Annotated in this window: 57 protein-coding genes and 3 tRNA genes (2 of these 60 running past the window's edge); 32 read left to right on the forward strand and 28 right to left on the reverse strand. The window is 64.8% G+C overall.

Going from position 1 to position 55334, the window contains the following annotated elements; translation table 11 throughout:
• The 3 genes from QFZ40_RS04225 to QFZ40_RS04235 all read left to right on the forward strand — a co-directional run.
• Positions 1-950 carry the 3' portion of an MFS transporter gene (locus QFZ40_RS04225; RefSeq protein ID WP_306903040.1) on the forward strand. 403 nt of this gene lie to the left of the window's left edge, so the window shows 950 of its 1353 coding nt (coding positions 404-1353); the start codon falls outside the window, past its left edge; its stop codon occupies positions 948-950.
• Between the two features lie 133 nt (positions 951-1083).
• Positions 1084-2505 (forward strand): glycosyltransferase 87 family protein, encoded by a 1422-nt coding sequence (locus QFZ40_RS04230; RefSeq protein WP_306903041.1) that lies wholly within the window; start codon positions 1084-1086, stop codon positions 2503-2505.
• A gap of 4 nt (positions 2506-2509) precedes the next feature.
• A complete protein-coding gene (locus QFZ40_RS04235; protein ID WP_306903042.1) occupies positions 2510-3283 on the forward strand; it encodes an SDR family oxidoreductase in 774 nt (257 codons plus the stop codon).
• 77 nt (positions 3284-3360) lie between these two features.
• Here the strand turns inward: QFZ40_RS04235 and QFZ40_RS04240 are convergent, their stop codons facing one another.
• From QFZ40_RS04240 to QFZ40_RS04255, 4 genes are read right to left on the reverse strand one after another with little or no spacing between them, the layout of a single operon-like run.
• On the reverse strand, positions 3361-4554 hold the full coding sequence (locus tag QFZ40_RS04240) for an acyl-CoA dehydrogenase family protein (RefSeq protein WP_306903043.1): 1194 nt from the start codon (positions 4552-4554) through the stop codon (positions 3361-3363).
• Between the two features lie 6 nt (positions 4555-4560).
• Positions 4561-6093: an APC family permease gene (locus QFZ40_RS04245; protein WP_306903044.1), complete on the reverse strand. Its 1533-nt coding sequence runs from the start codon at positions 6091-6093 to the stop codon at positions 4561-4563.
• Positions 6090-7301 (reverse strand): glutathionylspermidine synthase family protein, encoded by a 1212-nt coding sequence (locus tag QFZ40_RS04250; RefSeq protein WP_306903045.1) that lies wholly within the window; start codon positions 7299-7301, stop codon positions 6090-6092. The genes QFZ40_RS04245 and QFZ40_RS04250 overlap by 4 nt, the downstream gene beginning before the upstream one ends.
• A 2-nt stretch (positions 7302-7303) precedes the next feature.
• Positions 7304-7915, reverse strand: a complete 612-nt coding sequence (locus QFZ40_RS04255; RefSeq protein WP_306903046.1) for a Tat pathway signal protein — start codon at positions 7913-7915, stop codon at positions 7304-7306.
• A gap of 172 nt (positions 7916-8087) precedes the next feature.
• Between QFZ40_RS04255 and QFZ40_RS04260 the strand changes: the two genes are divergently transcribed.
• From QFZ40_RS04260 to QFZ40_RS04280, 5 genes are all read left to right on the forward strand, one after another.
• Positions 8088-8744 carry an MOSC domain-containing protein gene (locus tag QFZ40_RS04260; RefSeq protein ID WP_306903047.1) on the forward strand — a complete coding sequence of 219 codons (657 nt, stop codon included), beginning with the start codon at positions 8088-8090 and terminating at the stop codon, positions 8742-8744.
• A gap of 416 nt (positions 8745-9160) precedes the next feature.
• Positions 9161-11365 (forward strand): DEAD/DEAH box helicase, encoded by a 2205-nt coding sequence (locus QFZ40_RS04265; RefSeq protein ID WP_306903048.1) that lies wholly within the window; start codon positions 9161-9163, stop codon positions 11363-11365.
• A 210-nt stretch (positions 11366-11575) separates the two neighbouring features.
• A complete protein-coding gene (locus QFZ40_RS04270) occupies positions 11576-12010 on the forward strand; it encodes a LysM peptidoglycan-binding domain-containing protein (protein ID WP_306903049.1) in 435 nt (144 codons plus the stop codon).
• A 118-nt stretch (positions 12011-12128) separates the two neighbouring features.
• Positions 12129-12200 (forward strand) — tRNA-Thr (locus QFZ40_RS04275).
• A gap of 61 nt (positions 12201-12261) precedes the next feature.
• A tRNA-Met gene (locus QFZ40_RS04280) sits at positions 12262-12338 on the forward strand.
• A gap of 86 nt (positions 12339-12424) precedes the next feature.
• Here the strand turns inward: QFZ40_RS04280 and QFZ40_RS04285 are convergent.
• Both QFZ40_RS04285 and QFZ40_RS04290 read right to left on the reverse strand, forming a co-directional pair.
• Positions 12425-13357 carry a S66 peptidase family protein gene (locus QFZ40_RS04285; RefSeq protein ID WP_306903050.1) on the reverse strand — a complete coding sequence of 311 codons (933 nt, stop codon included), beginning with the start codon at positions 13355-13357 and terminating at the stop codon, positions 12425-12427.
• An 84-nt stretch (positions 13358-13441) separates the two neighbouring features.
• Positions 13442-13894: a hypothetical protein gene (locus tag QFZ40_RS04290; protein ID WP_306903051.1), complete on the reverse strand. Its 453-nt coding sequence runs from the start codon at positions 13892-13894 to the stop codon at positions 13442-13444.
• A 240-nt stretch (positions 13895-14134) separates the two neighbouring features.
• On the opposite strand from QFZ40_RS04290, the gene yidC reads away from it, so the two are divergent.
• Genes yidC through QFZ40_RS04305 form a run of 3 tightly spaced genes read left to right on the forward strand, consistent with a single transcriptional unit; the run spans position 14135 to position 16220 of the window.
• The gene (yidC, locus tag QFZ40_RS04295; protein ID WP_306903052.1) at positions 14135-14962 is read left to right on the forward strand and encodes a membrane protein insertase YidC; all 828 of its coding nucleotides are present in this window, start codon (positions 14135-14137) and stop codon (positions 14960-14962) included.
• Positions 14963-14967: 5 nt separating this feature from the next.
• On the forward strand, positions 14968-15525 hold the full coding sequence (locus QFZ40_RS04300) for a dihydrofolate reductase family protein (RefSeq protein WP_306903053.1): 558 nt from the start codon (positions 14968-14970) through the stop codon (positions 15523-15525).
• A gap of 35 nt (positions 15526-15560) precedes the next feature.
• A complete protein-coding gene (locus QFZ40_RS04305; RefSeq protein WP_306903054.1) occupies positions 15561-16220 on the forward strand; it encodes an SDR family oxidoreductase in 660 nt (219 codons plus the stop codon).
• Positions 16221-16232: 12 nt separating this feature from the next.
• Here the strand turns inward: QFZ40_RS04305 and QFZ40_RS04310 are convergent, their stop codons facing one another.
• On the reverse strand, positions 16233-17435 hold the full coding sequence (locus QFZ40_RS04310) for an ROK family protein (RefSeq protein WP_306903055.1): 1203 nt from the start codon (positions 17433-17435) through the stop codon (positions 16233-16235).
• Positions 17436-17633: 198 nt separating this feature from the next.
• Here QFZ40_RS04310 and QFZ40_RS04315 point away from each other — a divergent pair, with 198 nt between their 5' ends.
• Entirely contained in the window at positions 17634-19355 is a 1722-nt protein-coding gene (locus tag QFZ40_RS04315; RefSeq protein ID WP_306903056.1) for a glycoside hydrolase family 13 protein, read from the forward strand.
• Positions 19356-19454: 99 nt separating this feature from the next.
• On the opposite strand, the gene QFZ40_RS04320 is transcribed toward QFZ40_RS04315, so the two are convergent.
• Complete coding sequence (locus QFZ40_RS04320) at positions 19455-20477, reverse strand: ABC transporter substrate-binding protein (protein WP_306903057.1); 1023 nt, start codon at positions 20475-20477, stop codon at positions 19455-19457.
• Between the two features lie 335 nt (positions 20478-20812).
• Between QFZ40_RS04320 and QFZ40_RS04325 the strand changes: the two genes are divergently transcribed.
• The 3 genes from QFZ40_RS04325 to QFZ40_RS04335 are packed head-to-tail and all read left to right on the forward strand — an operon-like array spanning position 20813 to position 22902.
• Positions 20813-21676, forward strand: coding sequence for an HpcH/HpaI aldolase/citrate lyase family protein (locus tag QFZ40_RS04325; RefSeq protein ID WP_306903058.1), 864 nt, complete (start codon positions 20813-20815; stop codon positions 21674-21676).
• Between the two features lie 37 nt (positions 21677-21713).
• Positions 21714-22655, forward strand: a complete 942-nt coding sequence (locus QFZ40_RS04330) for a DUF2797 domain-containing protein (protein WP_306903059.1) — start codon at positions 21714-21716, stop codon at positions 22653-22655.
• A gap of 22 nt (positions 22656-22677) precedes the next feature.
• The gene (locus QFZ40_RS04335; RefSeq protein WP_306903060.1) at positions 22678-22902 is read left to right on the forward strand and encodes a DUF3188 domain-containing protein; all 225 of its coding nucleotides are present in this window, start codon (positions 22678-22680) and stop codon (positions 22900-22902) included.
• On the opposite strand, the gene QFZ40_RS04340 is transcribed toward QFZ40_RS04335, so the two are convergent.
• The gene (locus tag QFZ40_RS04340) at positions 22890-24533 is read right to left on the reverse strand and encodes a SulP family inorganic anion transporter (RefSeq protein WP_306906816.1); all 1644 of its coding nucleotides are present in this window, start codon (positions 24531-24533) and stop codon (positions 22890-22892) included. The two genes, QFZ40_RS04335 and QFZ40_RS04340, sit on opposite strands and share 13 nt — an antisense overlap.
• Before the next feature lie 26 nt (positions 24534-24559).
• On the reverse strand, positions 24560-24940 hold the full coding sequence (locus QFZ40_RS04345) for an ArsR/SmtB family transcription factor (protein ID WP_306903061.1): 381 nt from the start codon (positions 24938-24940) through the stop codon (positions 24560-24562).
• Between the two features lie 145 nt (positions 24941-25085).
• Here QFZ40_RS04345 and QFZ40_RS04350 point away from each other — a divergent pair, with 145 nt between their 5' ends.
• Genes QFZ40_RS04350 through QFZ40_RS04360 form a run of 3 tightly spaced genes read left to right on the forward strand, consistent with a single transcriptional unit; the run spans position 25086 to position 27102 of the window.
• Positions 25086-25553 carry an FAS1-like dehydratase domain-containing protein gene (locus QFZ40_RS04350; RefSeq protein WP_306903062.1) on the forward strand — a complete coding sequence of 156 codons (468 nt, stop codon included), beginning with the start codon at positions 25086-25088 and terminating at the stop codon, positions 25551-25553.
• 2 nt (positions 25554-25555) lie between these two features.
• The gene (locus tag QFZ40_RS04355) at positions 25556-25993 is read left to right on the forward strand and encodes a MaoC family dehydratase (protein WP_306903063.1); all 438 of its coding nucleotides are present in this window, start codon (positions 25556-25558) and stop codon (positions 25991-25993) included.
• Positions 25994-26034: 41 nt separating this feature from the next.
• A complete protein-coding gene (locus QFZ40_RS04360; RefSeq protein WP_306903065.1) occupies positions 26035-27102 on the forward strand; it encodes a UDP-N-acetylmuramate dehydrogenase in 1068 nt (355 codons plus the stop codon).
• Here QFZ40_RS04360 and QFZ40_RS04365 read toward each other — a convergent pair.
• On the reverse strand, positions 27099-27584 hold the full coding sequence (locus QFZ40_RS04365; RefSeq protein ID WP_306903066.1) for a hypothetical protein: 486 nt from the start codon (positions 27582-27584) through the stop codon (positions 27099-27101). The genes QFZ40_RS04360 and QFZ40_RS04365 overlap by 4 nt on opposite strands.
• 58 nt (positions 27585-27642) lie before the next feature.
• On the opposite strand from QFZ40_RS04365, the gene QFZ40_RS04370 reads away from it, so the two are divergent.
• Together QFZ40_RS04370 and QFZ40_RS04375 are read left to right on the forward strand one after the other, a co-directional pair.
• Positions 27643-28749, forward strand: coding sequence for a winged helix DNA-binding domain-containing protein (locus tag QFZ40_RS04370; protein ID WP_306903067.1), 1107 nt, complete (start codon positions 27643-27645; stop codon positions 28747-28749).
• Positions 28750-28942: 193 nt separating this feature from the next.
• Complete coding sequence (locus QFZ40_RS04375; RefSeq protein WP_306903068.1) at positions 28943-29086, forward strand: hypothetical protein; 144 nt, start codon at positions 28943-28945, stop codon at positions 29084-29086.
• 91 nt (positions 29087-29177) lie between these two features.
• Here QFZ40_RS04375 and asd read toward each other — a convergent pair whose 3' ends face one another.
• The 11 genes from asd to QFZ40_RS04430 form a co-directional block, all read right to left on the reverse strand.
• Complete coding sequence (gene asd, locus QFZ40_RS04380; protein ID WP_306903069.1) at positions 29178-30320, reverse strand: aspartate-semialdehyde dehydrogenase; 1143 nt, start codon at positions 30318-30320, stop codon at positions 29178-29180.
• An 82-nt stretch (positions 30321-30402) separates the two neighbouring features.
• The gene (locus QFZ40_RS04385) at positions 30403-30798 is read right to left on the reverse strand and encodes a hypothetical protein (RefSeq protein WP_306903072.1); all 396 of its coding nucleotides are present in this window, start codon (positions 30796-30798) and stop codon (positions 30403-30405) included.
• Positions 30785-31438, reverse strand: a complete 654-nt coding sequence (locus tag QFZ40_RS04390) for a hypothetical protein (protein ID WP_306903073.1) — start codon at positions 31436-31438, stop codon at positions 30785-30787. The genes QFZ40_RS04385 and QFZ40_RS04390 overlap by 14 nt, the downstream gene beginning before the upstream one ends.
• A 9-nt stretch (positions 31439-31447) precedes the next feature.
• The gene (locus QFZ40_RS04395) at positions 31448-32539 is read right to left on the reverse strand and encodes a WXG100 family type VII secretion target (protein WP_306903074.1); all 1092 of its coding nucleotides are present in this window, start codon (positions 32537-32539) and stop codon (positions 31448-31450) included.
• Positions 32540-32665: 126 nt separating this feature from the next.
• A complete protein-coding gene (locus tag QFZ40_RS04400) occupies positions 32666-32884 on the reverse strand; it encodes an NF038396 family protein (RefSeq protein ID WP_306903075.1) in 219 nt (72 codons plus the stop codon).
• Positions 32884-33468 (reverse strand): dihydrofolate reductase, encoded by a 585-nt coding sequence (locus tag QFZ40_RS04405; RefSeq protein ID WP_306903076.1) that lies wholly within the window; start codon positions 33466-33468, stop codon positions 32884-32886. The genes QFZ40_RS04400 and QFZ40_RS04405 overlap by 1 nt, the downstream gene beginning before the upstream one ends.
• Positions 33465-34268 (reverse strand): thymidylate synthase, encoded by an 804-nt coding sequence (locus QFZ40_RS04410; protein WP_306903078.1) that lies wholly within the window; start codon positions 34266-34268, stop codon positions 33465-33467. Before QFZ40_RS04410 ends, QFZ40_RS04405 begins: the two co-directional genes overlap by 4 nt.
• 67 nt (positions 34269-34335) lie before the next feature.
• Positions 34336-35304, reverse strand: coding sequence for an NUDIX hydrolase (locus QFZ40_RS04415; RefSeq protein WP_306903079.1), 969 nt, complete (start codon positions 35302-35304; stop codon positions 34336-34338).
• 10 nt (positions 35305-35314) lie between these two features.
• On the reverse strand, positions 35315-37564 hold the full coding sequence (locus tag QFZ40_RS04420; protein ID WP_306903081.1) for an RNA degradosome polyphosphate kinase: 2250 nt from the start codon (positions 37562-37564) through the stop codon (positions 35315-35317).
• A 128-nt stretch (positions 37565-37692) separates the two neighbouring features.
• Positions 37693-38664: a mycothiol synthase gene (mshD, locus tag QFZ40_RS04425; RefSeq protein WP_306903083.1), complete on the reverse strand. Its 972-nt coding sequence runs from the start codon at positions 38662-38664 to the stop codon at positions 37693-37695.
• A 290-nt stretch (positions 38665-38954) separates the two neighbouring features.
• On the reverse strand, positions 38955-39653 hold the full coding sequence (locus tag QFZ40_RS04430) for a winged helix-turn-helix transcriptional regulator (RefSeq protein WP_214960787.1): 699 nt from the start codon (positions 39651-39653) through the stop codon (positions 38955-38957).
• 350 nt (positions 39654-40003) lie between these two features.
• On the opposite strand from QFZ40_RS04430, the gene QFZ40_RS04435 reads away from it, so the two are divergent.
• The 6 genes from QFZ40_RS04435 to QFZ40_RS04460 all read left to right on the forward strand — a co-directional run bounded on the left by QFZ40_RS04435 (position 40004) and on the right by QFZ40_RS04460 (position 45537).
• Entirely contained in the window at positions 40004-40771 is a 768-nt protein-coding gene (locus tag QFZ40_RS04435) for a permease (protein ID WP_306903085.1), read from the forward strand.
• A 168-nt stretch (positions 40772-40939) separates the two neighbouring features.
• Positions 40940-41554, forward strand: a complete 615-nt coding sequence (locus tag QFZ40_RS04440) for an FABP family protein (RefSeq protein WP_306903086.1) — start codon at positions 40940-40942, stop codon at positions 41552-41554.
• Positions 41555-41652: 98 nt separating this feature from the next.
• The gene (locus tag QFZ40_RS04445; RefSeq protein ID WP_306903088.1) at positions 41653-42375 is read left to right on the forward strand and encodes a flavodoxin family protein; all 723 of its coding nucleotides are present in this window, start codon (positions 41653-41655) and stop codon (positions 42373-42375) included.
• 22 nt (positions 42376-42397) lie between these two features.
• Complete coding sequence (gene ygfZ / locus QFZ40_RS04450; protein ID WP_306903089.1) at positions 42398-43483, forward strand: CAF17-like 4Fe-4S cluster assembly/insertion protein YgfZ; 1086 nt, start codon at positions 42398-42400, stop codon at positions 43481-43483.
• The gene (locus QFZ40_RS04455; RefSeq protein ID WP_306903090.1) at positions 43480-43908 is read left to right on the forward strand and encodes an ankyrin repeat domain-containing protein; all 429 of its coding nucleotides are present in this window, start codon (positions 43480-43482) and stop codon (positions 43906-43908) included. The genes ygfZ and QFZ40_RS04455 overlap by 4 nt, the downstream gene beginning before the upstream one ends.
• Positions 43909-43977: 69 nt before the next feature.
• Complete coding sequence (locus tag QFZ40_RS04460; protein ID WP_306903091.1) at positions 43978-45537, forward strand: DHA2 family efflux MFS transporter permease subunit; 1560 nt, start codon at positions 43978-43980, stop codon at positions 45535-45537.
• A gap of 53 nt (positions 45538-45590) precedes the next feature.
• Here the strand turns inward: QFZ40_RS04460 and QFZ40_RS04465 are convergent, their stop codons facing one another.
• The 5 genes from QFZ40_RS04465 to QFZ40_RS04485 form a co-directional block, all read right to left on the reverse strand.
• A complete protein-coding gene (locus QFZ40_RS04465) occupies positions 45591-46307 on the reverse strand; it encodes a GNAT family N-acetyltransferase (RefSeq protein ID WP_306903093.1) in 717 nt (238 codons plus the stop codon).
• A gap of 27 nt (positions 46308-46334) precedes the next feature.
• The gene (locus tag QFZ40_RS04470) at positions 46335-47360 is read right to left on the reverse strand and encodes an ATP-dependent 6-phosphofructokinase (protein ID WP_306903095.1); all 1026 of its coding nucleotides are present in this window, start codon (positions 47358-47360) and stop codon (positions 46335-46337) included.
• Between the two features lie 215 nt (positions 47361-47575).
• Positions 47576-47833, reverse strand: coding sequence for a PspC domain-containing protein (locus tag QFZ40_RS04475; protein WP_306903097.1), 258 nt, complete (start codon positions 47831-47833; stop codon positions 47576-47578).
• Between the two features lie 3 nt (positions 47834-47836).
• Positions 47837-48121, reverse strand: a complete 285-nt coding sequence (locus tag QFZ40_RS04480; protein WP_306903098.1) for a hypothetical protein — start codon at positions 48119-48121, stop codon at positions 47837-47839.
• Position 48122: 1 nt separating this feature from the next.
• On the reverse strand, positions 48123-49736 hold the full coding sequence (locus QFZ40_RS04485; protein WP_306903099.1) for a PspC domain-containing protein: 1614 nt from the start codon (positions 49734-49736) through the stop codon (positions 48123-48125).
• Between the two features lie 124 nt (positions 49737-49860).
• Here QFZ40_RS04485 and QFZ40_RS04490 point away from each other — a divergent pair, with 124 nt between their 5' ends.
• Both QFZ40_RS04490 and QFZ40_RS04495 read left to right on the forward strand, forming a co-directional pair.
• On the forward strand, positions 49861-51363 hold the full coding sequence (locus tag QFZ40_RS04490; RefSeq protein ID WP_306903101.1) for an ATP-binding protein: 1503 nt from the start codon (positions 49861-49863) through the stop codon (positions 51361-51363).
• Entirely contained in the window at positions 51360-52049 is a 690-nt protein-coding gene (locus QFZ40_RS04495; protein WP_306903103.1) for a LuxR C-terminal-related transcriptional regulator, read from the forward strand. Before QFZ40_RS04490 ends, QFZ40_RS04495 begins: the two co-directional genes overlap by 4 nt.
• Positions 52050-52197: 148 nt before the next feature.
• Here QFZ40_RS04495 and QFZ40_RS04500 read toward each other — a convergent pair whose 3' ends face one another.
• Positions 52198-53415, reverse strand: a complete 1218-nt coding sequence (locus tag QFZ40_RS04500) for a pyridoxal phosphate-dependent aminotransferase (protein WP_306903104.1) — start codon at positions 53413-53415, stop codon at positions 52198-52200.
• A gap of 270 nt (positions 53416-53685) precedes the next feature.
• Between QFZ40_RS04500 and QFZ40_RS04505 the strand changes: the two genes are divergently transcribed.
• The 4 genes from QFZ40_RS04505 to rplK all read left to right on the forward strand — a co-directional run.
• Positions 53686-53758, forward strand: a tRNA-Trp gene (locus QFZ40_RS04505).
• Positions 53759-53839: 81 nt separating this feature from the next.
• A complete protein-coding gene (secE, locus tag QFZ40_RS04510; RefSeq protein WP_306903105.1) occupies positions 53840-54124 on the forward strand; it encodes a preprotein translocase subunit SecE in 285 nt (94 codons plus the stop codon).
• 117 nt (positions 54125-54241) lie between these two features.
• Complete coding sequence (gene nusG, locus QFZ40_RS04515; protein ID WP_306903107.1) at positions 54242-55090, forward strand: transcription termination/antitermination protein NusG; 849 nt, start codon at positions 54242-54244, stop codon at positions 55088-55090.
• 127 nt (positions 55091-55217) lie between these two features.
• Positions 55218-55334: the 5' portion of a 50S ribosomal protein L11 gene (rplK, locus tag QFZ40_RS04520; RefSeq protein WP_190987336.1), read on the forward strand. 315 nt of this gene lie beyond the right edge of the window; only the first 117 of its 432 coding nucleotides appear in the window; its start codon is at positions 55218-55220; its stop codon lies beyond the right edge, outside the window.

Raw genomic sequence — 55334 nt, forward strand, 5'->3', positions numbered from 1 at the left:
CCATGGCGCTCGTCTTCGCAGCCACCATCGCCAACACCTGGTTCGCCAAAAACCGCGGCCTGGTGATCGGCATCCTGACGGCCGGGAGCGCCGCGGGCCAGCTGGTCTTCCTGCCGTTCATCGCCCTGCTCGCCCAGGATCCCGGCTGGCGGCAGGCGTCACTGCTGATTGCCGCCGGCGCGCTGGCTGTGGTTCCGCTGGTACTGAAGTTCCTCAAGAACTCACCTGCCGACGTCGGGGCCTTGCCCTACGGGATGACTGCAGAGGAGGTGAGCGTGGCGCAGCTTTCGGCCGAGACCCCGGCAACTGCCTCCAGCAGCAACGCCGCGATGCGGGCCCTTCAGGTGCTGAAGCGTGCCAGCAGGGTTCGCACCTTTTGGGCCCTGGTGGCGGGCTTCGCGATCTGCGGCGCAACCACGAACGGGCTCATCGGCACGCACTTCATCCCGTCGGCCCACGACCACGGCATGCCCGAAACCACCGCAGCCGGGCTGCTCGCCGTCGTCGGGATCTTTGACATCCTGGGAACCATTGCCTCCGGCTGGCTGGCGGACCGCTTCAACCCTCGAATCCTGCTGGCCGCCTACTACCAGTTCCGCGGCATCGGCCTGCTGGTGCTGCCGCTGCTCCTGAGCGCCACAGTCCAGCCGAGCATCATCGTGTTTGTGGTGATCTATGGCCTGGACTGGGTGGCCACGGTTCCGCCCACGGCGGCGATCTGCCGCAAGACGTTCGGCGCGGACGGCAGCGTGGTGTTCGGCTGGGTCTTCGCGGCCCACCAGCTGGGTGCTGCCGCAGCGGCACTTGGTGCCGGCGCCATCCGCGACGCCACCGGCCAGTACACCTACGCCTGGTTCGCGGCGGCCGCGATGTGCACCATCGCCGCCGTCATCAGCGCCACGATCCGCAAGGAGGCTACTTCCCGGGAGCCCTCTGCCGTCGCGGCGTAGCCAATGGCGGGGAAGCGGATCCTGCATATGTAGTATGTAGCCTACGGCGATGCGCCGTTCCAGATATGCGCCGCAGCCCCAGCGTTATGCCCGTGGGATCCGGCAGCGCACAGCCGAACTCGGGGGACAACGGATGGCACACACCGACTTGGACCTACCGGCTCCGGACGGGCAGCGGGCCGACGGCGCCTTTCCTTCAGCCGCCCGGATTCCGGCCCTGCGGTTATGGAGGCTGATCGCCCTGTGGCTGCCGGCGGCCGTGGTTGCCGTTCCTGTATGGTTCCTGCTCTCGAACTGGAACAAGCAGGGCCTCGACTTCAGCGTCTACTGGCACGGCGGAAAGATCCTGAACGACGCCGGGTGGCACGCATCGGCCGTATACAGTCCCACCCTGGAATGGGCGGGGGGCCCGGGGCTGCCGTTCACGTATCCGCCATTCGCGGCGCTGGTGTTCAGCCTCCTGGCCCGGCTCCCGGAAGCCCTGGCGCTTCAGCTGTTCAATGCCGCGGGGGTGGCCGTGGCTGCCTGGCTGTCGGCCCTTGCAGTGCGCTACTGGAACTCCAGAACAGACTGGCGAACGACGTTCGACTCACCCCGGAGCAGCTGGATTGCCGCCGCCGGGCTTCTGGCCATGCTGACGCTGGGGCCCTGGCGCGAGTCGCTCGCCTTCGGCCAGGTCAACATCCTCCTCATGGGGCTGATGACGGCAGACCTGCTGTCACGGAACCACCGCTGGAACCGGAGCATGCCCGGCAGCGGCTTCCTGGTGGGGGTCGCGGCCGGCATCAAACTCACTCCGCTGGTGTTTGGCCTGTACTACCTGGTGCGGAAGGACTGGCGCGGCCTGATGAACATGGGTGCCGGCTTTACGGCAACGGTGCTGGTGGGCGCGCTGCTGCGTCCCGTCGAGTCCCTGCAGTTCTGGTTCAGCATCCTGCCGGATACGTCACGGATCGGCGGGGCCGGCTACGTGGACAATCTCTCCATCAAGGGTGCGCTCTTGCACTTTGGCGTCCCCGCTTCCGCCGTCACTGTCCCCTGGCTGCTGCTAAGCCTCCTCGTCGTGGCCTTTGCAGCTGCAGTCATCAAACTGGCCAGCGACCAGGGCGCAAGGGTCGTCGCAGCGTCCGCCACCACGCTCGCCATGCTGCTCATCAGCCCGGTTTCGTGGTCCCACCACTGGGTCTGGATGGCAGCCATCCTGCCCGCCTTCGCGTGGACTCTGCGGGAGATACCCGACCGGTTCAGGCGGCTGCGAATAGTGATGACCTCCGTGCTGCTGCTCTCGGTCCTGGCTTTCTTGTTCTCGCCCAAGACGATCGGACTGGCATTCGGCGCCAAAAACCTGGACGTCCAGACGCCCGGGCTGTGGATCATGGCCTCCAGCGCCGGAGCCTTCTGCGGCGCAGCCATCCTGCTGTGCTGGCTGGCAGCCCTTCGCCGCGGCGCTCTGTTGACGGGGGCGGGCGCCACTGCCGAGCAGGGCAACGGCAAAACGGCGGGTAGCGTCAAACCTGACACGCCGAAGGCGGCCCCGGCCCAGCTACTAGGCTGATTCCATGAAACACACTCCACCTGAGAGCGCCGGCCGCAAAACCGCCCTGGTCACCGGAGTTGGCAGGCTCGCCGGCATCGGTGCCGGCATTGCCCGGCACCTGGCGGCGGACGGGTGGGACCTTGTCCTGACGTACTGGCAGGACTACGACGCCCGGATGCCGTGGGGGATCCAGCCCGACGACGTCGTGCGCCTGACCGCCGAACTGGAAGCCATCGGCGCCCGCGTGTTCACGGTGCCCGCGGACCTGGAGGACCCGGAGGCGGCCGACCGCCTGATCGCGGCTGCCAACGAGCTCGCCGGACCGCTGGAGGCCCTGGTGCTCAGCCACACCGAGTCCGTGGATTCGGGCATCCTGGACACCACGCTGGAGGCCTTCGAGCGCCACTTTGCCGTAAACACCCGGGCCAGCTGGCAGCTTATCGCCGCGTTTACGCGGCAGGTAACGGCCGACGGCGGCGCGATCGTCGCGCTGACAAGCGACCACACAGCGTTCAACCTTCCCTACGGCGCTTCCAAGGGCGCCTTGGACCGGATTGTCATCGCGGCAGCACGGGAGCTGGGGCCGCGGGGAATCTCCGCAAACGTGCTCAACCCCGGACCGATCGATACCGGCTGGATGAGTCAGGACGCCAGGGAGCAGCTAACCCGCCAGCAGCCGGGTGGCCGGCTTGGCACACCTGCGGACGTCGCCGGCACGGTGGCATTCCTGCTCTCGCCGGCAGGCCGGTGGGTGTCGGGTCAGCTGATCAAGTCCGACGGCGGTTTCTCAGCCTGACCCAACTAGGTAGCAGCAAGGGTCGTTATGCGGCGCCAAAACGACACCTGCTGCTACTCAGTTGGGCTGAAGGGCGCTCAGCGGAACGCGCCGAGGCCAGTGATGTGCTGGCCGAGCACCAGGGCATGCACCTCGTCGGTGCCTTCATGGGTGCGCACCGATTCCAGGTTGGCGGCATGCCGCAAAGGCGAATAGTCAAGCGTGATGCCGTTGCCTCCCAGGATGGAACGGGCTTCGCGTGCGATGGCGATGGCCTCACGCACGTTGTTCAGCTTGCCCAGTGAGATCTGCTCCGGCCGCAGCCTGCCGGCATCCTTGAGGCGGCCCAGATGGAGCGCAAGCAGGGTGCCTTTCTGGATCTCCAGCAGCATGTTCACCAGCTTTTCCTGCGTCAGCTGGTAGCCGGCCAGCGGCTTTCCGAACTGCATCCGGTCCTGTGAGTACTTCAGGGCGGCCTCGTATGAATCCCGCGCCGCCCCCATGGCGCCCCAGGCGATGCCATACCGTGCCTCGTTCAGGCAGGTGAAAGGGCCGCGCAGGCCGAGCGCACCCGGCAGCACTGCCTCCGGTCCCAGCCTGACGCCGTCGAACACCACATCACACTGGATGGATGCCCGCATCGACAGCTTCCTCCCAATGGGGGTGGCCGTGACGCCCGGTGTCCCGGCAGGGACCAGGAATCCGCGGACGCCGTCGTCGGTCCTGGCCCACACGACCATCACGCCGGCCACGGAGGCGAACCCGATCCAGCGTTTGGCGCCGTCGAGCAGCCAGCCCGCGCCGTCACTTGCTCCGTCGCGGCGGGCAACGGTGGTCATGGAGGACGGATCCGAACCACCGGAGGGTTCGGTCAGGGCGAAGCACCCGATCAGCTCGCCCGCAGCCATCCGGGGGAGCCATTCCTGCTTCTGTTCCTCCGAACCCCACTTGTGGATGGCCGTCATGGCCAGCGAACCCTGCACGGAAACGAACGTGCGGATTCCGGAATCCCCGGCCTCCAGCTCCATGGCCGCAAGGCCATATTCGACGGCGGTGCGTCCCGGGCAGCGGTAACCCTCCAGGTGCATGCCCAGGACTCCGAGCTCGCCGAGTTCCGGGGCAAGCTCCAGGGGGAAAACAGCGTCGTCGTACCAGCGGGCAATGTCCGGTTTGATCCGCTGGTCGGTGAAATCACGGATCCGCTCCCGGACAGCCAGCTCTTCGGAAGTCAGCAGCGAATCAAGGGCCAGGACGTCGGAGGGGTCGTGTGCTGGGGATGCCTCATCAGCCATCGTTATTCACGCCTCGAGGGTGCTGGTGCCGGGGCGCGATGCCAGGAAGTAGCCGCGGGTGGACGGCAGGAACCGGCACACCACGGCCAGCACCACCCCGAGGGCCAGGAGCGCCACGCCGCTTACGAACGCCCCGCCGACGCCAAAGATCCGGGTGTTGCCATAGGCCGGGTCCCACATCTGGACGGCTGAGATGAAGAAGGCCGCTGTCAGCATCAGGGCACCCAGGAGGGGCAGGATGCCGCGGAACCAGAGGTTCCGTGCGGAGTCCCGCAGCGTGCGGCGGAAGAACCAGAAGCATGCGAAGCCGGTCAGGGAGAAGTAGAACGCGATGAACAGGCTGATGGAGCTGATGGAGTCGGACAGCAGGTTCTCGCTGAGGAAACTCATGGCCACGTAGTAGCAAATCGCCGCAGCACCCATCACCTGGGTGGAGAATCCCGGTGTCTGGTTGCGGGGATGAACTTTGCCGAACCTGGCGGGAAGCGCGCCGTGGACTCCCATGGAAAGGGTGCCCCGGGCAGTGGGAAGAATGGTGGTTTGGGTGGAGGAGAGTACCGACGCCAGTACGGCCACCACGATCAGCCAGCCCCAGGGGCCCAGCACGACATCCTTCATGGCCACAAAGACGTCGTCCTGGTTCTCGCTGTTGCCCAGGCCGATCCCTTCAGTGCCCACCGTGGCATACATCATGACCAGGAGTGCCACAGAGACGTAGATCGCCAGCAGGACAAACGCGGAGATGACGGCGCCCCTGCCGGGAGTTTTGGCGGGATTCTCAGTTTCCTCGTTTACCGCCAGGCACGTGTCCCAGCCCCAATAGATGAACAGGGCCAGCAGAGCGCCGTGCACAACGGCGCCCGGGTCGGCAAAAGCCCCGGCGGGGTTGAACCATTCAAGATCAAAGGCCTGGATGGTCGTGGCTTCACCGGAGCCCGCTCCAGCGATGCCAATAATGAGAGCCAGGGCAAATATTCCCAGCGAGATGTACTGGATATACGTCAGGACCCGCTGGACGTGCTCACCCAGCCTGATGCCGCGGAAGTTCACCAGCGTCATGAGCGCGATGAACGCCACGCCGGTGGCCGTGACCAGGAGAGTGTTCTCCGCCAGGGAGCCGTCGCCCACCAGGAGCCATAAGTACTGTCCTGCCACTTGGGCAAGGTTGGCAAGCACCACGATGCCGGCGAGCGCCACACCCCATCCGCCCAGCCAGCCGGCCCAGGGGCCAAACGTCCGCCGGGCCCAGATGAACGTGGTGCCGCAGTCCGGCATGGCGCTGTTGAGCTCCCGGAACGCGTACGCGATGAACAGGACGGGGATGAATCCCAGCACCAAAATCAGCGGCGTGTAGTTCCCGTTCACCGCCACGATCAGGCCCAGGGTGGCTGCCAGCGAATAGACCGGCGCTGTGGAGGCCAGCCCCAGCATGACCGAATCCCCGAGGTCAAGGATTCCGGCCCGGAGACCCTTCGCCGGGACGGCACCGCCGGATGGCCCCGGCCGGCCGCCGCCCGCCGTCGTAATGTCTGTGCTCATAGCGCGATACCTGCTTTGTTGGAGGAGGCCTGCGCCGACAGGGGAGCAGGGGCGTCGATGGTGTTGGGGACAAAGCGGCAGAAGTAGTCGGTGATCGGGCCGTCCGATTCCCGGATGCCGCAGCCAACAGACTCCCCGTCCACCACCCACAGGCCCAGGACCGGGTGGTTGCCGTCAAAGTCCGGGAGCGGGTGGTACTGCTGGTAACACCAGCCTTCACGCCCGTACCCTCCGGGCTGCTCCAGGGCGATGCCGTCAGCGTGGAGCCGGATGTTGTCGCCCTCACGGCCATGCAGCGGCTTTGCCACCCACTCCTTCAGCGGCCCCGGCTCGTTGAGGTAGGCCGGCAGCAGGTTCGGGTGGTCGGGGTACAAATGCCACAGCGCCGCGAGGAGGGCCTTGTTGGAGAGCAGCATCTTCCAGGCGGGCTCCACCCAGCGCGGATTGTGGGCCCGCTGCAAAAGCCGGTGCCCGAACGGCTCCTTCATCATCAGCTCCCAAGGGTAGAGCTTGAAGATGGTGCTGATCATGAAGTTGTCGAGGTCCACGAACCGGTTGAGGTTCGGATCCCAGCCGATATCGGACATGTTGATGCCAATGGTGGTCCAGCCTGCCTGGCTGGCGACGTCGCGCATATACGCGGCGGTCATCCAGTCCTCGCCTGATTCCTCGGCCTCGGAGTGGGCGATGTGGAGGGTGCTCATCCCGGTGCGGTACTGGAACTTCTTCCACTGCCGGATCAGGGCCTCATGAATCCCGTTCCACTGATCCTTGTCCGGGAAGACGTCCTGCAGCCAGAACCACTGCGCCACCGCTGCCTCGATCAGGCCGGTCGGCGTGTCCGCGTTGTACTCCAGCATCTTGGCCGGGCCGCCCTGGCCGTCGTAGATGACGTCGAACCGGCCGTAGACATCGAGGTCGCCGGCTTGAAGCGACTCCGCCGCAAGTTCCAGGGCCTGGGGGCCGATGCCGAGGGTGCCCATGGCTCCGGTGGCCAGGAACTTTGCCGCCTCCAGGCACATTTTGTGCATTTCCTCGGCAGTTGCCTCGAGGGCCTCCACCTCGTCCATGGTGAACTCGTAGTAGGCGCCCTCATGCCAGTATTCGATCTTGTGGCCATCAGGCATGGTGGTGGTGGAGAAGACCAGGCCCTGTTCTTCAATCTTCTGCTTCCAGCCGGGCCGGGGTTCGCTCAGCAACCGCTTCACCCTCAGCCCCCCGAGACCTTGCCGCCGCCACCGCTGGTCCCGCTCTTGGCGCTGGTGCCGAAGCCGCCTCGGCTGACGGTGCCGCCTTTGGTGCTGTAACCGGTTGATGCTTTGGCATCGCTGGGTATGGTCCGGGTGAAGTTCGGGGCCGTGGAACGGTTCTGCCCTACTGGCGGCACATAGGCGCCGCGGGAGAAGAAGTACCAGGCGTAGAGGCCGCCCGCCCTCCCTGCCGAACTGTTGCAGTTGGTGTCCTCGACGCGTTCGCCGGTTTCGTCGTTGAAGCAGACCTGGGCGTATTCGGGATCGTCCTGGTTGCTGGCTACGACGGCGGTGATGGTCCCGGCGAGCAGTGCGGTCACGCCCAATCCCACGACGACGGTGCGCCGCTGGGAGCGTTTCTTCCGCGCGGCAGCCTCCTTGTGCTCGCGCTCGCGGTCCCTGGCGAAGGGGTCCACCGTGGCAGGCGGTTCATTGAGGAGTTCCGGGTGCAGTTCCGGCTTGGGCACCTGCCAGGGCGGCGGCTTCGCGGTTTCCGGCCTTGTTGGGTCCGGGGCTGGTGGTTTGTCACCGCCCTCTTTCGGATCGTGCTCCCGATCCTGGTCCGGGTCCACGGCGTCCCCCTCCGTTGTCCATGCTTTCGTAGTGATGCGCAGCGTTGCGCCTGCGAATCTCAATCCTCAAATCAGCGTAGTCCCTGCCCGCGCCGCCTGCGAGCAGAAGCCAGGGGAGACTCCCGGCTCCGCGATAGGGCGTGTCCGCAGCTGTGGAACCTACACTGGAGCCATGGAAACCGCCTCTGTGCTTGCCGTCTGCCGAGTCCACCAGCTCCTCAGCGATGAAGGAAGTGTGGGAGTAACGGCAATCGACAAGCGGCCGGTCCCGGGTCCGGTCAAAGTGCACAAGCTGGGCCTGCACGGTGACATCCAGGCGAGCCGCATCCATCACGGTGGCGAGGACCAGGCGATCTACGCGTATTCGCAGGCCGATGCGGACTACTGGGCCGCTGAACTGGACCGGGACCTCCCGCCGGGAATCTTTGGCGAGAACCTCCGGGTGGCCGGCATCGAGGCCACGGGGGCTGTCATCGGGGAACGGTGGAAAATCGGACTGGATGTGGAAGTTGAAGTCACCTCGCCCCGCACGCCCTGTGCCACGTTCCAGCGCCGGATGGGGGAGCCCCAGTTCGTCAAGCGCTTCACGAACGAGGGGCGGGTGGGCGCGTACCTCAGGGTGATCCGCACCGGCAGCATCCGTGCCGGCGATCACATCCACCGCCTCTTCGTCCCCAAGCACGGGGTCACGGTGGGGAAATGGTTCAGCGATCCGGATCTCGAGTCCATGGAAGCGCTGCGGGATGCCCACGCCGATGGCGAGATCCGCCTGCAGCAGCCTGAATACGACGAAAAGTTCGAGTTGTTAGCGCGCCGTCTGGGCCGGTGAACCGCACCGGTCCTTACTGAACCGGCGCGGGAAGGTGCGGCCGTGTGCGCAAGCTCACTGCCGGCGTCGGCCGCTCGATTACGCCTGAGCGGATCCGTGCCTTACACTTGAAACATCCCCCACTCCGGAAATCCCTTATTCTTGCCCAATTTTTGAGGCAGGACTGGTAAGTGTTGGGGCCCGACAATGTGATTGCGGGCATTTTCATAGGGAGAGCCGGCTAAAGAAAACGCTGTACAGACTGCTGGGATAGCAGCCAAGAGATGCAGCGGGAAGCCCTGCCAGGGATTGCGAAAGCGCCGGGCTTCTAAGTGACCGGCCGGTCAACGTATGCCCGGCATCCACGGCACACGTACTGCGGCTCCGCTCACCTCGGGTAGTGCCGCCTGGCCCCCTATGGATGAGGAAATTTCCCTATGCCCGAAAATCAGAACCACGACGCTGCTGAAGCGGTAGCCACGGAAAACACCGTGAACGACGTCGAGACCGCGCCTGCTGCTGTCTTCATCGAAGCGCCCGCTATCACCGCTGAAGAGGCCCGCGCTGAAGTAGCGCCCGACGAAGAAGCCCCCGCCGCAGAGGCGCCCGTCGAAGAAACCCCCAAGGCTGATAACAGCCGCGGCGAGGCAGACACCGAAGCTGAAGGCATCCGCTTTGTGGACCTCGGCATCGACCCCCGCGTCCTTGCCGCCCTGCAGGACGTCGGCTACGAGAAGCCCTCCCCCATCCAGGCAGCAACCATCCCGCTGCTGCTCGAAGGCCGCGACGTCGTGGGCCTCGCCCAGACCGGCACCGGTAAGACTGCAGCATTCGCAGTACCGGCATTGTCCCGTCTGGCCGAGCTCCACGACCTCAACGGCCCCTCCCGCAAGACGCAGGCCCTGGTCCTCGCTCCGACCCGCGAGCTCGCGCTCCAGGTCGCTGAGGCCTTCACTTCCTACGCCAAGCACATTGACGACTTCACCGTCCTCCCGGTTTACGGCGGCTCCGCCTACGGCCCCCAGCTCGCCGGCCTGCGCCGCGGCGCGCAGGTTGTTGTCGGCACCCCCGGCCGTGTGATCGACCACATCGCCAAGGGCTCCCTGGACCTGTCCGAACTCCAGTACCTCGTACTCGATGAGGCCGACGAAATGCTCCGCATGGGCTTCGCTGAAGACGTTGAGCAGATCTTCCAGCAGACCCCCTCTGACCGCCAGGTGGCGCTGTTCTCCGCCACCATGCCGAGCCAGATCCGCCGGATGTCCAAGCAGTACCTGAACAACCCGGCCGAGATCTCGGTGAAGTCCAAGACCACCACGGGTGCTAACACCAAGCAGCGCTACCTGCAGGTTATGGGCCCGCACAAGCTCGACGCGCTGACCCGCATCCTTGAGGTTGAAGAGTTCGACGGCGTCATCGCCTTCGTGCGGACCAAGATGGCCACCGAGGACCTCGCCGACAAGCTGAAGTCCCGCGGATTCCAGGCTGCCGCCATCAACGGCGACATCCCGCAGCAGCAGCGCGAACGCACTGTTGAGGCTCTGAAGGAAGGCCGCATCGACATCCTGGTGGCCACCGACGTTGCTGCCCGTGGTCTTGACGTGGAACGCATCAGCCACGTCATCAACTACGACATCCCGCATGACACCGAGTCCTACGTGCACCGCATCGGCCGTACCGGCCGTGCAGGCCGTTCGGGTGACGCGATCCTGTTCATGACGCCGCGGGAGAAGTACCTGCTGCGTTCCATCGAGAAGGCCACGCGCCAGCCGGTGGAGCAGATGCACCTGCCCACGGCCGAGACCGTGAACACGCTGCGCCTGGGCAAGTTCGCCGAGCGCATCACCGAGACGCTCGAGTCCGAGGATGTTGCCGCGTTCCGTGACCTCATTGCCTCCTACGAGGAAGAGCACAACGTCCCGGCATCGGAGATCGCTGCCGCACTGGCCGTCATGGCGCAGGGCGGACAGCCGCTGCTGGTCAAGGAGCTGCCAGCGGCTCCTGAGTTCCAGAAGCGCGAGCGCGCCAAGGACGGCTTCGGTTCACGTGGCCCGACCCGCACGCTCACCGAGGGCAACGCCACCTACCGGATCGCCGTCGGACGCCGCCAGCGCGTCATGCCGGGCTCCATCGTGGGCGCCATTGCCAACGAAGGCGGCATTTCCTCTGCGCAGATCGGCGGCATCGACATCCGCTCGGACCACTCCCTCGTGGAGCTCCCGGCAGACCTCAGCGCCGACCAGCTGAAGGCACTGTCCCGCACCCGGATTGGCGGCGAGCTGATCCACCTCGAGCTGGATAACGGCCGCAAGCCTTCCGGCGGCGGCGAGCGTGGGGGCTACCAGGGCAACCGTGGCGGAGACCGCGGCGGCTACCAGGGAAACTCCGGCGGAGACCGCGGCGGCAACTTCAAGGGCAACGGCGGGTTCAAGAAGGAATTCCGCAAAACTGATGGCGGCTCCGCCGACCGTGGCGGGCGCACCTACAGCGAACGTTCCGAGCGCTCCTTCGGTGCTGACAGCGGTGCCACCCGCGGCCAGGCCAGCGACTCCCGCTTCGGCGGCCATGGCGACGGTTCACGGAAGCCGCGCCACGGCAACGAAGGCGGACAGCGTGACTTCAACCGCAAGGGCAAGTGGTAACCGTCAGCTAGCCTGACTACCCCCGATGGACCGGCTTTCGAGTCGGTCCATCGGCGTTTAAGTCGTCGTCCCGGCCCGCCGGGAGCCGGGTCCTTTGAGGCGCGTGCCTCCGGCCGTACGATCGAAGGGCTACGGGCCTGCGTAGCTGCGGAACCTTTCTGGACTGGTGGTCAGTCAGGGAAGGTCGTACAGCTTAGGGAAAGGCACCACATGGGATTCCTGGATGACCTGAAAAAGAACCTCGGCTTCGGCCCAAAGAACGGGCCTCACAGCGGGCCTGAGCCCGCTACGGGATTGGACGCCAGCACTAGCGGGGGAACCCCGGCCCCTGCTCCGGCGGCAAGCACAGCGGCCCAGGCATCCCCAGAGCCCTCGGAGTCTGCCGGCCCGGGCGCTGGTGATGCCACGGAGGCGCAGCAGGCCCCGGAGATCCCGCAGGCGGCCCCGGTGCCCACTGCCGCTCCTGCTCCTGCTCCCGCTGACCAGCTGACAGACGTGTCGGAGGTGGTGGTCGAGGCTGGCGATACCCTTGCCGGCATCGCTGTGCAATTCGGCGTGGACCTCGACGAGCTGATTGCGGTGAACGCGGATACAGTCCCGAATCCGGAGCTAATCTACCCCGGACAGGTGATCCGGCTGCCGTAGTTCTGCCTGCCGGAAGAGGCCATAAAAACAGCGCCGATCCAACTGTTTCGGCGCCCCTTGACCTGCCCCGATGGCGATTTGTTGGTGGCCAGATCTTCCGGTAGAGTATTTACTCGTTGCCCCCCTAGCTCAGTGGTAGAGCGCGTTCTTGGTAAGAACGAGGTCACCGGATCGATTCCGGTGGGGGGCTCTGAATGAGAGCCTGTGTCAAGGCGGTTTTGACCGGCTTGATGCAGGTTTTTCTCATTCGTGGCGGTGTAGCTCAGTTGGTTAGAGCGCACGACTCATAATCGTGAGGTCGGGAGATCGAGCCTCCCCACCGCTACCAAAAAAGCAGGTCAGAGGCATTTAGCCGCTGACCTGCTTTTGCTTAAGTGCCGAATCCCCGAACAGCGCCGGATCGATCGTGGTCGGTCAGCCCGACGTTAGTGTGCCGGCGGCCGTATCGATTGTGGCAGGGGCGCCTAGCTTGACGCAGGTCTGGTCCGGTCGCCCGTCAGCACCGATGCCATTGTGCCCGATTTTGAGGCCGCCCAGGACAGGGATGCCAAGGGGCTCCAGATGATCCTTCAGGACATCTACCAAGGCCCAGCCGCGGTCTTCATAGTCATCGAAGCCAGTGAAAAGACCCAGTGCGAGGCCTGCCAGGTTGTCGAGCGCCCCGGCTCGTTTCAGTTGGGTGATTTGACGATCGATCCGACCAAGCCCTATGTCGCGCTTGTCTTCCAGTAGAAGGATGCCGCCGTCAAGGGATGGCAGGCCGGCACCAACCATGTGCGTGATCGATGAAAGGTTGCCGCCGATGAGCAGTCCTGTTGCCCGGCCTTCGACGTGGATTTTTGCGGTGTAGGCCTGCGGGTCCCGGGTTACAGTCACAGGCGTGTCTTCCATCAGGAGCTGCCTCACGGAGGCGGTCGCCTCCTCGCCATCAGCAGCACCGTGGATCGTCACCAGGCGGCACTCACGCCAAAGGGCCATCTGCAGGTAACTGATGTCGCTGAAGCCTATGAGTGGCTTGGGGTCGCGACGGACTGCTTCGAAGTCGATCTCCTCGGCGATGCGATAGGCGCCGGCGCCACCTCGTGACGTGAAGATGGCGCGGACCCTTGAGTCCCGAAAGGCGGCGTTCAGGTCATCGAGCCGGTCCAGGTCGCGCCCGGCCATGTAGCCCCACTGGTCGAACACATGGGCACCTCGTTCCACCGACAAGCCCCAGGACTCAAGCTCAACCTGAAGCGCTGCAACATCAGCTTCGTCCGGAAAGCTCGCCGGCGAGACGATTCGTACAGTATCTCCGCGCTGCAGACGTGGCCATGTCCTCGAAGATTCATCTCTCTCGATCATCATGCTGAGCCTAAAGCAAGCGCACCGCAGGATCCTCACAACAGGAATGGAGTCAGGACATTTGCCGCAAGGAATCGGGCCTCTGAGTTAGACGGAGGGGTCCCCATAGTTGACGCCGATCGACCGCCCGCGCGCGAAGTGGGCGTTGGCGATTTCACTGACTTCCCGGCTGCTCTTCTCCGGGTGGGTCAGCCGGAGCCACTCGTAGTCCCATTCCTGCATGTCCCGTGTGTGGCGGACCTGTTTGGTGGCGCGCATCTGGACCGCGAGATCGTCACTTAGGAGGGCCCGGTTTGGTTGGGTCATGACTAGTGGAGGTTTGGGTGGACTGGCCAACTTTTGCGGGCGTGCCCTGACCGGAGGGGTGGGGGTCGTGGCGGAGCGGACGATTGCCACCGTCAGCACGACCAGACCGAGAGCGATCAGGAGAACCCACCAGTACTGGATGAGGACCCAAACCGCGGCGAAGGCGAGGAAGATGCCGAAGGGGCCAACCCCGCCGGAGCCCGCGCTACGTGAGCGACGACGTTTTCTTGCCATGGTGCACTTCACTTGTGGGCGTGGAGTAATTGAACGACAAAATAACTGTCGCATGGTGCCCCGGGCCATGTCATGCGTATCTACTACTCGACTTGGCTTGACGAGTGCGTGCAAACTGCGGGGATCAGTACTCAGCCTCCGGGGTCCTTTTCTTTGCGGCCAGGACGCCCTGCAGCACGGGTCCGTGACAAGGGCCCTGTTTCCCCGTAGCTTTGCGGCACGAGGCGAAGGGGGATTCGGATGGACTTCTTTGATTCCATCATGCTTCCATTCAGGTGGCTGGTGTCCGTCATCATGGTCGGATTCCATGACGGGCTCACGACTATTGGGATGCCACCGGCGGACGGCTGGACCTGGACGCTGGCCATCATCGGGCTGGTTCTGGTCATCCGCGCCGCACTGATTCCCGTGTACCTGAACCAGGTCAAAGCCCAGCGCCGGATGCGGCTCCTGCAGCCTGACCTGAAGAAGCTCCAGGACAAGTACAAGGGCAAAACAGACCAGCTCTCCCGCCAGGCCATGGCGCAGGAGCAGATGGACCTCTATAAGAAGCACGGAACCAACCCGTTCTCGGCCTGCCTGCCCCTGCTGATCCAGACGCCGTTCTTCTTCGCACTCTTCCAGGTGCTCTCGGGCATCTCCACCGCAAAGGACCAGGGGCAGGGCCTCGGCGCCATGAGCCACGAGCAGGTCAGGCAGTTCGACGCATCGAGCATTTTCGGTGCACCGCTCTCCGCGACTCTCCTGCATGGCGGCGGCGGCAGCGGACAGGTGGCGGTCAACATCCTGTCGATCGTGATGATCCTTGCCATGACGGCGTCGCAGTTCATCACGCAGAAACAGATCCTCGCCAGGAACACGCCAGAGGATGCGACAGCCAGCCCATTCATGCGCCAGCAAAGGATGATGCTCTACGCGCTGCCGCTCGTGTTCGGTGTGGGTGGCATTAACTTCCCCATCGGTGTCCTCATCTACTGGACCACCACTAACCTCTGGACCATGGTCCAGCATTTCTTCGTCAATGACCGGCAGTCGCCTACCCAACCGCCCTTGGCAACGGCAGAATAGGCCGCATGGCCCAATTGACGTACACAGGCATCGTCTCGCTGGACGGATACACCGCGGACAGGGAGGGCAACTTCAGCTGGAGCGCCCCGGACGAGGAGGTCCACGCGTTCGTCAATGATCTCGAGCGCAACGTCGGCACCTACCTTTTCGGGCGCCGGATGTACGAGGTCATGTCCGTCTGGGAAACCATGGACACAGACAGCGAGCCCTCGGTGATCAAGGATTACGCCGGGATCTGGCAGGCTGCGGACAAGATTGTCTACTCCACCAGTCTCACCGAGGCGTCCACGGCCCGGACCAGGATCGAATCCACGTTCAGCCCCGAAGCCGTGCGCCAGCTGAAGGAAAGCAGCAGCCGCGAGATCGGCGTCGGCGGCGCCACCCTTGCCGCCTCTGCGCTCTCAGCCGGGCTCGTGGATGAATGCAGGCTCTTTATCAATCCCGTCGTGGTGGGAGGCGGCACGCCCTACCTGCCGGACGGATTCGGCCTGAGGCTGGAACTCCTTGAGGAACGCCGGTTCGGCAACGGCGTCGTCTACCTCCGTTACCGCGCCCTTCCGTGAACCCCGCGGCCCACCGCGAGGGGCAGAATGTATCCATGACCCGCATCGCAATCATCGGCGGCCACGGCAAAGTGGCCCTCCACCTGTCCGCCCTCCTGACAGACGAAGGCCACAGCGTCACGTCCTTCATCCGCAACCCGGAACATGCCGGCGACGTTGCGGCAACCGGTGCAACGCCGTCGGTATTGGATGTTGAAAACGCGACGACGGCGGAAATCGCCGACGCGCTCCGGGGCCACGACGCCGTGGTCTGGTCTGCAGGCGCAGGCGGCGGAAACCCGGAACGCACCTACGCCGTGGACAGGGACGCGGCAATCCGCTCGATGGACGCAGCGGCGGAGGCCGGCGTCGGGCGTTACATCATGGTCTCCTACCTGGGCGCCGGTCCGGACCACGGGGTGCCGGCGGACAACGGCTTTTTCCCCTATGCGGAGGCCAAGGCTGCCGCCGACGAATACCTGCGCGGCACGCAGCTTGCGTGGACCATCCTTGGCCCCGGATCGCTGACTGACAAGCCGGGAACCGGACGGATCGACGTCGATCCCGCACCAGGGCAGGGGAGCAGGGAGACATCGCGCAGCAACGCTGCGATTGTGGCGGCCGCTGTCCTCGACCTGCCGGAAACTGCCGGCCGGATCATCGAATTCCGAGACGGAACGCTCCCGGTGTCGGCCGCACTCCAGCCCGTGGCCTAGCAGTCGCAGGTCCTATCTTTCGGGCCTGGCGGCAGGCCCGCCGGAGGCGGGGGACTGCGGCGCCGGCTCCAGGTCGAGCGCGTTGGCCTCCACGTAGTCCAAAGCATGCCGGACAGCTCCGACCGTCACAATGGAGTCCCCAAGCGGCGATACAGTGACCCGCGGGACCGTGGCGGTGAAGCGCGGCAGCAGCGTGTTGATTCCTGGCAGCAGCGCGCCAGCCGACTCGGCAACAGCGCCGCCAATCACCACCTGTTCGGGGTTGACCATGATGGCCACCGAGGCAATGATCCGCGCCAGCCGCTCCGAGAGCCGGTTCAGAACGGCGACGGCGGCAGCGTCACCTGCAGCGGCCGCGGCGAAGACCTCGCGCGCCTCCACCCGGGGCTTACCCCGTGGCCCGGAGAACCAGTCGCGGGCCAGCAGCGCGATTCCGGCCGAGCTGCCCACCCCCTCGACCATATCCAGGTAAGCCATCTCGCCCGCTGCTCCGCGATGACCGTGGAGCAGCCGCCCCGATTCGATGATCCCCGCGCCCATCCGCTCGCTGGCAAGGAGGACTACAAGGTCATCGACGCCGACCCCGGAGCCCCGCCACCGCTCTCCGAGTGCGGCGAGGTTGGCATCGTTCTCCAAGAGGACCGTCCACCCGTGCAGGTCCTTAAGGGCGGACCTGAGCCCGACGTCGAACAGCCGCCAGAAGTGCTGGCTCATCAGGATATTTCCGTCGCGGTCCACGGGGGCGGCCAGCCCGGCTGTGGCTCCCAGGACCCCCTCCGGACCGGTACCCGCTTCGGCCAGGGCGGCGCGGCAGGCCTCGTCAACAATCTCGATCCGCTCGGCCGAGGGAATTTCGGCACCCCGGAAACTGCGGCTCGCCTTCCCGACGATGGTTCCCCTCAGGTCCGCGACGGCCGCGGTGGTAGTGCCGGCTCCGATGTCGATGCCCAGCACAAAACCTGCCCGGGAATTCAGTTCAAAGCGGCGGGCAGGCCGGCCCTTCTGGGAAGCTCCTTCGCGGAAGGACTCCAGTTCACTGATCCATCCCCGGCGCAGCAGGTCCTCGCAGACGGCGATCACCGACGCGCGGGTCAGGCCCGTCCACGCCATCAGGTCAGTCCCCGTGGCAACATCCGTGGTGCGGAGGAACGCCAGGACAGCGTGCGCGTTCACCCGGCGGAGCAGTTGCGGGGTCGCCGCGCCGGCTTCCATCATGTGTCCTTGACCTCCAGATTGTCCTGTCCGATAATAATTCAGTGAGTATATTTAGATTCTATCTAAATGCCTGCACTATCTGAATACCTGGAGAAACCGCACCCCTCAATGGGTGCCACGTGTACCGAACGCGTTGCTGGCCCAACAGCAGCCCTCGGAAAGCCAACAGACCACCCCGAGACCTCAAAGGATCATCCCTTGTCCACCACTGCCACATCGGCAACCCTGTCCGCTTCCGACCGCCTGGCCGATCCCAACTGGTGGCGCCAGGCCGCGGTCTACCAGATCTACCCCCGCAGCTTCTCCGACTCCAATGGCGACGGGCTGGGTGATATCAAGGGCATCACGGCCAAGGTCCCGTACCTGAAATCGCTGGGGATCGACGCCGTCTGGCTGAGCCCGTTCTACCCCTCGGCCCTCGCTGACGGCGGCTACGACGTGGATGACTACCGCGACGTGGACCCTAAGCTGGGTACCCTGGCAGACTTCGACGAGATGGCCGCCGCCATGCATGCCGCCGGGATCAAGCTGATCGCCGACATCGTCCCCAACCACTCCTCGGACCGGCACGCCTGGTTCCGGGAGGCCCTGGCGTCGCCGAAGGGCTCCGCTGCCCGGGACCGCTACATCTTCCGCGACGGCAAGGGCCAGGACGGCGAGCTCCCGCCGTCGGACTGGGATTCAGTGTTTGGCGGTCCCGCCTGGGAGCGCATCACCGAACCGGACGGAACGCCCGGCCAGTGGTATATGCATATCTTCGCGAAGGAGCAGCCGGACCTGAACTGGGCCAACCGTGAAGTCCGTGACGACTTCCTCAAGACCCTGCGCTTCTGGTCCGACCGCGGCGTTGACGGTTTCCGCGTGGACGTGGCTCATGCCCTGGCCAAGGACCTCAACGAGCCGCTCCTGTCCAAGTTGGAACTGAGCCGGGACGGACAACTCGTGGACGGGTTTGACGACGGCTCCCACCCGTTCTGGGACCGGGACGAGGTCCATGAGATCTTCGCCGAGTGGCGCGCCGTCTTCAACGAGTACAACCCGCCGCGCACCGCCGTCGCCGAAGCCTGGGTACATCCCACCCGGCGGGCACGGTATGCGAGCCCCGGGGGCCTGGGCCAGGCATTCAACTTCGACCTCCTGCAGGCGGACTTCGACGCCGCGGAGTTCCACGAAATCATTGCCCGCAACCTGGCGGAGGCCAAGGCAACGGGTGCGTCCTCCACCTGGGTCTTCTCCAACCACGACGTCGTCCGTCACGCCACCCGCTACGGCCTGCCGAAGACCTCCCAAGGCAATAAGCACGCCAAGGGCCAGGACGGCAAGGACTGGCTGCTGGCCGGCGGTCCGCGGGAAGAACTGGACGTGGAACTCGGCGAACGCCGCGCCCGCGCCGCCACCCTGCTGATGCTCGCGTTGCCCGGTTCGGCCTACCTGTACCAGGGCGAGGAACTGGGCCTGCAGGAAGTGGCTGAGATCCCGGAGGCCGAGCGCCAGGACCCGTCATTCTTCCGCAACAAAGGTGTCGAAGTGGGCCGGGACGGCTGCCGCGTGCCGCTGCCCTGGAAGGTTGAGGGAACCTCTTTCGGCTTTGGCGACGGCGGGGCGCACCTGCCGCAGCCGGACTGGTTCAGCACCTACGCGGTGGAGGCCCAGGACGGGACCGAAGGCTCGACGCTTGAGCTGTACCGGACGGCGCTGAAGCTGCGCCGCGAACTGCAGGCGCGCGAGGAACTGGAATGGATCGAGACCGGCAACCCTGAGGTCCTGCATTTCAACCGCCCCGGCGGCTGGCAGTCGGTGACCAACTTCGGGGACACCGCCGTCGACCTCCCCGCGGGAATGGTCCTGGTCATCAGCGCACGGCTGGAAGACGGCAAGCTGCCGGCGAATAGCACCGCATGGCTTCGCGGGACCGCGTGACGGGCCGCCCCAGGGTCACAACTTTCTAAGACAACAACTGCGGGTCCGGGGATGCCCGGACCCGCAGTTGTCCCGCTGCAGCCTGTTCGAGGGATCTTCCTACGGATTGACCAGGCCGTTGAACTCGTTGGTGTAGAGCTTCTTGGGATCGATCGGGTCCGTGATGATCCCGGTGTCCTGCAGCCATTTTTCCCACCGGGTGAAGTCCTCGTCCTTGATCTCGCCCTTGGACGGGACTCCGACGCTTTTCCAGTACTGCAGAGCAGCCGGGTCTTCGTTGCGGCCGCGCTCCTTGAGGATCTTGGTGAAGCGGGCGATCACTTCCTCGCGGGGCGTGTTCCGTTCCCACTCGATGGCCCTGGCGACCCCCGTGGTGAAGGTCTTCGTGGTGTTGGGGTTCTTGGCGATGAAGTCGTCGCGGAGGACGTACGGGCCGCCAGCGAAAGTTCCGAACAGCGAGTAGTCGTTGAAGATCGAACGAAGGCCGCCCGCTGCCACAGCTTTGTCCTGCAGGACGCCGCCGAGGGAACCGGCATCCACCTGGCCGCGCCGGATCGCCTCCTCGGTGTCGTTGGGCGGGACCACAACCAGCTGGACCTGCTTGATTTCGTCCGCGCTCAGTCCGTTCTGCTGGAGATAGCTGTTGATCACGGCATCGGAGTGGGCCCCGAGCGTGTTCACGGCGATCTTCTTGCCGATGAAGTCCCGCGCTGTCTTGATCGGGCTATCCGCTTTGACGTAGAAGCCGTTGAAGGTCTTATCGTCCTCGCCGTAGTAGTTGATGACGGCCTTGACAGGGGCACCGGCCTGCACCAGCTTCACCACGGCTCCGGCAAACGCTCCGCCAAAGTCTGTCTGCCCGGTGGCAACTGACTGGATATCCTGCGGGCCGCTGATGGTGTTGCCCACCCAGTCCAGCTTCACGTCGCCGAAGTATCCAAGGTCCTGGGCAAGCTCCGGAAGGGTTACCTGGTTGGCCCAGCCCTGGTAACGGAGTTCCTTCACCTCCGTGGCGGATCCTTGGCCGCCCTCACCACCGGCGGCTGTTCCGCCGCAGCCTGAGACCGTCAACGAAAGGACGACGGCGGCCGTGAGGCTAATGAGGGGAACGCGCAGTTTCATGGGAGGTTCTTTCCGTGGGTCGGTTTCTCTTTGGTCTTGTCCGGATCGGCAGGACGTTGGAATCGATGTAAGCGCATCCGCCGGGTCACCCAAAAGCCGCAGGGTAACCCTGGGAAACGGCAGGAAACGGGAAGACACCGTAAGAAACAGCACGCAATTCCGGGTCATGGTGCTTCACGCAGCCTCAGCGGGTTCCGGGCTGCGGCGCATGAAGAGATGCGTCCTTACCGGCGTGACATCCCCGCGGCCAGTCACATCCGATTTTGTTCGTATTGGTCCTCACATGAAGGGACATTTCTTCGCCTTGGCGCGTGCCGGGCAGATACGGTAGATGTATGACCTCTACCGCCGCCACCGAGACAGTTCGGCCCGAACGCCATATCCCCGCAGAAATCGCCCGCTCATGGCTTCTGGTTAACGCGATGAAAACAGAGCTTTTTGACCAGTCCGCGGTCTCGCGCGCTGACTCGATCATCTTGGACATTGAAGACGCGGTGGACCCGTCGCAAAAAGAGCACGCCCGCGGCAACGTCGTGGAGTGGCTTACCCGTGGCGGGAAGGCCTGGGTGCGGATCAACGATGCCACCAGCCCGTTCTGGGCCGAGGACCTTGCCGGACTGCGTGGAACGCCCGGACTCCTCGGCGTGATGCTCGCCAAAACCGAATCCGCCGATCAGGTGACCGAGAGCTTCCACCGGATGGACGGAAAAACGCCGGTCATTCCGCTTGTCGAATCGGCCCTGGGCATCGAGGAGGCCAACAACATTGCCAAGGCCCAGGGAGCGTTCCGCCTGGCCTTCGGTTCCGGTGACTTCCGCCGTGACACCGGGATGGCAGCCACTCCCGAAGCCATGGCCTACCCCCGCGCCAAGCTCGTCGTCGCCAGCCGCGTCGGCAACCTGCCCGGCCCCATCGATGGCCCCACCGTCGGCACCAGCCACCCCATCCTGCGCGAGCAGACCGGTATCACGGTGATGATGGGCATGACAGGCAAGCTGTGCCTGGCCATCGACCAGACCCCCGTTATCAATGAAGTCATCAGCCCCACGCCCTCAGACGTTGCGTGGGCCACGGACTTCATGGCCGACTTCGAAGCCAACGGCCGCGTCATCCGCGATGGCTCCGACCTTCCCCGGCTGGGCCGTGCCGAGAAGATCATGAAGCTCGCGGTAGCCTTTGGCGTGCAGCCGGCGCTGTAGCCCCCACCGTATTTTTCAGAGCACCACAGGAGACCCCGTGACCGGTACCCGCTATCTGGTCCACGGGGTCTTTTGGGATGGTCAGCCGGCTCCCGGCAGAGGGCACGACGGCGGCGCCCCGGTGATGCGCCTTCAGTCACCGTCCGGGGACTTCCTTCAGCTCAGTCTCCAGCCCGGTGCCCGGCTCGGCTTCCAGATCGTCGAACAGTTCAGATCCTGTCTGGGGCACCTTCGCGTCCAGTCATCAGTTCGGCGGGACCACATCCTCTGCTCAACAGGCGCCCCGGCGGCCAGGGGCAAGCAGTGCGAGCGCTGCTTCATGCTTGACGAGTCACGGCTGATCCATGACTTTCACCGCGGCGGCCGCGTCCCCCCGGGGCTGCTGGACTACCTGATGCAGGAACACTGGCTGTATGTTGCCACTTTTGCCGGCGGCAGCACGAAGGTGGGAACTGCCTCCGGGCCGCGGAAATGGAACCGGCTCGCGGAGCAGGGAGCTGTGGTGGCCAGGTACGTGGCCCGGGCGCAGGACGGGCGCGTGGTGCGGATCCTGGAGGATCTGGTGACCGCAGAAGCCGGACTGACCCAGCAGGTGCGGTCTGCTGCCAAAACGGAAGCGCTGCTCCAGCCCCTCGGAGAAGCGGAACTGGATGCCCTCAATGCCGGCCATGCCGGATCGGTCCGCGGACTCCTGGCGCGCACCGCCGTCGAAGGCTTCACGGTCGCCGACGAGCAATGGATCCGCCCCGAACAGACGTCAACCCTGTACAGTCCCGCAGCCCGCCACGCCTACCCCCATCCGTTGGATAACGGGCGGCACGGCTTCGATATTGCCGCTCTGAGCGGGACCAACGCCCTTGCCCGGCTGGACGGAACCGATGCTGCATTCGTGGTGAACCTGGGCCACTTGGCGGCCCGCACCATTGTCCTGGGTGACTTCGCCTCACCGGTGCCCGCCGTGCAGGAGTCACTGTTCTAAACAGGCTCGGTAGACTGTCACGGTGCTGAACGAATTCTGGGCCACCGCGCCCACCGCCTATAAAGTCCTGGTTTTCACCGCCATGGGGCTCATCGCCGTCGGCATCGTCCTGAACCTCGTCGGGAACATCAGCGGCAACCAGGGACTGGCCACCGCCTCCCTACCGGTGATCGGGCTGGGCCTGCTTCTGCACGTCGCCGGAATTGTGGTCCGCGGCCAGGCCATCCGGAAAAGCTACAAGCGGTAGGCCGCATTCCGGCGGACGTGGCTGCGCGCATGCTCCACTGCCGCTGCCAGTTCCACGAACAGATGCTTATGGTGCCGCAACGAGCGGATCACTCCAACGTTCGTCACCAGGGTCAGATGGTCGGGCCGGACTCCCTTGAGCAGGACCGTGATGCCGCGCAGCTCCAAGGCGCAAATGACCTCCACCAGTGCGTGGGCGCCAGTGGCATCGAGCATCCGCAGCTGCGAGAGCCGGATGATGGCCACTTGGACGTCCTTCACCTGGCTGATCTCTTGGAGGATGCGCTCCGCGGCGCCAAAGAACATGGCACCGTCCAGCCGGAAGACCGCAATATGCTCATCACCTTCAGTGCGGGGGCCGGAGATCTCTTCTCGCTGAACACTGCTGAGCGAAGCGAATTTGCGCAAGGTGAAGAGCGCCGCCGCGGCCAGTCCAATCTGGATTGCGACGATCAGGTCGAAGGCGACGGTAATGATTGCCGTAAGGACAAAGACCGCCGCGTCCGACCGCGTTGAGCGAAGGATTGCGGCCACGGTCCGCCGCGACACCATCCGGGTGGCGGTGACCATCAGGACACCGCCCAGGGCGGCCAGCGGAACGCGGCTGACCATCCCCGACGCCAGATAAACAATACCCAAAAGCACGACGGCGTGGACGGCGGCTGCCATCCTGGTTTTGGCTCCTGAGCGAACGTTAACGGCAGTCCGCGCGATGGCGCCGGTGGCGGGCATGCCACCAAACAAGCCCGCAGCGACCGACGCCAGGCCCTGGCCGGTCAGTTCCCGGTCCGGACTGTAGGCCCCGCTTGGTGCACCGTCCGGACCGGTCATGCCGGCGGCCACCCGGGCTGAGAGCAGGGATTCGATTGCCGCGAGGAAGGCGATGGCCACAGCCGGCATGGCCAGGCTGCCCAGTGTGCTTGGATCGATGACGGGAACCGAAGGGCTTGGAAGGGAATCCGGCAGCGGGCCGATCCGCGGGATGTCCAGCTGCAGGAGTTCAGCGGCCACCGTTGCCAGGAGCACCGCGAGCAGGCTCGCCGGAAGGGCGCGGAACAGCTTCTGTACCAGGAGCATCACGATGGCCACCCCCACCACGAGCGCGAGCGTCAGCAGGACCGTGGGTGCCACAGCACCGGACGCGGCCTCGATGGCTGCGAGGAGGGTGTTATGGCCCGGGATTCCGGCGGTGCCGGTGGCGAGCGGAACCTGCTGGAGGAAAATGATCGCCGCGATGCCCAGCGTGAATCCTTCAACCACTGGCCACGGAATGAATGCCACCGCCCGGCCCAAGCCGCTGATTCCCAGGAGGCAGACCATCACGCCCGCCATCAGGGACAGCAAGGGGACGGTGCCGGTGCCGTGGACCGCCACCACGGGGGCAAGGACCACCACCATGGCACCCGTCGGACCGGACACCTGGACGGGCGAGCCTCCCATGACCGCCGCGACCAGCCCGGCTACGATCGCCGTGACGAGCCCGGCCGCAGCGCCCACACCGGAACTGACACCGAAGGCCAGGGCAAGGGGCAGCGCGACGATGCCCACGGTGATCCCCGCCAGCAGATCGGACCGCCAGGATCGGCGGAGGTTCGTGTAGTCGGCCCGCGACGGAAGGAACCGGCTGAACATCCCGGATCCCGAGCGTAGGTCCTTACTCACGACGCTGACACCCCGGGCAGGTGCCCCGCCGGCAGCTCCTGCGCCAGCCGGAGCTGCTCGTTTGATTCAGCGAGATTGTCCAGCAGGAAGGTACGCGCGACAGCCAGCAGAGTCGCAATTCCGGGGTGCGCCAGGCGGTACGTGACGGCGTTGGCCGTCCGGACCGATGTCACCACTTTGTGCCTGCGGAGGGTGGCGAGGTGCTGGGAGAGATGGGAGGCCTCCAAGCCGGTTTCGGCAAGAAGGTTGCTGACTGCCGTGGTGTTCCCCGGTGCTGCAGCCAACAGCTCCAGGATCCGGATTCGGGCCGGGTGTGCCAGGGCCTTAAAAAGGTTGGCCTTGATCTCGTAGAGCGGAGCCTGGGCTGCGGACAACATAGGGAAAACTCCCTGTCGGGATAGGGGCGGCGGCCGCAACGTCACGTTCCGAGTCGCTGAAAGGCGAGTTGATGAATTGATGATTCCATCATATCAGTGCGATGCAAGGCCTCCCCGTGGCCGGGGTAAGGATAGGCTTGAACCCATGACTATCAATCCGGACCTGCAGGGGCGCAGCTACCCTGCCGCAGAGGTGTACGACGTCGGCCGCGAGAAAATCCGCGAGTTTGCCCGCGCCGTCAAGGCCACCCACCCCGCCCACTTTGATATCGAGGCGGCAAAGGATCTGGGACACAGCGACCTGGTGGCGCCTCCCACGTTCGCCATCATCATCGCCCAGCGTGCCGACGCACAGCTGATCGAGGATCCGGACTCAGGCATCGACTTTTCCCGGGTGGTTCATGCGGACCAGCGGTTTACCCATCACCGCCCCATCTTTGCCGGCGACCGGCTGGTGGCCGAGCTTCATGTGGACGGTGTCCGTGCCATGGGCGGCGGCGCCATGATTACCACGCGCTCCGAGATCTTCGCGCTGGCCGGCCATGACGGTTCAGCCCGCGAGAGCGTTGCCACCACTACATCATCCATCCTGGTCCGCGGAGAGGGACAGTAACCATGAGCCCCAGCTTCCACGAACTCACGGCCGGCCAGGACATTGGCAGCCGCACTGTCGAGGTCACGCGCACGGACCTGGTCAAGTACGCCGGCGCTTCCGGCGACTTCAACCCCATCCACTGGAACGAGGCCTTTGCCACCAGCGTGGAACTTCCCGGCGTCATCGCGCACGGCATGTTCACCATGGGCGCTGCCGTACAGCTGGTGACCGACTGGGCCGGTGACCCCGCCGCCGTCGTCGACTTCCAGACGCGCTTCACCAAACCCGTCCTGGTCGCAGATACCACCGGCACGCCCGAACCCGGGGCCACCATCGAGGTCACTGGCGCCATTGGAAAGCTCGACGCCGATGCAGGCACCGCGCGCATTGACCTCACCGTGGTCTCGGCGGGGCAGAAAGTACTGATGAAGGCGCAGGCCGTCGTCAGGCTGTCCTGAGGCATACATTGCATAACATTCCCCCGAGCTACGGTATACAGGTGACCCAGACATTGCTTTCGGACCTGACTACGGCCGCCGTCGGAGGGCCCGCCGGCAACTACGTCGAGGCGAGGACCGAGACCGAGATCATCGAGGCGGTCCGCACCGCCGATGAAGCGGGCGAGCAACTGCTGCTTATAGGCGGCGGTTCCAACCTCCTGGTGTCCGACGACGGGTTCCCCGGAACCGTGCTCAGAATCGCTTCCGAGGGGTTCACAGTCAACGCTGAGGACTCCTGTGGCGGGGTGTCGGTGGTGGTCCAAGCCGGTCACAACTGGGATGCCCTGGTGGAACACGCCGCGCTGCATGCCTGGTCCGGCCTCGAGGCCCTGGCCGGGATCCCCGGCTCCACAGGGGCGACACCCGTCCAGAACGTTGGTGCCTACGGCTCCGATGTTTCCCAGACCATTGCCGTCGTACGGACCTGGGACCGGACCCGGAATGCCGTGAAGACCTTCACCAACGCGGAGCTCAGGTTCGGCTACCGCGATTCGATCCTCAAGCAGACCACCGTCAACGGTTCACCCCGCTACGTGGTGCTGACCGTTGAGTTCCAGCTGCCCCTCGGCCGGATGAGCGCGCCCATCAAGTATGCGGAGCTGGCTCGTTCACTGGGTGTGGAGCCTGGCAAGCGGGCGTATTCGAACGACGTCCGCCGTGAAGTGCTGCGCCTGCGCGGCTCCAAAGGCATGGTGCTTGACTCTGCCGACCGGGACACCTACTCCACCGGATCGTTCTTCACGAACCCCATCGTTCCTGCACAGGTGGCCCTGGCGCTGCCTGACTCCGCACCCCGGTATCCCGCAGGCCAGGACGGCCTGGTGAAGTTGTCGGCTGCCTGGCTTATCGATCAGGCAGGCTTTGGCAGGGGCTTTGGACTGGAGGAAGGAAGCGTATCCGGCGGGCGCGCCTCCCTGTCCACGAAGCACACGCTCGCCATCACCAACCGGGGCTCGGCAAGCGCCGAGGACATGCTGGCCATCGCACGCGAGGTGCGTGCCGGCGTCGTCGAACGCTTTGGCATTGAACTGCACCCGGAACCGCTGCTTATCGGGCTGGAGCTTTAGCCGGAAATGGCATTGTCAGGGGCGGTCTCACGCTCCATGGCCCGCACGTTCGCTGCCACCCCCATGACCGCCGAAGCCCAGCCGACGAAGGCGAGGTAGGGGCCCATGAAAAGCCAGACCAAAAGCCCCGGCATGGACGGACTGGTGCGGCCTGCAAGAATGCAGGTCACGATGCCGATGATGGCAGTCGCGGTGGAAAGGATCCAGAGGAACCGGCCGGCTGGCGGGTGCCCGCGCCAGCCGCGGAAGACCTGGAGCCTGCTGCGGCTCACGCTGATGCCCGGAAACAGGACAGCGTAACCTCCGCCGAGGCTGAAGACCAGGGAGGCCAGGAGCAGCCACAGTTCGGATTTGCCGTCAGCCAGGAATCCGTACACGGCGAGCAGTCCGGCAGCCACTCCGATCAGGACCGAAAGGGTCCCGCCCGCCATCCATCCTTTTGTTCCGCGCGCCAACAACTGCCACAAACTCCCCAAAGTCATGGTTCCACCCTAGCGCCAGTGCCCTGACCGGCGGACCACTGCCGCCTAGTATGAGGACATGGCAGGAACGTCATCGAAACGCATGAGCCGCACGATCATGGGCAGGCTCCGGCTTGCTTCCCAGGGGTTGCTGGGACCCGGCCTGGGTTCAGTTCCGGAGGCCGTCCGCTGGATGACGGCCTCCCAGGCCCAAAACCTGCAGGAGGCGCTGTGGGCCGTCGGCCTGCGGGTTCCTGCCGCCGGGCTGACTGCGGTCCGGGCAGCCCTGGATAACGGCGTGGTGATCCGTTCCTGGCCGATGCGCGGAACGTTGCACCTCGTGGCCCCCGAGGACCTGTCCTGGATGCTTGGCCTCACCGCCGATCGGCTCACCCGCAGCATCGCCGGCAGGCACCGGGAGCTGGACATCACCTGGGCTGACATCGAAAAGTGCCGCGACATTGCCTTGGAGCGCGTGACGGGCGGCGGCTCCTTGAGCAGGACTGAGCTGTTCGACGTGTTTGAGGCTGCCGGGCAGCCCACCACAGGCCAGCGGGGGATCCACATCCTGGGGACCCTGTGCCGCCACGGTTGGCTCGTCCAGGGTCCGCTTGCCGGCAACCAGCAGTTGCTGGTGGCGTTCGACGAATGGATCCCGGAGTCGCGCAAACTCGAGCGGCAGGAGGGGATCGCCGAGTTTGCGCTGCGGTACTTCAGGAGCCATGGCCCGGCCACACTGCGTGACTTCGCCTGGTGGACGCAAATTCCCCTGACGGAAGTCCGCACTGCGTTTGAGCAGGTCCGGGGGCAACTCGTCGAACTCAAGTTCGGCGACGCCAGCTACTGGATGTCGCCGGACACCGCTGCACTGCTCGACGCCGGAGTGCCCGGCCAGCGGTCCGTTCTCCTGCTGCCCGGTTTCGACGAGTTCGTTCTTGGTTACCAGGACCGGAGCCTGGTCCTGGCACCTGAGCACGCCGGGAAGGTTGTCCCGGGCGGCAATGGCGTCTTCAAGAAGACCCTGGTCGGCGGGGGAGAGGTGACCGGCACGTGGGCCGGCCCGGGCAAGGGCCGGAACGCCGGCGTCGTGCCTGAACTCTTCGACGAGGGCAAGCCCCTCGGTCCGGCTGCCCAGGCGGCGTTCAACAGGGCCGCGGACCGGTACCGGGCGTTCCTGGCCGGCTGAACGCCGAGCCCGACGAGCGGCCCTTCCCCGCACGAGCGGTGCGGGCCTGACCCGCTGATGCCTCGAGCGGCCCTTCCCCGCATGAGCGGTGCGGGCCAAAGCCGCTGGTGCGGGCTTGACCCGGCCAGGATTGTGATCGAGTTTGACGGCGCTGCGAAGTACGCGGAATACAAGCCCACAGGGGAGGTGCTTCTTGACAGAGCGTCGGCGGGAGAATGCACTGGTCGAGGAGGGCTGGCTGGTCCTCCGGCTCGAGTGGACGCACCTCTCCCGGCCTGCAGAGCTCAGGCGACGCCTGCTGGCGATAGGGGACCGTTCGAAGGGCATGAGCGCGTGACAGGGATTACGCAAGAACGGCCCTGCCCCGCAGGAACTGTGCTGGTGAGCACCGTTCCTGGGGCAGGGCCGCCATCAGGCAAATGTCCGGGTTACAGCGTGCCTGTCGCGATGTTGAGCATGCGCCGCAGCGGCTCGGCGGCACCCCAGAGGAGCTGGTCGCCGACAGTGAAGGCGCTGATGTACTCCGGCCCCATCTCGAGCTTGCGGATACGGCCCACAGGGATGTCCAGTGTGCCGGACGCGGCCACAGGAGTCAGGCCTGCCATCGAGGCGTCCTTGGTGTTGGGGATTACCTTGGCCCACTCGTTGTCCTCGGCCAGGATCTTTTCGATCTCGGCAACGGAGAGGTCCTCCCGCAGCTTGAGGGTCAGAGCTTGTGAGTGGGAACGCATGGCACCGATGCGGATGCACAGGCCGTCCATGATGATGTGGTTTTCGTCCGTGGTTCCGAGGATCTTGTTGGTCTCAACCCCGGCCTTCCACTCCTCCTTGGATTGGCCGTTACCCAGGTCCGCGTCAATCCAGGGAATGAGGGAGCCGGCCAGGGGAACGCCGAACTGGGTGGCGTCGATGTCCGTCCGCTGGTGGGCCAGGACCTTGCGGTCGATTTCCAGGATGGCCGACGCCGGGTCGTCCAGTTCCGTGCTGACCTGGGAGTTAAGCGTGCCGAACTGGCTGAGCAGCTCACGCATGTGCCGGGCGCCGCCGCCGGAGGCAGCCTGGTAAGTCATGGAGGTGCCCCACTCAACCAGATTGTTCTTGAACAGGCCGCCAAGACCCATCAGCATGCAGGAGACCGTGCAGTTGCCGCCGATGAAGTCCTTGGTGCCGTTCACCAGGCCCTTGTCGATGACATCCCGGTTGATGGGGTCCAGCACGATGATCGAGTCGTCGTTCATCCGCAGCGTCGAGGCGGCGTCGATCCAGAGGCCGTCCCAGCCGCGGCTGCGGAGTTCGCCGTGGACCTGCTTGGTGTAGTCACCGCCCTGGGCAGTGACAATAATGGGCAGCTTCGCGAGGGTGTCGATGTCGAACGCGTTCTCGAGCTTGCCGGCACTGCCTTCTGCTGTACCAGCAATGGAGGGCGCGGCACCTCCCGCGTTGGAGGTGGAGAAGAACACCGGGTTGATGTTGGCGAAGTCGCCCTCGTCCTGCATGCGCTGCATGAGGACGGAACCGACCATGCCACGCCAACCGACGAGTCCAACGGACGGATTAGCTGCTGTAGTCATTCGTCCAGTTTAGACTTCGGAGTGCACTGGGCGCAGTCGGTTACGTCACGCCCGGCCGGCGGGGCGTTCGGTGGATACTGGCCTACTCGGCGGGGCGGGGGAGATTGTGTGCCTTGCGCAGCTTCTCGGCCTTGCGCTCTTTGAAGTAGCCGGACCAACCCGCCAGAAGGGGAATAAGGACCAACAGGTACATCCACCAGATCTCGCCCAGGATCTCCCACTGATCGGTGATGGCCATTTGCACGATCCCGTAAAGCATCCCGCCAAATCCGATAGTGATCAGCACTGCAAGGACGAGCAGCCCGGCCGAGCTGTTCACGGGTTTTATCAGACCGAGGCCGTCGTCCTTGCGGACTCCGTACTCCTCGGGTGTATACGCGATCAACTCACCGTTTTCGGCGCGCCGATACACCAGGTCCCTTCGGTCCGGGGGGATGTAACCAGGGTCCTGGGGAACGTCGTTGCTACGCCTCGCCACGTGATTCCTCGATGGCACGCAACAGTCCGGCATCGTCCAGCCCCGGAGATTCAGCAACCTCATCGGCGTCGAAGTCCGGAATGCCTGTGACCCAGGAATCGCCGTCGCGTCGGACCAGCAGGTTCTTTTCGCTGTCCAGCGTCTTGAACACGAGGTAGGCCGAGCCCTCCGGATTCTCTTCAACGTGCTGACGGACTACCCGGAGGGTGGCCTCGGACGAGGAGATGGACGGGTCCTGGGCGAACGCAAACCATGTGCCCAGCAGCCGGGGCTGGAGCATGAGGGCTACACCCGGGGCTTCGAGGAGGGCAACATTGTCCATCGAGTCGGCGGTCAGAAGTGAAATTTCCGTCCAGCGCGTCGCGCGTCCCAGCGCCGTAGCCACCGCGGCCGCCACGCCGGTCACACCAAGGCGGCCTTCCGCGTCGACAGTTGCCATGTCGCGGGCCATCAGCGAAGAAGCTCCGGCGGTGGACAATGTCACATGATCCACCATTTCCTCGGCATGGAAGACAGCCACCGAACGGTCCCGGGCGGAGCCGTCGAAGACGTTAAGCAGATAGGCAAATTCGCCGACTCCGAAGCCGATGACGTCGATGCCGAGCCGAGGGTCCTGCCGGGTTTCGTCCTGGGTGGTCATAAAAGTCTCCTATCCTCCGATGCCGAGGAAGTTCGCAACGGACTTGCCTGCATCTTTAACGGTATTGCCGGCGTCGCTGACGAACTTGCCCGGATCTTTGACGGCGTTGGCTATGCCTTCGCCCACGTTCTTTCCCACGCTGCTGATCGTGTCCCAGTTCTCGTAGATAGCAATTCCTACACTGGCGACCTGGCACACGGTTCCGGCTGGTGGCGGCAGGAAGCAGCCGACCCCGAGTGTGGCCTTTAAGGCGCTCCCCACGCCTCCTTTGATGTCGCCGTGCGCGAAGCTGTTGACCGAGTCATAAGCGCTGAAGCCCACGCCGGCCCAGCCCAGTCCACGTGCCAGCCCTGACTTGCCGAGCCATTCATATTTCGAACCCGCAGCGATCCACGGCTTTTCGGCGAAGAAGCCCTCGAACTTGTTCAGTGGCCCGATGTATTTGTTCAGGTTTTTGAGCGACGCGATGTCGGAGGCTTTGTCAATGAACCCAATGCCCCGGTTTGCCTTGGCCGAGTCTTTGAGAAGGTCGTCAAGGGCGGAGTTCCCCGCGGTGTTTCCCAGAAGGTGGCGGCTGTCGAAAACGGGCCCGCCGATCCGGTGCATGCCCTTCGACAACAGGGCCTGGGCCATTTCCGCACGCTGGTTTTTCAGCACCCAGCCGTACTGCCCTATGTGCTTTGCCAGGGTGAGCGGGGCCTTGATGTACTTCTGGATGGTCATGCCGGTCCTCAGCGCACCGATGCCCCCAAGCAAGACCCCACCCAGCACGCCCGCCACGGTTCCGCCGGGACCGCTGACGGTGCCCGGACGACTGCCAGCCGCCCCGCTGTTGCTGGCCTTCTCCTGCTCGTTGGCGTTCTCCAGCAGCTTTTTGGATTCCTGCTTGAGTGCCAGTGCCGTCTGCTGGATCATCGCCCGATGGCTGCCGTTCCAGTCGGAGCGGAAGGAGTTGGCGTCGTGGCCTTTCCAGGAAGGGGTGTTGTTGATCTGGCTGCTCAGCTGCGCGGACTGCTGCAGCAGCTTGTCGGAGACTGTCCCGAACTGCTGCGCCAGCGTGCGCAGCTGGGCGACATCCGCGCCCCACACATCTCCTGCCACGAAGCATCATCCGCCAAATTCATCTATCCGTTCGTGCGGTTGTCCCCGGACCAAACTATCTGCTGCACCGCCGCACGGCCATGGGGCGATCTCCCCATCCCGCACCCCCGGTCCGGCAGAAGGCCGTTACCCCCGGTCCATTTCCTCCAGAACAGCAGCCTTGCGGGCACGCACAGCGAAGAAAGCACCGAAGGCGAAGACCTGGGTCACCACCACGAGCACGATGATGCCGCCGATCTTGTTGCCGCCCAGGATCATTGTCAGGCCGACGATCGCGGACAGGAGCCCGAGCAGGGGGAGCAGCATGTAGCCAAGGACAAATAGGGTTTCCGGTTTCTTCAGCATCAGCCCTCCGTCCGGACCCATTTGGTGAATCGGTACCGCGTTCCGTTGGCGGCAGTCAGCCAGCCATCGGGGGGAACTGAGGCTGCCGCCTCCCATGTTTCGCCAAGCTCGGGTGCGAACGTGTCGCCGTCTGCCTCCACGTCAATGGTGGTGACCACGGCGACATTGGCCAGCTCGGCGGACTGCCGGAAGACCTCACCGCCGCCGAGGATCCATACGGTCTCACCGCCGTCGACGAACTGCGATTCCAGGAGGGCATCGTCCAGGGAGGGGACCACGACGGCGCCCTCCGCCTCGGGCGTCCCGGCCCAGGTTTTCTGCCTCGTGATCACAATGTTGGTGCGGCCGGGCAGGGGACGGTACTTTTCCGGAAAGGACAGCCAGGTCTTGCGGCCCATGATCACGGGATGACCCATGGTCAGCCGGTTGAAGTGCCTCAGGTCCTCGGGCAGGTGCCACGGCATATCGCCGCCCTTGCCGATGACGCCGTCAGCGGTCTGCGCCCAGACAAGGCCTACGCCGGAGACGGAATCTGCGACTTGCTGGGTAAACGACTGGGGGTCTGCGGTGTTTTCGGTGCTCATACGGCAATCGGCGCCTTAATGGTGGGATGGTGCCGGTAGCCTACAACGTCGAAATCCTCGAGCGTGTAGTCGAAGATCGATGCGGGCTTCCGGACGATCTTTAGCTGCGGGTATTCGTAAGGCTCCCGGTCCAGCTGCTTGAGGACCTGGTCCATGTGGTTCTCGTAGATGTGCACGTCGCCCCCGGTCCAGACAAACTCCCCCGGCTCCAGCCCCACCTGCTGGGCGACCATGCACGTGAGCAGCGCGTAGGACGCGATGTTGAAGGGAACTCCCAGGAACATGTCGGCAGAGCGCTGGTAGAGCTGGCACGAGAGTTTGCCGTTGGCCACATAGAACTGGAAGAAGGCGTGGCACGGGGGAAGCGCCATGTCCTTGAGCTCGGAGACGTTCCAGGCGGACACGATGTGCCGGCGAGAATCCGGGTTGGATTTGAGGTTCTGCACCAGCTCCGCGATCTGGTCAATATGGCCGCCATCAGGGGTGGGCCAGCTGCGCCACTGGACGCCGTATACAGGCCCCAGCTCGCCGTCGGCGTCCGCCCATTCATTCCAGATGGTGACGCCCTGGTCCTGCATCCATTTCACATTCGATTCGCCACGCAGGAACCACAGCAGCTCAACCGCGACGGACTTGAAATGCACCCTTTTGGTGGTGATCAGCGGAAAGCTGCGGCTCAGGTCGAAGCGCAGCTGGCGGCCGAACACGCTGGTGGTGCCAGTCCCGGTGCGGTCTGATTTGTGCGTGCCATGTGCCATGACGTCGCGCAGGAGGTCTTCATAAGGCGTTGGGATGCTCACGGCTAAAGTCTACTTTGCCCTGGCGCCGGTTCCGTGGAGGCATACTGCCTGCGGCTGGGCTTGGCTGCTAGTCGTCAAACGGTTTGAACTGCTCTACGGCAACTATCCGGTTCTGGGTTCCGGGCGCCACATGGCATACCAGCATCTCTCCGGGGGACAGGTATGGCTGGGAGGATGGCAGGAGTTCGCGCAGCGGCGGTGGCATGTGCTTGGCTAGCTGGTCCATCACCGTCGGGAGTGCAGGCCGGTGCGTGCAAACGGCCACGGCGCGTTGCTTGTCGAAAAGTGCCTCGATGACAGCAGCTGTCTTATGCGGGTTCCTGGCATGCTTTTGCTCTGTCAGGTGGTCCACCAGTTTCACCTTGGCCCCCGTCGCGTTGACGTACGGCATCATGGTGGTGACGCATCTCACCCACGGGCTGCTCACGACGCGCAGGGGTTTCCACACCTGCAGCAGCCGCCCCACTGCCTTCGCCTGTCGCATGCCAGTTGCGGCAAGGGGCCGCTCGCCTTCGGCCTTGGTCCAGGAGGACCGGGGTTTGGCTTTGGCATGGCGCACCAGGACCAGCGGCCAGGTGTTGAGTTCAGCGCGTTCATGGGCCGCCCTCAGGTACTCCAAAGGAACGACGTCGGAGGGATTGGAGAGCAGGGACGCCGCCTTTTCGGGGGCGCACCACATGGCACTGTCCACTTCCTTGCCGTCAGGGACGATTCGCGCCCCGTTGACCTGGACCGCCCAGTAGTAAACCACTTTCAGTCCCGAAGCCACGTGGTAGTGGATCGGTGGAAGGGGGATGCCCAGCTCCGCGGTGAGTCCGATCTCCTCCTGCACCTCACGTACTGCGCATTCCGGAACGGTCTCGCCGTCGTCGATCTTGCCCTTTGGCCAGGACCAGTCGTCGTAGCGCGGCCGGTGGATGAGCAGGACCTCAAGGCCGTCCTTGCTGACGCGCCACGGCAGGGCTCCGGCAGCAGTGACCGCTACCGGTTCCCCTGGATGGTCAGTCTGGTCTGCTACGAGTGCGTCGCTCGACAATGCGCCGGCCCTATCGCCGGCTCAGCGTGCGCTGGCGGGACCTCGACGCGAGCAGCCACGACTGGACATCCTCAAGGCGGGTGCCGTCGTCGGCTATGTGGTGGCGCGTCCACATGCCCTGGTTGTCCAGATGCCAGCTGGCCGTCTCCGGGTCCGTGTAGCGGCGGAGCAGGTCCAGGACGTAGGTGATGTCATCGGGGCCCGTCAGCTGGACCAACGCCTCTACCCTGCGGTCAAGGTTGCGGTGCATCATGTCGGCCGAGCCAATATACACCACCGGATCGCCACCGTTGGCGAAGGCGAACACGCGGGAATGTTCGAGGAAGCGGCCCAGTACGGAGCGGACCGTGATGTTGTCGCTCAGGCCCGGCACGCCCGGGCGCAGTGAACAAATACCGCGGACAATGACATCCACATTCACGCCGGCCTGGGATGCTCGGTACAGGGAGTCGATGATTGCCTCATCCACCATGGAGTTGACCTTGATCTGCACCCTGGCGGACAGTCCAGCCCGGGCATTGCGGATTTCGGTCTCGATCCGGTCGATGAGCCCGGACCGTACTGAACGGGGGGCCACCAGGAGCCGCTTGAACGTTGACTTGGGCGCGTAGCCGGAAAGCTGGTTGAAAAGCTTGGACAAGTCCTCACCCACCTGCTCGTTGGCGGTGAGCAGGCCGAGGTCCTCGTAGTACCGGGCAGTCCTGGGGTGGTAGTTGCCGGTGCCGATGTGGCAGTAGCGGCGCAGCCCGTCCACTTCCTGCCGGACGACCAGGGAAAGCTTGCAGTGGGTCTTGAGGCCCACGATTCCATAGACCACGTGGACGCCGGCCTGTTCCAGCTTGCGGGCCCACGAAATGTTGGCCTGCTCATCAAACCTGGCCTTGATCTCCACCAGTGCCAGAACCTGCTTGCCGGCCTCGGCAGCGTCGATCAGGGCGTCAACGATGGGGGAGTCCCCCGACGTCCGGTACAGGGTCTGCTTGATGGCCTGGACCTTGGGGTCCGAGGCCGCCTGTTCCAGGAAGGCCTGAACCGACGTGGAGAAGGAGTCGTACGGGTGGTGGAGCAGGATGTCGCGGCGCCGCATGGCAGCAAAGACATTTGCGGCCTTGGACGTCTCGGACTCGTTGAGGTACCGGGAGGTGTGGGGCACGTGCTTGGGGTAGTGCAGGTCGGCACGGTCAATAGCAGCGATGACGGAAAGCCCGCGCAGGTCCAGCGGTGCGGGCACCGAGTAGACCTCGGACTCCTCCACCCCGAGTTCGCGGATCAGCAGGGCGCGGATGTTGGGGTTGATGTCGTGAGTGACCTCGAGGCGGACCGGAGGACCGAACCGGCGGCGCAGGAGTTCCTTCTCCAGCGCCTGCAGCAGGTTTTCGGCGTCGTCCTCTTCCACTTCCACGTCCTCGTTCCGCGTGACACGGAAGATGTGGTGTTCCAGGACTTCCATGCCCGCGAAAAGCTTGTCCAGGTGGACCGCGATGACTTCTTCCAGCGCGATGAAGCGGGCCACCCGGCCGGCGACGGCACCCGCCCGGGGACCGTCGATGGAAATCAGGCGCGGCAGCTGGTCCGGCACCTTGACGCGCGCGAAGAGTTCCTTGTCGCTAACCGGGTTGCGCACCACCACTGCCAGGTTCAGTGAAAGGCCTGAAATATAAGGGAACGGGTGCGCTGGGTCCACGGCCAACGGAGTCAGGATGGGGAAGACCTTCTCGGCGAACATGGCGCTGAGCTGCTGTTTGGCGGTGTCATCGAGCTCGTCCCAATGCATGAGGTGGATGTGCTCATAGGCCAACGCCGGCCGGATCTGGTCCGAGAAGACCTGGGCATGGCGCTGCTGGAGGCGGTGCGCTTCCTCGCCGATCTTTTCCAGGACTTCAACAGGGCTGAGGCCGGCGGGCGACGGCACGGCCAGCCCGGTGGCGATCCGGCGCTTCAGCCCGGCAACGCGGACCATGAAGAACTCGTCCAGGTTGGAGGCGAAGATGGACAGGAAGCTGACCCGCTCGAGCAGATGGAGCGTCGGATCCTCGGCAAGTTCGAGCACGCGGGAGTTGAAGGCGAGCCAGCTGAGTTCACGGTCCAGGAACCGGTCCGGCCGGATGTCTCCTTCAGGCTCCAGGTTCGGTGCGAACTCAGGAATGTCGATCCGGTCCTGGGTGGCACGGGAGGCGGGGACTTCTGATGAACCGAAGCGGGCCCGCACCGGGGCCGCAGCACCTTCGGACGTGACTGTTCCGGCGGGTTCCGGTTTCATGGTCTCTCCTTTTACCTGGCGCTTAGTGCTGGCGCTCACGGCCGGCGCGGTTCTGTTTCAACCTTACAAGCATTCAGCGCGCCGCAGTCCTACGTTGCTGGTCCCGGAGACGAGGATCAGGGTCCGGACTAACCCGCCGTTACCGGCGCGTACATGACGTCCATGTCCCAGCGCGTAAAGCCGAGGCCCCGATAGAGGGATACCGCCGGCGCGTTGTCGGCATCGGTGTAGAGCATGACCGCGCGGAGGCCGAGGTCATGCAGATACCTGATGCCGGCCACCGTCAGCGCCTTTCCAAGGCCTGTGCCCTGCGCTGCCGGTGCCACGCCCACTGCGTACACCTCGCCGATTGCAGGGTGGTCACCGTGCCGCGGATGGACCTTCGTCCAGTGGAAGCCCAGCACCTGCCCGTCGCCGTCCACTGCCAGGAGGAAGCCGGCGGGATCAAACCAGTCCTCCGCCATCCGGGCGTCCAGATCGGCCCGAGTCATCGAGCCCTGCTCGGGATGGTGGGCAAAGGCAGCGCGGTTCGCGGCCAGCCAGGCGTCCTCGTCCTGGCCGGGCACAAAGGCTCGAAGGAACACGCCCTCCGGGAGGACGGCGTCGGGAAGCGTGGCTGTCGCGGTGGTCAGCCTCATCTTCCACAGCTCCCGGACCGGAGCATATCCGTACCTGGCGGCGAGGTCCGCCGCGGCTGCGTGATTGCCGTGGGACCATGCCTTGAGCCCGTCCAGGCCCCGGCTCGATTTCAAAGCACCCACGAGCCGGTCCGCCACTCCCTGGTTCCGGTAGCTCGGATGGACCGCGATTTCCAGCAAGCCGCTGCCGTCTGCCTCCTCGACCACCACTGCGAACCCGGCCAGGTCCTGGCCTGAAGAAGGGTCCGAGTCCTCGTCCGGCGCGTACAGGGCCAGCGTCAGGAGGGACTGCTCCGCCGAATCCCCGGCCCGCAGCGTCACGACGGTCTGCTCGGACAGGGAGGGGTTGCCGTCCGATTCCTCCGCTGCAGCGAGAAGCGCCCTGCAGTCCTTCAGCAGTTGGTCATCCAGCCCGCCCCTGACAACAAGGACGGGCCATTTCTCCGGGTGTGCGGGACTCATGAAGCAAGGCTATACGTCCTGGCCGGATGGCGCCGATTTGATGGGTGCCCCGCCAGGCACGTATAGTCGTTATCTCGTCCGGCAGGACCCGGCAGAAGCCGCAGAATCACGCCGGATGCGAGGGGGATCCACCAGTGGGGTGGCCTCGATACGTTCGACCCGTATGTCCTCCACGAGAGAAAGCAACAGCCCCGGACCAGCAGTCCGGGGCTGTTGTCTTGTCCAAAGGTGCTTGTCCAAAAGGTGTTTGTCGAAAGGGCGGTTGCTTCCGCCGTGGTCCGACGCCGGGCTCAGGCCTCGGTCAGCTCGTCTTCCTGCTGCCGCACCAGGGTAAGGCGATAGCCGACGTTCCGGACGGTGCTGATCAGGTTTTCGTGGTCGGCGCCGAGCTTGGCACGTAGCCGGCGGACGTGGACGTCCACTGTCCGGGTGCCGCCGTAGTAGTCATAGCCCCACACCTCGGTGAGGAGTTGCTGGCGCGTGAAGACACGTCCCGGGTGCTGGGCCAGATACTTGAGGAGTTCAAACTCCTTGAAAGTCAGGTTCAGCGCCGCGCCGTTGACGCGGGCCGTGTAGCTCGCTTCATCGATGACGACGCCGGCGGCCCGGATTTCGGTGGGGACGTCCTCTTTGTCCGGAACCGCCCTGGCCACGGAGAGCCGGATACGGGCTTCCACCTCGGCAGGTCCGGCGGAATCAAGGACGATGTCATCCACTGCCCAGGCCGATGAGACAGCAGCCATGCCGCCTTCGGTCAGGATGAGCACCAGCGGAGCACTCAGCCCTGTTGCCTTCAGCAGCTGCGTCAGGGAGCGGGCGCCGACCAGGTCCTTGCGGGCATCCAGGAGCACGATGTCGCAGGGATCCGTCTCGAGGAGGGCCGTTGGCTCTGCGGCGAGGATGTGCACCCTGTGGTTCAGGAGTTCCAAGGCAGGCAGGATGTCCACTGATGAGCCGGTGCTGTTCGTCAGTAACAGGATGTGCGACATTATTCCTCCAGGGGGCGTCCGCGCATCTTTGGGCGACTGAACCGGGTTTTCACCGGCCGGTACTGTCTCACTGCTGCAGTCTGGGCCGTTAATGGAAATATCCGGCCGGCAACCGAAACAGGGAGCGTAGCTGAGCTTTGAGTATACCCAACGCCGACCACGCAGGTATGGATGGTGCCCATCAGGTGGTTCGTTTTGCGACATATCCCGGTCACATAAGGCAGGATTGAGCCAGCGGGCACAAAGCCCGGCCGGGGAGGACGCAGCCGCCTTGCCGGGTCCGCCGCCAGAATGGAATGCAGCGAATTGAGTGCAGAGTCGAAGCCGGGCACACCGGAGCCGGGTTCCGTATGACAGCGGAGCTGAAGGCCCCCGCACGGTCGCTGGGCTCGTGGACCATTGGAGTCTTCGGGGTGGCCGGACTGATTGCGATCATTGCCGGTGTGTACACCTCGCAGGAGGCCTTGACCGCCATCGCGGTCGTCGTGGCGCTGGCCGTAGGCATCGGCTGGCCGCACTTCCTCCGGATTCCGGCGAAAAAGACGCTGGCTGCCGTTATCGGCATCCCGGGCGCGGGATCGGCGCTTGCCGCGGGGCTCGTCCCTGCTCCCGGTTACCTTGACTGGACACCCGCCTTCATTGCCCTGGGGATGATGGCCGTCTTCGTAGTGCAACTGATCCGCGGCACCGGCCAGGCGCAGCGGCTGGAGTCCACACTGGGCTGTTGCGCCGGCGTGCTGCTTTCGTGCCTAGGGGCCGGCTGGATTGCCGGAGCCCGGTTTAACGGCGTCCGGGAAATGCTCCTCGTGGCAGCCTTCAGTGCCGCGGTGGCACTGCTCGCAGGCCTGATCCGCTGGCCGGACAGCATCGTCGCGCCACTGGGCATCGTGCTGGCCGGACTTGCCGGTCCGCTGGCGGGTCTGGTCTTCTCGGATATCGCGGTCCTGCCGGCGGCGCTCTTCGGGGTGGTGGTGGGGGCCGTCCTGGTCAGTTTCCGCCGGCTCGTCACACTCCGGGGCGGTCCCCTGAACCTCCTGGCGGCCGTTAGCATGGGTCTGGCACCGGTCTCGGCAGTGGGTTCGCTGGCCTACTTCATAGACAAGCTACTCATCTACTAAGCGTTAGGATGGCATCATGTCCGTACTTGCATTCGAAATCTTCTTCCTTGTCCTGCTCGGCATCGCCAGCCTGTCCATGGCCTGGTTCGCCGGCTTTGTGGTCTACCGCCTGTTCAAAGGCCAGAAGTAGACCCTTTCCGGAGCTAGCCATTTCCCGAGGTATTTGCTGTGCCGATTGAGATTCCAACAGACCTGACCCCTGAACTTGTTCCGCTTTCCTGGCTCATCGGTGAGTGGGAGGGCCGCGGCCGGCTCGGCAGCGGGGACGAGGATTCGGAGCACTTCTTCCAGCACGTTTCGTTCACCCACAACGGGCTGCCCTATCTGCAGTACCGCGCTGAAAGCTGGTTGACGGACGACGACGGCACTATCCTCCGGCCGCTCACCGTTGAGACCGGTTTTTGGGCGCTGGAACGCAAGCAGCTCGATGCCGACGGCGGCCCGGGCCTGGTTCCCGCCGATATCGTCCCTGCCCTGAAAAGCGCGGACGAGGTCGAGGCCCTTCGCAACAAGGATGGCGGCTTCGACATCTCTGTATCCATCGCCCATCCCGGCGGGATCTCTGAGCTGTACTACGGGCAGATCAAGGGCCCGCAGATCCAGCTCACCACGGACATGGTGATGCGCGGCAGCCATTCGAAGGACTACAGCGCAGCCACCCGGATCTTCGGGCTCGTGGACGGGAACCTGCTGTGGCGCTGGGACGTCGCGGCCGGCGGAACGACGCAGCCCGGCAAGGGACTTGAGGCGCACGCTTCCGCCTTTCTGAAAAAGGTCTCCTGACCTCCGGCGGCTCGCGGTTGAACCCCCGGTAGACTTGGCTTCCGACGCTTCAACGCCGGAGTGAACCAGCAGCCGGAGTTAACCAAGGGAGCAGCGCCATGGATGCAGCGGGAAACTCCAGGGACTACAGCGACCTGAAAGCCCTCTTCTTTAACGGCACGCTCAAGAAATCGCCGCAGCCCAGCAACACGAACGGCCTGATCAACATCAGCCGCCTGATCATGGAGAAGCAGGGCGTCAGCGTCCGGGTCATCAGGACTGTTGACCACGATATCGCCAGCGGCGTCTATCCGGACATGACCGAACACGGCTGGCTTACCGACGAATGGCCCCGGCTCTACCCGGCAGTGCAGGAAGCGGACATCGTGGTGGTGGCTGGTCCAATCTGGCTGGGCGACAACTCCTCACAGACCAAGAAACTGATTGAGCGGCTCTACGCCCACTCAGGTGAACTGAACGAGAAGGGGCAGTGGGCGTTCTATCCGAAGGTAGGCGGGTGCCTGATCACCGGCAATGAAGACGGCATCAAACACTGCTCCATGAACGTCCTCTATAGCCTGCAGCACATCGGCTTCAGCATCCCGCCCCAAGCCGACGCCGGCTGGATCGGTCCGGTGGGCCCTGGCCCCAGCTACCTGGACGAGGGTTCCGGCGGCCCGGAATCCGACTTCACCAACCGGAACACCACGTTCATGACCTGGAACCTTCTTCACCTGGCCCGCATGCTCAAGGATGCAGGCGGGATTCCCGCCTATGGCAACCTCCCGGCCGAATGGAAGGCCGGGACACGATTCGATTTCGAAAACCCGGAATACCGCTGACCATCAAGGACTTCTAGTACATATGACTATTCACAGCCCGTTGTTGTCGCGCCCTGGCGCCGTCGAGGGAACCGGCGCGGACGCCGGCGTCGCCTCCCACTACGGGGAGCCCCTGCGCGAGCAGCGCGCATTGGCCGCCGGCACCGCCGTCGCCGATCTTTCCCACCGCGGTGTGGTTACAGTGACGGGACCGGACCGCCTGAACTGGCTGAACACACTGTCCTCCCAGCAGGTCAGCGGCCTGCAGCCGGGCGAATCCAGCGAGCTGCTCCTGCTAAGCATCCAGGGGCGGATCGAGTTTGACGCCCGCGTTGTTGACGACGGCGGGACCACCTGGCTGATCGTCGAGGCCGCCGAAGCAGCGCCGCTGGCAGAGTGGCTGAACAAAATGAAGTTCATGCTGCGCGTCGAAATCGAGGACGTCTCGGCGGAGTGGGCAGTGATTGGCTCCACCAAGGACGTGGAGGAATGGTCGGGGCTGCTTTCGTGGCGGGATCCCTGGCCGCATGTCGGCGCCGGCGGGTATGCGTATTCGGTGGTGGCGGAAGCCGACCATCCCGGACTGGACCGGCCCTGGGTCGAGTACCTGGTCCCGGCAGCCGCACTGGAGGAGACGGTGGGTGAGCGCCCGCTGGCCGGCGTCCTGGCCGCGGAAGCGCTCCGCATCGCTGCATGGCGCCCGCGGCTCGGAGCGGAGACCGACGACAAAACCATTCCGCACGAACTTGATCTCCTGCGCACCGCCGTGCACCTGGCAAAGGGCTGCTACAAGGGCCAGGAAACCATTGCGCGGGTGCACAACCTGGGACACCCGCCCCGGCGCCTCGTGTTCCTCCAGCTTGACGGCTCGCAGCACACCATGCCGGTGCCGGGCAGCCAGGTGCTGCTCGGAGAACGCAAAGTGGGCGTGGTGACCTCCGTGGCCCAGCACTATGAAATGGGCCCCGTAGCCCTGGCCGTCATTAAGCGCTCCGTAGGGCCCGATGAAATACTGACTGTCATGGACGGCGAGGAACCTTACGTCGCCGCCCAGGAAGTGATCGTTGCTCCCGACGCCGGACAGGTAGTGGGGCGCCAGACTGGATTCCTCAGGGGGACCCGCGCATGACTGAACCAGACCTACCGGCGCAGGCCCGCCACGACGCTGCCACCGAACCCGACGACGAAGCTGTCGCCCTGGCCCATAAGCTGTTCCAGGCCGCGAGGGAAGGCGATACCGCACTGCTGCGCGGCTACCTCGGGGCGGGGGCGCCGGCCCGGATGACCAACGCGGCCGGGGATTCCCTGCTGATGCTGGCCGCGTACCACGGCCACGAAGAGACCGTGCAGCTCATCATTGAGCACGGGGGAGACGTGAACGCGGCCAACGACCGCGGCCAGACCCCCCTCGCCGGGGCGGCCTTCAAGGGTTACGCGGACGTTGCGCGGGTTCTGCTGGAGGCAGGTGCGGATCCTGACGCAGGTTCGCCATCTGCGCGCCAGGCGGCAGAGATGTTTGCCCGCAAGGAAATCCTTGAGCTGCTGGGGCAATAACCCGTCTGTCAGGTAACCGTCCGGAGATATCGTTCCACCGGCTCAACCGACCACCTTCGAAGGATATCGATGGAAAGCGTAGCAAGACCGTGGCCTGCACTCTGGTCACTGGTGATCGGCTTCTTCATGATCCTGATCGACACCACGATTGTTTCGGTGGCGAACCCCAGAATCATGGAAGGCCTCCAGGCTGACATCAACTCGGTGATCTGGGTGACCAGCGCCTACTTGCTCGCCTACGCCGTTCCGCTACTTATCACGGGCCGCCTCGGTGACCGTTTCGGCCCGAAGAAGCTCTACCTGACCGGACTGGTGGTCTTCACCGCAGCTTCGCTCTGGTGCGGCCTCTCCGGAGACGTCCAGGCACTCATCGCTGCCCGGGTCCTGCAGGGCTTCGGCGCGGCGATGATGACACCGCAGACCATGGCCGTCATCACCCGGATTTTCCCTCCGGACAGGCGCGGTGCCGCCATGGGCATCTGGGGCGCCACGGCCGGCGTCGCCACACTGGTGGGTCCGATCCTCGGCGGCGTCCTCGTGGACGGGCTCGGCTGGGAGTGGATCTTCTTCATCAACGTCCCGGTTGGCATCGCCGGCTTCATCCTGGCACTCCGCTACGTACCGTCCCTGACGACGCATCCGCACAAGTTCGACATCCCCGGCGTGCTGCTCAGCGCCGTCGGACTCTTCCTGCTGGTCTTCGGCATCCAGGAAGGCGAGACCTACAACTGGGGCACCATCACCGGGCCCGTCACAGTGTGGGGACTCATCATCGCCGGGATCGCCGTCCTCGCCGTCTTCGTGGTGTGGCAGCGGACCAATAAGGGCGAGCCGCTGCTCCCGCTTTCCCTCTTTAGGGACCGGAATTTCTCGCTCGCCAACATTGGCATCACCACCGTCGGCTTCACAGTTACGGCTTTCAGCCTCCCGCTGATCTTCTACTACCAGATCGTCCGCGGCCTGACCCCCACGCAGTCGGCGCTCATGATGGTGCCCATGGCACTCATCTCCGGCGGGCTGGCGCCAGTGGTGGGCAAGATCATTGACCGCGTCAATCCCAAATACATCACATCCGGCGGGCTGCTGCTCATGGCCGTGGCGCTGTTCTGGAATTCCGCCCTGATGCATCCGGACACGCCCATCTGGCTGTTCCTGCTGCCCAGCGCCGTGCTCGGCTTCGCTAATGCCGGAATCTGGGCGCCGCTGAGCACCACCGCCACCCGGAACCTTCCGCCGCGGCAGGCCGGGGCGGGGTCAGGTGTCTACAACACCACCCGACAGATCGGCGCCGTCCTCGGCAGCGCCGCGATTGCCGTACTGATTGAGGCCAGGCTCGCGGCTGAACTTCCGCCGGCCCCTGGCGCCTCCGGAGGCCCCGGCCCGATGTCCTTCGGCGGTTCGCTTCCGCCTGCGCTGCATGAGGGATTCTCGACGGCGATGGGCCAGTCCATCCTGCTCCCCGCCGCTGTGATCCTGCTCGGGGCAGCCGTGGCACTGTTCTTTGCCAAGCCCAAGGCAGTGACGGGATGGAGCGGGGCGCCCGCCGGCGCCACGCCGCGGGCTGCTGCAGACGCAGCGGCTGGTGCTGCGGAAGAGGAATCTGAAGAGGAAGCGTCACGTAGGGCCTAGCTGTACGCCCTGATTCTGGTCCTGGTCCGACGATGCGCCAGTCTGGCCTGTTCTCAGCCGAGGTGGACGCTGGTCTGAATGCCGCCGGTGGCAAAGCCCAGCTTCCGTCCCAGTGCCAGGGCGCCGGTGTTGCTGACGTCGGCGCGCCACTGAACGGTGAGACCGGCAGCTAAGGCCTCGTGGGCCGCGATCGACGCCGCCAGGGAACCAAGACCCCTGCGCCGCCAGTCTGGGTCCACCAGGACGCCAAGGTGGCCCAGGAGCCCTTCCCATTCCGTGTAGGCACCGCAGGCCACGGGGACCCGGCGGCCATCCACCTCGTGAACGAGCGTGTAGCGGTTCTCCAGCTCGGAAAGTCCCACTTCATTCACGTCGTCGGGCGGGCACAGGCCTTCCAGCTCGATCGCCTCTGGATTTCCGTGGGAGACCGTCAGGTCGCCGGAAGGCTCCCCGAGTGGCAGATCGTCGGCGAAGAAGAGTGCAGCGGCTCCGAGCCCGTGACCGCCATGGGACCTGGTCAGCGTCAGCAGGGTAACGTGCTGTGCCATCTCTTCGTCCGGAATTCCGGTTGCAGCCTCCGCCACCCACTGCGGACCCACCAGCACGGAACTGCCAAACAGCCGAACGAACTCGACCGTCCTGACGGATTCATCGACCCTGACAATCCGCTCGCCCGATGCGAGCGACGCAGCGAACGCGTCGTCGTCGAGCCCGAGGCGCCTGGCCCACGCGAGCTGGATGATTGCTGCGGAGCCGGGGTCAAGAGTCATGTCCCCAGCCTAGGACGGGCCGGCCGCTCAGCCGAACAGGACGGCTGCTTCGTCATAGCGGTTCTGCGGAACCGTCTTCAGTTTGCCGAGGGCTTCCTGGAAGCCCACGTGTTCGATGTCGGTACCTTTGAGGGCCACCATGGTGCCCCAGTAACCTTCCACCACCGAGTCGATGGCGGCCATGCCCAACCGGGTCGCCAGAACCCGGTCAAATGCCGAGGGGACTCCGCCGCGCTGGATGTGGCCGAGGATGGTGGCCCGGGTTTCGATGCCGGTGCGGGCCTCCAGCTCAGGGGCGAGCTGGTCAGCGATGCCGCCCAGCCGCGGACGGCCGAAGGTATCTATGCCGCGCTCGGAATGGGGTGTTTCCATGTGCTCCGGAACGAACCCTTCGGCAACTACCACCAGGGGTGCGCGGCCACGGTGATGGGCTTCCTTGACCCACTCAGTGATCTGCTCGATGCTGACCTTCTGCTCCGGAATCAGGATGGCGTGGGCTCCCGCGGCCATGCCTGCGTGCAGGGCGATCCAGCCCACGTGGCGGCCCATGACCTCTGCGATCATGCATCGGTGGTGGGATTCGCCGGTGGTCCGCAGACGGTCGATTGCCTCCGTGGCGATCTGGACGGCGGTGTCGAAGCCGAAGGTGTAGTCCGTGGCGTCCAGATCATTGTCCACGGTCTTGGGGACACCCACGATCTTCAGCCCGGCATCAGTAAGGCGCTTGGCTGCGGCGAGCGTTCCTTCACCCCCGATGGCGATGATGGCGTCGATGCCCAATCGTTCCATGTGGGCTTTGATGACGTCCGGTCCGCCGCCGTTTTCGAAAGGGTTGGTGCGGGACGTGCCCAGGATGGTGCCGCCCTGCTTGGCGATGCCCCTGACCATGGTGCGGGGGATGTCGATGACGTCACCTTCCACAACACCCCGCCACCCATCAAGGAACCCCACGAATTCGTGCCCATGGATGGCGATGCCTTTAAGGACCGCCCCGCGGATAACGGCGTTCAGTCCGGGGCAGTCGCCACCGCTGGTGAGAATTCCAATTTTCATGTCTCGGCTCAAATCCTGGTGTGAAGGGTATACAGGCAGAGCGCCACGCTGAGCTCACCTAGATTGTAGTGGTGAGTGTGGGTTACGACACAAACCGGTTACACAAGGCCCCGCTCCGTCTCGGTGTGCTGGTCACCGGCTCCCCGTTGGCCCCTCCAGCAACAGTGGACATGCCAAGGGCCCCCGCTCCGGAGAGCAGGGGCCCGCAGGCAGTGTCAGGATCCGTTGATGGACCGTCTGTCGAGGAAGGCCTGCAGCGGGATGGAGTTCCGCTGGTCCGGCAGGACCAGCCAGGCGGCGAGGTAGAAGACCACGGCCGGGCCGGGCAGCAGGCAGAAGAGCAGGAACGCAATCCGCACGTAGGCGACATCCACGTTGAGCTTGGCAGCGATACCTCCGCATACGCCGCCCAACCAGCGCTGGGGGCCGCGTTTCAGGCCGAAGCCCCTGACGATGCTGAAAAACTTGTCCATGGTTCAAGACTTCCCTGTTGTTGGCTCGTTGTCACGTTTCCGGGCCGAGAGCAGGCCGCCCACCACCAGTGCGACGCCGGCGCCGATCATCAGTCCTATCAGAACATAGGTGCCGTTAAGGGTCACGATGCCAAGCTGGGCGATGATGATCAGGGCTGCAAGTGCAATGACTATCAGGCCCCAGACCACTGTCCCCACCCTGGCGGAGGCAGGCCGGACAAAGTCTGCTGTTTCCGCCGTCGGGGTGTCCGCTGAAGTTGAATCCGGTGCCGGATCGACGCTGCTCATGTCAGTTTCCTTCCTTGATAGTGACGTTGCTGACGGTGCCGTCGATCTCGATGACCAGGTGGCTGCCGGGCTTGTCGGAGTTGTAGCTGCTTTGGCGGCTGGAGATGCCGCTGCGGTGGCTGGTCCCTTCGCTGAGGTTGCCCAGGGTCATGTCGGCCTTGATGTCCACGGGGACGGTGCCGGGGATGACCACGGTGATGTTGCTCGCCGTGATGTCGAGGGGAACCACGACGTCGGAGCTCAGTGGAGCAGTTGTGCCCAGGGCCGTGAGGTCAACGGTTCCGCGGCCGGCTGTGACGGAGAATCCGTCTTTGGCCTGTTCGAGGCTCGCCGGCCTCCAGTCAACCTGCTGAAAGCGGCCGCGCTCGCCGTTGCCAACGACGTTGAAGATTCCGCCGATCACCAGGGCCACGATGGCGAAGAAGCCCAGGATCCCCGAGGTCCGGCCGCGCATTCCGGCAAAGAGGATTCCCAGACCCAGAACGGCAGCTGCGCTGGCCCAAACGATGGCATTGGGGGAATCGCCCAGGTTGATCACGTTACCGGCGTCGAGGGCCTTGAGCCCGCCGCCGACCAGGAGCGCGGCTCCCGCGGTGATGGCGACAGCCGGGGTGCCGGGTCCGCCAGGCCGGACCTTGGGGGCCCGGGCCGGGCCCTGCGGGGGCTGGTAGCCGCCTCCATAGGGGCCGCCTCCGTAAGGGCCGCCGCCATAGGTGCCGCCGCCGTAAGGACCGCCGCCGTAGGGCGCGTTGGGGCCTGAAGGCGGGAGAGGCGCGGAGGACCCGGTCCCGGAGGAGCTGCCGGGAGGAGTGCCGGCAGGGGCCGAGTATGGAGACGCGTAGGGAGTGGTCGGGAAGGCAGCGGCGAAGGCCGGATTGCCGACGGAACCTTCCGGTCGCGGGGTGCTGTTCATGGGTGCTCTATTCGTGGTCTTGTTCCGTTGGGTCAGGTAGTAAAGGAGGTAGATTGCACCGCCCACCCAGAAGACGGTCCACAGGAAGCCGCCGAAGCCGTTGTGGCTCCAGCCCCAGAATCCGCCGCCGAGGCCGGTAAAGCCCAATACGGTGGTGATGAGCGCCCCCGTCATGCCGCTGGACCAGCGTCCCGCGCCGGCTTCCTGGACGTGAATGCGCCCGTCGGGTTCGGGGAGGAAAGCCCAGGCCAGGCCGTAGAGCAGGACGCCGATTCCGGCGAACAGGGTCAGGACTATGAAGATGCCGCGGACGATCAGCGGGTCGATTCCCATCCGGTGGGCGATGCCACTGGCGACACCACCAATCCAGCGATCGGGGCCGCGCTGGATGCCATGGCTCCTGATCCAGGTGAAGAAATCCTGGGACTGGCCAGGCACCCGGGCCGTCGGGTAGTTACCAGGACCATTCGGATATTGACCGGGGTACGGTCCGGCGTAGGCTCCTGCCTTCTCGCCTGCGCGCTGTCCGTAGGACCCTGGCTGGGCCGCGTCTGGCCTGGAGCCGTCCGCTGCGTCCCGCGCAGCATCCTGAGACGAGGGCTGTGGGCGGGGCTGCACCGGTTCGGTGGATTGATTCGTTCCCGGTTCAGGGAGCGGTTCGGTTGGGTTGCCGTCATCGGGGGTTGGGGGTTGCGAGTTCATACTTCGATACTGCCGGTCCGGATGGATGCGCTCTATTGGGGGACACCCTGAGCGGCCCCTGAGATACCCCCGGTAAGTACCGCAAACCGGTCCGGGGAACCCTGATCCGTGTTTGGATTGATCCATGACAACCGTCCCCGTCCGCCCGCCGCTGGTGCGCAGCAGCGAGCGAATTATTGCTGGAGTATGTGCCGGCCTTGCGGCGCATCTCGGCTGGCCGGTCAGGAACATCCGGATCGGTATGGCCTTGGCCTCACTTGCCGGCGGGGCGGGCCTGGCGTTCTACGCCTGGCTGTGGATCATGGTTCCCACCGCTGACGAAAGCGCCCGCCGCAACGCCCGGCGCCCGGTGTCGCCCATTGCTCCTGCGGTCAGCCAGCTGCCGCCAGCCCAAGCCGGTTCCCCCGTTTCGCAGGCGGCCGTCCATTCCGGTGTCCCCCTGCTGTGGGGATATCCCGACGTCGGTGCTGCCGCAGGTTCCGCGGCCGGTGCTGTGCCCGTCTCGCCTGACGGTATGACCGGCGCTGACCGCTCCCTGCCCGCTTCCGGAGATATGCCTCCTTACACTGAGATGCCCGGCGCTGCCGGCGTCTTGCCTTCAGCCGACTATGGCGAGACTCCCCGCCGGCCCTGGTTCCGTGCCCGCAGTGTGCGGTACGGCAAGGAGATCCTGCTGGGTGCCGGCCTTCTCCTCGTGGCCGGCATCCTGATCGCCCAGCTCCTGGGCGTCGACGTGCCGCTGGGCACGCTGATTCCGGCCGCCGCAGTGCTGGGCGGTGCATCCATCGCGTGGATGCAGCTCGACGAGACGCGCCGCGCCGGGCTGGTAGACAAAACCAAGGCAGACCAGGCCGGCGGCTGGGCACGGCTTGCGGCCGGTCTGGCGCTGGTAGTGGCCGGTGTCCTGGTGATGGTGTCCGGTTCCGGGTCGTGGGAGCAAACCTGGCTGGCGCTGCTGGCGTCGGTTGCGGTCCTGGGCGGAGTAGTGCTCGTGCTGCTCCCGTGGGCCTTGAAGTTCTGGCGTGATCTCGAAGCCGAACGTGCCGGCAGGATCCGTGAGACCGAACGGGCCGAAATCGCAGCCCACCTCCACGACTCCGTCCTGCAGACCCTCGCCCTGATCCAGCGCCGGGCCGGCAATGAGCATGATGTGGTGCGCCTGGCCAGGGCACAGGAACGCGAGCTCCGCAATTGGCTGTTCCAGGACCCAGGCAAGGACCCCGGACAGCTCTCGGACCGCATCAAGGCCACAGCCGCCGAGGTGGAAGACCTCCTGGGCAACGCCGTCGACGTCGTGAGCGTGGGGGATACCGTCATGACCGAAGCGTACGAGGCGCTGGTCCAGGCCAGCCGGGAAGCCATGCTTAACGCCTCCCGGCACGGGGGCGGAAGCGTGTCGGTGTACCTTGAGGTCTCCGACGGACGCGCCGAAGTCTTCATCAAGGACCGCGGGCCCGGCTTCGAGCTCAGTAACGTGCCAGAGGACAGGCTGGGCGTGAGGGAGTCCATCATCGGCCGGATGAAGCGGCACGGGGGTACGGCATCCATCGTCAGCACGCCCGATGGAACCGAAGTGAGGCTGGGACTGCCGGCGTTACAGCAGGACAACGCGGAAGGTAGATCATGAACAACGTGCCAAGGGTCCCCAGAGGCCGCAACGTGACCAAGGAGTCGGTGCGGGTGGTCATTGTGGATGACCACGCAATTTTCCGCTCGGGTCTCAAAGCGGACCTGGATGCCAGCATCCAGGTGGTGGGTGAGGCTGCCACGGTTGAACAGGCCATCGCTGTAATTGCGCAGGAACGGCCGGAAGTGGTGCTCCTGGACGTTCACCTGCCAGGCGGACTGGGTGGCGGCGGCCGTGAAGTGATCGCCGGTTCAGCGGCTCTCCTGGGCACCACGAAGTTCCTGGCGCTCAGCGTCTCGGATGCCGCCGAGGACGTCGTGGCGGTCATCCGCGCGGGCGCGCGGGGGTATGTCACCAAGACCATTTCAGGGGCGGAAATCACTGATGCCGTGTTCCGGGTTGCCGGCGGTGACGCCGTTTTTTCGCCACGGCTCGCAGGGTTTGTCCTGGACGCATTCGGCACGGCCCCGGCCGACATCGCCGACGACGAGCTGGACAGGCTCTCTGCCCGCGAACTCGAAGTCATGCGTCTGATCGCCCGCGGCTACAGCTACAAGGAAGTGGCCAAGGAGCTCTTCATCAGCATCAAAACAGTGGAGACCCACGTCTCCGCGGTGCTACGCAAACTCCAGCTCTCAAGCAGGCACGAGCTCACTAAGTGGGCAGCTGAGCGTCGTCTCCTCTAGCCCGGCAGCCCTCCCTCACATCCTGCCGAATTTCCCTGGACGCTCTCTCACCTTTCGCAGGCAAACACCAAACGCTCTCTCACTGGTGAACTTGGTCCACTGGTGAGAGAGCGTTTGGAAATTTTGTGCAGGGAGTGAGAGAGCGTTGTTACTGGGCCTTGCCCAGGAAGTCCTGCAGGCGCTGCACGCCCGTGGCCAGGTCCTCGTCGCCCAGGGCGTAGGAGAGACGCAGGTAGCCTGACGGGCCGAACGCCTCGCCCGGCACCACTGCCACTTCAACCTCGTCCAGGATCAGGGCGGCCAGTTCCGCGGAGGTCGACGGCGTTGACGTGCCGGCCGCCGTCGGGAATTCCTTGCCCAGCAGCGCGCGGACGTCCGCGTACACGTAGAAGGCACCCTTCGGCGTCGGGCATTCCACTCCGGGGATGGCGTTGAGTCCGGCAACAATCGCCTTGCGCCGCCGGTCGAAGGCTACCTTCATTTCGTCGACGGCGGTCAGCGGTCCGGAGACGGCGGCGAGGGCAGCGATCTGCATGATGTTGGAGACGTTGGAGGTGGCGTGGGACTGCAAGTTGGTCGCGGCCTTGATGACATCGGCAGGACCGATCATCCAGCCGACCCGCCAGCCTGTCATCGCGTAGGTCTTGGCCACGCCATTCAGGATGACTACTTTGTCCCCCAGTTCAGGGGCGGCGGTGGCGATGGAGGTGAAGGGCACGCCGTCGTAGGTCAGGTGCTCGTAGATCTCGTCGGTGACCACCCACAGGCCCTTTGAGGCAGCCCATTTGCCGATTTCGGCAACCTGCTCCGGGCTGTAAACGGAGCCCGTGGGGTTGGACGGCGACACAAACAGGAGGATCTTGGTCCTGTCGGTGACGGCGGCCTCGAGCTGGTCCACGGTGACCAGGTAGTCCTGCTCGGGACCCGCGAAGACCTCAACGGGGACGCCGCCGGCCAGCCGAATTGCCTCCGGGTAGGTGGTCCAGAAGGGGGTGGGGACAATCACTTCGTCGCCCGGATCCACCAGCGTGGCGAAGGTGTTGTACACGGCCTGCTTGCCGCCGTTGGTCACCAGCACCTGGGACGGGTCCACGGAGTAGCCGGAGTCGCGGAGCGTCTTCTCCGCGATGGCTTTCTTGAGCTCGGGAAGCCCGGCGGCGGGGGAGTAGCGGTGGTACTTGGGCTGGCCGGCGGCCTCAATGGATGCCTTGACGATGTAGTCCGGGGTGGGGAAATCGGGCTCGCCCGCGCCGAAGCCAATCACCGGCCTGCCTGCTGCCTTAAGCGCCTTGGCCTTGGCGTCAACGGCCAGGGTTGCGGATTCGGCAATAGCGGATATGCGCTGGGAAACGCGGGCGGCAGACATAGCGGGTCCGTTCTTCGCTTACAGCTCGTGGGCTGAATGGTGGAATTCGACGTGATCTACTCTATGCTGTTCAGCGGATCGTTCGGGTTGCCCGCATGGATGTGACCGCACGTCAGGTGACATGTAAGGTGAAGCGAACGGCCCGGAATGAGGCTGGTTCGACGTACGCTAAGTTGTTGCGTAGACTGGTTCTCCGGTGTTGAAAACACGGATGATGGCGTGCGCCCCAGTGGAAACTGGAAGTTCGGCAAGGAATGGTTTTCGATCCATAGGGTAGTGGCGCAATTGGTAGCGCAGCGGTCTCCAAAACCGCAGGTTGCAGGTTCGAGTCCTGTCTGCCCTGCGCAAGCTGTTCCGACGGAATGCCGGAGCAAGCGCAGCAACCATGGTTCTGATCAGGACCGGGTAATCCAACTTTGCACAGATGAGTGAGGACCAGGTGACCGAAACAGCTGCCAGCAGCTCGAAGGGCCGCCCGGCTAAGAAGGCCGCCAAGGCAAGCCTCTTCGCTCGCATCGCACTTTTCGTCCGCCAGATCATCGGCGAACTGAAAAAAGTTGTTGCACCGACCCGCAAGGAACTGATCAATTACACGCTCGTGGTGCTGGTGTTCGTGGCCATCATGATGGTCATAGTCAGCCTGCTCGACATCGGTTTCGGAACCGCGGTCAGCTGGGTCTTTGGCGGCATCGCCCCCGCGGACCGATAAGGCGAAGCGTCCGCAGGCTGCGTGGTCGTTGTCCGGGTAACCGGAATGAAACCACGGGGCGTGCGGAATTGAGCCATTTAAATAGGCATGTTAGGCAATGAGGAAGCAGGAGACCAAGTGTCTGAGCAGGAGCTCGAGGTAACCGAGACTGAGCTGGATGAGTCCGCGGACATCACGGCAGCCCCCACCGCAGAAGCCGGTGAAGAGTCCGAGGTTGAGTCCGCTGCGCCCGAATCCGCCGACGCCGATTTCGACGATGCTGACGCATCAGAGGAAGACGACACCGACGCTTCAGAAGTGGACGACGCTGAGGCTGACTCCGAAGAGGCAGATGCCCTCGCCGCAGCAGCCGCCAAGGCCGACGTCGACCCTGCCGAGGAATTCAAGGCCAAGCTGCGCCGCCAGGAGGGTGACTGGTACGTCATCCACTCCTACGCCGGTTACGAAAACCGCGTCAAGGCCAACCTTGAGACCCGCATCCAGACCCTGGACATGGAAGATTACATCTTCGAAATCCAGGTGCCGATGGAAGAGGTCGTTGAGATCAAGAACGCCCAGCGCAAGATCATCAACCGCGTCCGCATCCCCGGCTACGTGCTGGTCCGGATGGACCTGACGGATGCCTCCTGGGGCGCCGTCCGCCACACCCCCGGCGTCACCGGCTTTGTGGGCAACGCCCACAACCCCGTGCCGCTGCGTCTTGATGAAGTGTTCTCCATGCTCGCCCCGGTCTTCGAAGAAGAGCAGGCCGAAAAGGGCAAGCCGGTCAACAAGCAGAACCAGGCCCCAGTGGACGTCGACTTCGAAGTCGGCGAATCCGTCATCGTCAAGGAAGGTCCGTTCGAGACCCTCCCCGCCACGATCTCCGAGATCAAGGTCGAATCCCAGACCCTGGTGGTGCTGGTTTCCATCTTCGAGCGCGAAACGCCGGTCACCCTGGCGTTCAACCAGGTCACCAAGATCTGACAACCAAGAATTCGTCCCGGCGCTGCCGGCTTAGCAGCACCGGAACGGCCGGCCGCCTTGCCATGGCGGTCAAAAACCTGAGGCACGCTCCTGTGTCCCAGGACGTTATTGAGAGAAGGACCCTACATTGGCTCCCAAGAAGAAGGTCACCGGCCTCATCAAGCTGCAGATCCAGGCAGGTGCCGCTAACCCGGCTCCGCCGATCGGTCCTGCGCTTGGCCAGCACGGTGTCAACATCATGGAA

It is taken from the genome of Arthrobacter pascens (genome assembly GCF_030816475.1).
Lineage (GTDB): Bacteria > Actinomycetota > Actinomycetes > Actinomycetales > Micrococcaceae > Arthrobacter > Arthrobacter pascens_B.

Excerpts from the sequence above, each read along its gene's own strand:
- QFZ40_RS04230 (WP_306903041.1), top strand. The coding sequence starts at position 1,084 with ATGGCACACACCGACTTGGACCTACCGGCTCCGGACGGGCAGCGGGCC.
- QFZ40_RS04235 (WP_306903042.1), top strand. The coding sequence starts at position 2,510 with ATGAAACACACTCCACCTGAGAGCGCCGGCCGCAAAACCGCCCTGGTC.
- QFZ40_RS04240 (WP_306903043.1), bottom strand. The coding sequence starts at position 4,554 with ATGGCTGATGAGGCATCCCCAGCACACGACCCCTCCGACGTCCTGGCC.
- QFZ40_RS04245 (WP_306903044.1), bottom strand. The coding sequence starts at position 6,093 with ATGAGCACAGACATTACGACGGCGGGCGGCGGCCGGCCGGGGCCATCC.
- QFZ40_RS04260 (WP_306903047.1), top strand. The coding sequence starts at position 8,088 with ATGGAAACCGCCTCTGTGCTTGCCGTCTGCCGAGTCCACCAGCTCCTC.
- QFZ40_RS04265 (WP_306903048.1), top strand. The coding sequence starts at position 9,161 with ATGCCCGAAAATCAGAACCACGACGCTGCTGAAGCGGTAGCCACGGAA.
- QFZ40_RS04270 (WP_306903049.1), top strand. The coding sequence starts at position 11,576 with ATGGGATTCCTGGATGACCTGAAAAAGAACCTCGGCTTCGGCCCAAAG.
- QFZ40_RS04285 (WP_306903050.1), bottom strand. The coding sequence starts at position 13,357 with ATGATGATCGAGAGAGATGAATCTTCGAGGACATGGCCACGTCTGCAG.
- QFZ40_RS04290 (WP_306903051.1), bottom strand. The coding sequence starts at position 13,894 with ATGGCAAGAAAACGTCGTCGCTCACGTAGCGCGGGCTCCGGCGGGGTT.
- yidC (WP_306903052.1), top strand. The coding sequence starts at position 14,135 with ATGGACTTCTTTGATTCCATCATGCTTCCATTCAGGTGGCTGGTGTCC.
- QFZ40_RS04300 (WP_306903053.1), top strand. The coding sequence starts at position 14,968 with ATGGCCCAATTGACGTACACAGGCATCGTCTCGCTGGACGGATACACC.
- QFZ40_RS04305 (WP_306903054.1), top strand. The coding sequence starts at position 15,561 with ATGACCCGCATCGCAATCATCGGCGGCCACGGCAAAGTGGCCCTCCAC.
- QFZ40_RS04310 (WP_306903055.1), bottom strand. The coding sequence starts at position 17,435 with ATGATGGAAGCCGGCGCGGCGACCCCGCAACTGCTCCGCCGGGTGAAC.
- QFZ40_RS04320 (WP_306903057.1), bottom strand. The coding sequence starts at position 20,477 with ATGAAACTGCGCGTTCCCCTCATTAGCCTCACGGCCGCCGTCGTCCTT.
- QFZ40_RS04325 (WP_306903058.1), top strand. The coding sequence starts at position 20,813 with ATGACCTCTACCGCCGCCACCGAGACAGTTCGGCCCGAACGCCATATC.
- QFZ40_RS04340 (WP_306906816.1), bottom strand. The coding sequence starts at position 24,533 with ATGTTCAGCCGGTTCCTTCCGTCGCGGGCCGACTACACGAACCTCCGC.
- QFZ40_RS04345 (WP_306903061.1), bottom strand. The coding sequence starts at position 24,940 with ATGTTGTCCGCAGCCCAGGCTCCGCTCTACGAGATCAAGGCCAACCTT.
- QFZ40_RS04350 (WP_306903062.1), top strand. The coding sequence starts at position 25,086 with ATGACTATCAATCCGGACCTGCAGGGGCGCAGCTACCCTGCCGCAGAG.
- QFZ40_RS04355 (WP_306903063.1), top strand. The coding sequence starts at position 25,556 with ATGAGCCCCAGCTTCCACGAACTCACGGCCGGCCAGGACATTGGCAGC.
- QFZ40_RS04365 (WP_306903066.1), bottom strand. The coding sequence starts at position 27,584 with ATGACTTTGGGGAGTTTGTGGCAGTTGTTGGCGCGCGGAACAAAAGGA.
- QFZ40_RS04370 (WP_306903067.1), top strand. The coding sequence starts at position 27,643 with ATGGCAGGAACGTCATCGAAACGCATGAGCCGCACGATCATGGGCAGG.
- asd (WP_306903069.1), bottom strand. The coding sequence starts at position 30,320 with ATGACTACAGCAGCTAATCCGTCCGTTGGACTCGTCGGTTGGCGTGGC.
- QFZ40_RS04390 (WP_306903073.1), bottom strand. The coding sequence starts at position 31,438 with ATGACCACCCAGGACGAAACCCGGCAGGACCCTCGGCTCGGCATCGAC.
- QFZ40_RS04400 (WP_306903075.1), bottom strand. The coding sequence starts at position 32,884 with ATGCTGAAGAAACCGGAAACCCTATTTGTCCTTGGCTACATGCTGCTC.
- QFZ40_RS04405 (WP_306903076.1), bottom strand. The coding sequence starts at position 33,468 with ATGAGCACCGAAAACACCGCAGACCCCCAGTCGTTTACCCAGCAAGTC.
- QFZ40_RS04420 (WP_306903081.1), bottom strand. The coding sequence starts at position 37,564 with ATGAAACCGGAACCCGCCGGAACAGTCACGTCCGAAGGTGCTGCGGCC.
- mshD (WP_306903083.1), bottom strand. The coding sequence starts at position 38,664 with ATGAGTCCCGCACACCCGGAGAAATGGCCCGTCCTTGTTGTCAGGGGC.
- QFZ40_RS04430 (WP_214960787.1), bottom strand. The coding sequence starts at position 39,653 with ATGTCGCACATCCTGTTACTGACGAACAGCACCGGCTCATCAGTGGAC.
- QFZ40_RS04435 (WP_306903085.1), top strand. The coding sequence starts at position 40,004 with ATGACAGCGGAGCTGAAGGCCCCCGCACGGTCGCTGGGCTCGTGGACC.
- QFZ40_RS04445 (WP_306903088.1), top strand. The coding sequence starts at position 41,653 with ATGGATGCAGCGGGAAACTCCAGGGACTACAGCGACCTGAAAGCCCTC.
- ygfZ (WP_306903089.1), top strand. The coding sequence starts at position 42,398 with ATGACTATTCACAGCCCGTTGTTGTCGCGCCCTGGCGCCGTCGAGGGA.
- QFZ40_RS04455 (WP_306903090.1), top strand. The coding sequence starts at position 43,480 with ATGACTGAACCAGACCTACCGGCGCAGGCCCGCCACGACGCTGCCACC.
- QFZ40_RS04460 (WP_306903091.1), top strand. The coding sequence starts at position 43,978 with ATGGAAAGCGTAGCAAGACCGTGGCCTGCACTCTGGTCACTGGTGATC.
- QFZ40_RS04465 (WP_306903093.1), bottom strand. The coding sequence starts at position 46,307 with ATGACTCTTGACCCCGGCTCCGCAGCAATCATCCAGCTCGCGTGGGCC.
- QFZ40_RS04470 (WP_306903095.1), bottom strand. The coding sequence starts at position 47,360 with ATGAAAATTGGAATTCTCACCAGCGGTGGCGACTGCCCCGGACTGAAC.
- QFZ40_RS04475 (WP_306903097.1), bottom strand. The coding sequence starts at position 47,833 with ATGGACAAGTTTTTCAGCATCGTCAGGGGCTTCGGCCTGAAACGCGGC.
- QFZ40_RS04480 (WP_306903098.1), bottom strand. The coding sequence starts at position 48,121 with ATGAGCAGCGTCGATCCGGCACCGGATTCAACTTCAGCGGACACCCCG.
- QFZ40_RS04485 (WP_306903099.1), bottom strand. The coding sequence starts at position 49,736 with ATGAACTCGCAACCCCCAACCCCCGATGACGGCAACCCAACCGAACCG.
- QFZ40_RS04490 (WP_306903101.1), top strand. The coding sequence starts at position 49,861 with ATGACAACCGTCCCCGTCCGCCCGCCGCTGGTGCGCAGCAGCGAGCGA.
- QFZ40_RS04495 (WP_306903103.1), top strand. The coding sequence starts at position 51,360 with ATGAACAACGTGCCAAGGGTCCCCAGAGGCCGCAACGTGACCAAGGAG.
- QFZ40_RS04500 (WP_306903104.1), bottom strand. The coding sequence starts at position 53,415 with ATGTCTGCCGCCCGCGTTTCCCAGCGCATATCCGCTATTGCCGAATCC.
- secE (WP_306903105.1), top strand. The coding sequence starts at position 53,840 with ATGAGTGAGGACCAGGTGACCGAAACAGCTGCCAGCAGCTCGAAGGGC.